This window comes from Amycolatopsis sp. NPDC034160 (assembly GCF_055575355.1).
Genome location: NZ_JBVISU010000013.1, coordinates 184,044 through 237,467 on the forward strand (window position 1 = coordinate 184,044; position 53,424 = coordinate 237,467).

The following is a 53,424-nucleotide window of genomic DNA, read 5'->3' on the forward strand; positions in this document are numbered from 1 at the left end:
CGTGAGTGGCGATTCGGGTTCTAACCCGAATCGCCACTCACGACCCACTGGACCCACCCCTCACCGGAAGCCTCAAGACGCCACGTTTGCCCACTCCCGCGTTTAGTCCTCTAAACGCGGCAGTTCGCACCGCGAACCACCGCATTCATGAGGACTAAACGCGGTGGTCCGGGGTGCGAACTAGCGCATTTAGAGGACTAAACGCGGGGGTGGGGCGGGGTCAGGGCGTGGTCCACTTTTGGTTGGCGGCGCCGGAACAGGTCCAGAGCTGCAGCCGCGTGCCGTTCGCCGACGAGTTCCCGGTGGCGTCGAGGCACTTGTTCGCCTGCGGGTTGACGATGTCCCTCGCTCCGCTGACCGTCCACTTCTGCGCGCCGGAACCGTTGCAGTCCCACAGTTGTACAGGCGCGCCGTCGGCGGTCGAGCCGCCGGAGACGTCCATGCACTTGCCCAGCGCGCGGATCGTGCCGTCGCCGCCGACGGTCCAGTTCTGGGCGGCGTTGCCGTTGCAGTCGGTGAGCTGGATCGGCGTTCCGTTGGCGGTGTTCGCGCCCGCGACGTCGACGCATTTGCCGCCGATACCGGTGATCCGCCCGGTGTTCCCGGCGGTGTCGCTGGAATTCACCCGTACGTAGTCGACGACGAGCCGCTGCGGGAAGACGGTGCTGGAGTTCGGGTCACCCGGCCAATACCCGCCGACGGCGAGGTTCAAGATGAGGTAGAAGGGGTGGTCGAAGACCCAGCGGTTTCCGTTGAGGTCGGCAGGAGTCCTTGTCTGGTAGAGGTTTCCGTCCACGTACCACTTGATCTGGTTCGGCGCCCAGTCCACGGCGTAGGTGTGGAAGTCGTCGGAGAAGTTCGGGCCGTGGTAGGCCGCGCCGATACCGCCCGCGCCGGAGTAGCCGGGGCCGTGGAGGGTGCCGTGCACCGTGTTCGGCTCGAAGCCGACGTTCTCCATGATGTCGATCTCGCCGCTGTTGGGCCATCCGACGTTGCCGATGTCGGCGCCGAGCATCCAGAACGCGGGCCACATCCCTTGTCCGCGCGGGAGTTTCATCCGCGCTTCGAACCGGCCGTACGTCTGCGTGAACTGGCCCTGCGTGGAAAGCCTGGCCGAGGTGTACTCGCAGCGGCCGTACCAGCAGTTGTAGTTGCCGGGGTTCTCCTTCTTCGCGGTGATGACGAGGTTGCCCTGGCCGTCGAGGGCCGCGTTGTTCGTCCCGGACGTGTACCACTGGCGCTCGTGGTTGTTCACGTTGTCGCCGGTCTCGAAATGCCACTTCGAGGTGTCGATCCCGGCGCCCGCGGGGCCGTTAAAGTCGTCGGTGAAGGTGGCGGCCAAGACCGCGGCCTCGGAAACCGGAGCCTGGGTCGTGGCCGGCAGTGAACCGAGGAGGACGCCGGCGGCGAGGAGGGCCGCTGTCCGTTGAAGGACGCGGCGGATTCGCGATGAGATGGACATCGTTGTCGCCTCTCTGACCGTTGGGGACCCCGCGCGGCAGCGGACGCGGGAGAACGGAAAGCGCTTGGCAGAACTACTTTGTTGTGTCTGGCAACAAAGTATGCATGGTCTCTACCACTGCGGCAAGGCATCGACGTCGGTAATTTTCCACCTCGAATTAAGGCGGTGCGGAAGTGCTCAGGCGGCGGTGCCGCGCTTCGATCCGGCGGTCCGGGGGTCCGCGCCCTGCTCCAGGAGAGCGGCGACCGGGAGCGTGGCGGCTCCTATGGCGACGGCGTCCGGTCCGAGCCTGCCGAGTTCGATCTCGGTCTGGGCGAACACGTGCTTCAGCGCGTGCTCGCCCGCCACACGCCGGATTTCGGGCAGGTGTCCCTCGCCGAGCGCGAGCCCGGCCCAGCCGCCCAGCACGATCCGCTCCGGGTTGAACAGGTTGATCAGGTTGCCGATCCCGGCGCCGAGGTACCCCGCCGTCTCCTCCAGCACCTTGGCCGCGGTCTTGGATTTACCCGCCGACTCCAGCAGGGCGGCGAATTGCGTCTGCTCGTCCTCGCCCGCGACGGTTTTTCCGCCCCGTGCCTTGCGATAGCGCGCGAGGACACCCTCCGCGCCGACGTAGGACTCCAGGCAGCCCCGCGATCCGCAGCGGCATTCCTGTCCGCCGTAGACGATCGTCGTGTGGCCCCATTCACCCGCACTGCTGGTGGAGCCGCGGTAAGTGGTGCCGTCGGTGACCACGGCCGCGCCGACGCCGGAGCCGATCAGGACGATCACCGCGTGCCGGGCACCGCGTCCGGCACCGAACCACATTTCCCCCTGGCCCTGGGTTTTCGCGCCGTTGTCGACGAACAACGGCAGCTCGACCCCCTGCGCGCGCAGCAGCTCGGTCAGCGGGACCTCTTCCCAGCCGATGGTGGGCGCGTGCACGCGGAGTGCTTCACCTTGTTCGACGGTGCCGGGAACGCCGACGCCGACGCCGAGCACGGTCGCCTCGTCGATCCCCGATTCCGTGATCACTTCCCGGAGCCCGGACGCCACCTGGGCGACGGCCGCCGCCGCGTCGGGCCGTGGTGAGGCGAAGGGGTGCTCGACGGTGGCGATCCGGTTCATGGTGAGGTCGAACAGCTCGACCTTCACCCCGGTCTCGCCGATGTCCACGCCGGCGACATGGCCGTACGCGGGGTCGACACGGAGCAGGACGCGCGGCCTGCCGCCGTCGGACTCGACCAAGCCGGCTTCGACGATAAGGCGTTCTTCGCCGAGCTCGGCGGTCACGTTGCTGACGGTCGCGGCGCTCAAACCGGTCAGACCGCTCAATTCGTGGCGGCTGAGCGGGCCGTCGAAGTAGAGTTTCGACAGCAGGAGGGAACGGTTGTGCCGCCGCAGGTCACGGACGGTGGTGCGCTTGGCAGGCATGCGGGTACCCATCTTGTGGCGGCGAAGCTTCCAGGATGCCCCACGACCTTAGCCTCTGCCATGTATTAACTGGTGAAATAAGGCACCGGACCCACCCGATCGAAGGTGGCTCTCGCCCGGGCACCCGGCGGTAGGGCCTGCCCCACCGCCGCACCGGCGGCTCACTCCATTCTCCGCGGTACGGCCCAAGCCCTAGCGTCAGCACCGAAAAATCCTGCTGGCACGGAAAATGTGAGGGATCGGCGATGACCGTTCGAATGGAACAACGCGACCGACCGGAGACCGCGCCGCGGAAACCCTGGTGGCGGCGGCCGTGGCTGGCGCCGCTGGCCGTCGTCGTCGTGCTGTTCCTGGCGTTCTCGTTGCCGCCGTATCTGGCGATGGATCCCTCGCTGTCCCGCGTGCCGCAGCCACCGGACTTCACGTCGCACTACTGGTTCCTCGTGGGGCACGTCCTGTTCGGCACCATCGCGATGGTCGGGGCACTGATCCAGATCTGGCCGTGGTTCCGCGCCAGGTACCCGGCGGTGCACCGCAAGATCGGACGGATCTACGTATTCGCCGGTGTGCTCCCAGCGGGGCTGCTGGCGTTGACGGTCGGGGCGTTGAGCCCGTTCGGTCCGGCGACCCGGGTGGCGAACGTGCTGATGGCGGTGCTGTGGCTGGGTTGCACGTTCGCCGGCTGGCGCGCGGCACGGCAACGCCGGTTCGGTGACCACCGCCGGTGGATGGTCCGCAGTTTCGCGCTGACCATGTCGATCATCGTCAGCCGCGTGATCGGGCCGATCGCGACGATCGTGCTGCTACCGCGGATCCCCACCACGTTCGGCGGCAGCGAACTCGCCTACCAGCAGTCGGTCGCCGCGATCACGGCGTGGACGAGCGGGACGCTGGTCCTGCTCGTCACGCAGTGGTACCTCGACCGCCGTCCGGCGAAGAAGAAGAAGCCAGCGATCGCGCGATGATCGTCCGCTGGACCTCGGACGCGCCTTCGTAGATCCGCGGCGCGCGGACCTCACGGTAGAGATGTTCGAGCAGATGCCCTCGCCGCAGCGCCCGCGCGCCGTGGATCTGCACGGCGGAGTCGACGACGTACTGGGCGGTCTCGGTGGCGAACAGCTTCGCCATCGCGGCCCGCCCGGCGAGGTTCCGCTCGCCCGCGTCGTAGGCGGCGGCCGCCGCGTAGACGAGCAGCCGGGACGCCTCGGTCCTGGTCGCCATTTCGGCGAGGGTGTGCGCCACCGTCTGCTGCTTGAGCAGCGGCCCACCGAACGCGATCCGGGTCTGGGCGTGGGCGACGGCGGCGTCGAGCGCGGCCTGCGCCATGCCGACGGCGAACGCGCCGACACTCGGCCGGAACAGGTCCAGCGTCCGCATCGCGACGCCGAAACCGCGGTCCTGTTCACCGAGCAGTTCGTCCCGCTCGACCCGGACGCCGTCGAAGACGAGGGTGCCGATGGGGTGCGGGCTGACGAGATCGAGATGTTCGCCGGAAAGCCCGTCGCGATCGGCGGGGACGACGAACGCGGAGACGCCGCGTGAGCCCGCTTCCGGCGTCGTCCGGGCGAAAACGCTGTAGAAATCGGCCTCGGGGGCATTGGAGATCCACATCTTCTCGCCGGTCAGACGCCAGCCGTCGCCGTCGGGTTCGGCGGAAAGTGCCAAGGCCGCCGCGTCCGAGCCCGCGTTCGGTTCGGTCAGCGCGAAGGCGGCGACGGCGTCACCCGCGGCCACGGCCGGAACCCATTTCGAGACTTGCGAGTCCTGTCCGGACTGCAACACCGGATACGTGCCCAAGCCCTGCAGGGCCAACGCGGTCTCGGCTTCGGTGCTCTGACTGGCGAGGGATTCCCGCAGGATGCAGAGATCCGTCGCGGCGGCCTCCCGGCTCGGGCTGCCGCCGTCGACGCCGGGGAACAACCGGGAAAGCAGGCCGAGGGCGCCCATTTCCTTGAGCAGCGGCCGGTTCACCGCGCCTTCGGTGCCGGATTCGGCCAGCGGACGGAGTTTCTCGGCGCCCAGCCGTCGCACCTCGTCGGCGAAAGCCTGTTGCCGCGGGTTCAACGCGAAGGCGGTCATCGATCACTCCCAGGTCGCCAGCGGGCATGCGCCGTCCCGGATTCCCCCGACCGCAACAGCTCCAGCCGGGGTTTCGGTCCGTCAGTCCGGCCGCCCTGTGGTTTCCGGCTGCCCGCCGCGTACTGCTTCGGCCACGGCAGCGGATAGTCCTGCTCGGCGGCGGCGTGCAGTGTCCACTGTGGATCGTAAAGATGAGTCCGGCCGAGTGCGCACAGATCCGCGCGGCCCGCCAGGATGAGCGAGTTGACGTCGTCGTAGGAGGAGATCGCACCGACGGCGATCACCGCGATGCCGTATTCGCGACCGATCTCATTGCGGATCCGGTCGGCGTAAGGCGTCTGGTAGCTGCGGCCGTACCGGGGTTTCTCCTCGCTGACGACCTGGCCGGTCGAGACGTCGATCCCGGCCGCGCCGTGCTGGGCGAACGCGCGGGCGATTTCGACGGCGTCGTCGATGTCGATCCCGCCCTCGCACCAGTCCGTCGCGGAGATGCGGACCGTCATCGGCCGCTCGGCGGGCCAGGCCGCGCGGACCGCGTCGAAGACTTCGAGCGGGAAGCGCAACCGGTTCTCCAGTGAGCCGCCGTATTCGTCGGTGCGCTGATTGGTGAGCGGCGACAGGAAGGACGACAGCAGATATCCGTGCGCGCAGTGAAGTTCGAGCAGGTCGAACCCGGCTCGCGCGGCGGCGCGAGCGGAGTTCGCGAACTGGTCGCGGATCTCCGCCAGTTCGGGTTTCGTGAGTTCGCGGGGGGTCTGATTCGCTGCGCTGTACGGAATCGCGGACGGGGCGCAGATCTCCCAGTTGCCTTCGGGCAGCGGCTGGTCGATCCCTTCCCACATCAGTTTCGTCGAGCCCTTGCGGCCGGAATGCCCCAGCTGGACCCCGATCCGCGCCGGGGTGTTCTCGTGCACGAAGGCGGTGATCCTCGCCCAAGCGCGCTCTTGTTCCGGGGTGTACAGACCTCCGCAACCGGGGGTGATGCGGCCGGTCTCGGAGACGCAGACCATCTCGGTCATCACCAGTCCGGCGCCGCCGAGTGCCTTGCTGCCCAGATGTACCAAGTGGAAATCGGTCGGTACGCCGTCTTCGGAGGAGTACATGTCCATCGGCGAGACGACGACGCGGTTCGGCAGGTCCAGGTTCCCGATGCGGAACGGCTGGAACATCGGCGGCCGGGCTTTGGTATCCAAAGTGGACGCGAACCAGACGTCCAGCTCGGTGGCGAATTCGGGGTCGCGCAACTTGAGGTTGTCGTAGGTGACGCGGCGGCTGCGGGTGAGGATGTTGAACGCGAACTGCGGCGGATCCTGATGCGTGTACTGGCCCAGGTTTTCGAACCACTCCAGGCTCGCCTGCGCGGCGCGCTGGGTCGAGGTGACGACGGGACGGCGCTCGGTCTCGTACGCGCTGAGCGCGCTGCCGGTGTCGGGCTGTTCGTGGAGGCAGGCGGCGAGCGCGAGCGCGTCTTCCATGGCGAGCTTGGTGCCGGAGCCGATGGAGAAATGCGCGGTGTGCGCGGCGTCGCCGAGCAGGACGACGTTCTCGTGCCGCCAGCTCGCGCAGCGCACGGTGGCGAACGCGGTCCACTTCGAGTTGTTGGCGAACACCTGGTGCCCGTCGAGGACGTCCGCGCACAGTTCGCGGATGAGGGCGATCGACTTCTCGTCGCTTTCACCCGGCGCGAGCGAGGTCGCGGCGATCCCGCCGAACGCGCGCTGCCAGACGTCCTCGTGCAGTTCGAGGATGAACGTGCTCGCGGTGTCGCTGTAGGGATAGCCGTGGATCTGCATGATCCCGTGCGGGGTTTCCAGCACGTGGAACTTGAAGGCGTCGAAGACCAGATCCGTGCCAAGCCAGATGTACTTGCAGCGGCGGGTCTGGATGTCCGGCCGGAAGCTCTCGGCGAGGGCGGTGCGGGTCGGCGAGTTGACGCCGTCCGCCGCGACGACGAGGTCGTACTCCGCGCTCGCCTCGGCCGCGCTCGGCGCCTGGGTGCGGAACCGCACGTCCACGCCGAGTTCGGCGCAGCGCTCTTGGAGGATGCCGAGCAGCCGTTTGCGGCTCATCGCGGCGAACCCGTGCCCGCCGGAAGTGTGGACCGTGCCGCGGAAATGGACGTCGATGTCGTCCCAGCGCGCGAACTCGCGCCGCATGGCGGCGTGAACGGCCGGATCGGCGTGCTCGATGCCGCCGAGGGTCTCGTCGGAGAACACCACCCCGAACCCGAAGGTGTCGTCGGGCGCGTTGCGCTCCCAGACGGTGATCTCGTGATCGGGATGGAGCTGTTTCGCCAGCGTGGCGAAGTAGAGCCCCGCCGGGCCGCCGCCTAACACCGCGATACGCACGTCGTTCAGAGTATGTCGCGGTATGTACGACCGTCAACGATACGGGATATGCTCACCGGTATGGAGCGCATCAATCCGCCCGAGCTCGGCCGCCCTTCCGGCTTCTCACACGCTGTCGCGGCGAGCGGGCGGTTCGTCTTCCTCGCCGGTCAGACGGCGTTGGACGAGCAGAACCGCATCGTCGGCGACGGCGTGGTCGAGCAGTTCGAACGCGCGCTGTCCAACCTGCTGACCGCGTTGCGCGCGGCGGGCGGGCAGCCGTCGGACCTGTGCAGCGTGACCATCTACATCGTCGACATGGACGACTACCGCGCCCACGCGCGCGAGATCGGCGCGGTGTGGAAACGGCTGGCCGGGAGCGAATACCCCGCGATGGCGGGGATCGGCGTCAGCCGGCTTTGGGACGCCGAGGCGCTGGTCGAGGTGCAGGGTTTCGCGGTGGTCGCGTAGATGCAATGAAGGACGCTTTCATGGCGGAATTTGCCATGAAAGCGTCCTTCATTGCACGTCGGGAAGCGTGCGCGAGACGTGCGCGGCCGCGGCCTCGCCCAGCCGCGAGTGCAGCGTGAAGAAGAGGTCCGCCGCCCGGATCCCGGCCCAGCCGGACGGGAGCAGCTCGGCAGGCAGGCCAGGGTCGAGGTAGGGCAGCCGCCGCCAGTCGGTCAGCACCCGGACGTAGTCGGCGAACGCTTCGGTCTCGTCCGTGGTCTTGCGCCGCTGCCATCGGCGCAGCGCGGGCGTGTGCTCGTCGAGGAAAGCGGTGTAAAGCGCCTCGAGCTGGTCGAGGTCCCACCATTCGCGGACCTTCTTTCGCACGTCACCGAACGCGAGATGCTCGGCGTGGAAGAGATCGGCGTAACCCTCCAGTTCGAGCCGTCGAAGCATGTCGGAGGTCGCGTCGCGCAGATGCGCGGGCGCGATCCAGACGCCGGACGACGCGGTCCCGAAGCCGAGCCGGGCGAGCTGCGTGCGAAGAACGTGCCTTTTGTGCCGTTCGGCCTCCGGGACGGAAAACACCGCGAGCAGCCAGCCGTCACCAGTGGTGGCGCGTTCGCGGCGAAAGATCCGCTCGTCGCCTTCGCGCAGGATCGCCAGCGCGGTCTCGGAAAGTTCGTACCCGGCCGCCCCGTTCCGGCGGACGGCGGAAAGGATCCCGCGCCGCTTCAACCGGGAGATCGACGACCGGACGGCGGGCTCCTCGACGTCCACACCGGCCAGCAGGTCGATCAGGGACCGGATCGAAAGCCAGCCGCCTTCGCCGCGCGAGTACAGGCCGTACACGGTCACGATGAGCTGGCGCGGTTGCGCCGTTCGCCCCGCGCCGTCGACTTCGGTTGTGTCCGACACGGCCGTCACCCGGTCACCATAACAACCGGTTACGTGCGCAGGCAGGAGATCCAGAGGTCCATACGGTAACGAAGGGAGGTGCCTGAGGCCGTATTCGCAACCCATCCCGCGCGGATTTCGGCGTCTCCTGCGAGGAACACCGCAGTCAGCCTGCGCATTTCCCGGGGCGACCGCATAGCCCCGATTCTAGCCCTCGTCGTCCGACGCTGGCGGTTGCCGCGTGTGGGCGAGCTGGGCCTGTCCTCGCCCGGTCCCGGCCCTGCGGGGTTGCGGGGCACCGGCCGTCCTCTTTCGACGCGAAGGCAGTAGAGCTGGTAAACACGATTCTTCGAAGGCGCCGATGCCCACTCGCTGCCGGGGCGTCGGCGTTTCGGCCGTGACCGAAGTGTTCCGCACTTAACGTCACGATATGGAGAATCCGCTGATCGAAGCCCCCGTTCCGCCGGTGCCCCACGACGTCGAGCCGGGTGGTGTCCGGTGGCTGCGGGCGAACGTCGCCCGGTTCAGCCGTCCGGAGGACCACTCGCGGCGGCGCGCGTTCGTGCTCGCGGACTTGGCGTCGATGGGGTCCCTGCGGAACAAGGCCTTCGCGCTGACCCGGGAACTACGGCACGAAACGGTCGACCGGATCGTGTGGACGGTCCCGGTCGCCGTGCTGGCGGCCGAGCTCGGGTTGCCGGACGTTTCCCGCGACATCGCAACGGTTTCCGCCTGCTACCACCCGCATACCGAACCCGGCGCCGACGCCGACGAGGCCATGGCGCGGCTGATCGAGGTCTGCGGCGGCGACGTCGACGAGCGGACGGCCGCGCGGATCGGGCTTTTGGTGCAGGCCTGCGACGCCACGGCCAAGCTCCTCACCAAGGCGTTGACCGCGCACCGGTCCGGCGAGGACGCCGCGAGCCTGCTCGATCGCGTGCTGCGGGAGGATCCACCGGTCCGGATCACCCGGCGGTGGGTCGGCGACGAGGTCGTCGAGGTGGATCTCTCGGCCCGGCCGTTCGGAGCAGGGCCGAAGCAGTGCCCGGGGCAGGCGCAGGCACTCGCGGTGGCCACGGGAATTCTCGACGTCCTCCTGTGCTAATACTTACCCCGGTCATCTGGAACTGGGGAGTTTTCCATGCTGTATTTCAACGGTCTATTCGGCGTTCTCACGCTCGGCCTGTGGATTTTCTGCGTCGTCGACGTGATCACCACCGACGAGGGCTCGTGTCGCAACATGCCGAAGGGAATGTGGCTCCTGCTGGTGCTGCTGGTCCCGCTGATCGGCTCGATCGTCTGGCTGGTCGCCGGCCGTCCGCAGCATGCCGCCCGCGGCCCGCGCGGCCGCTACGAGCGCGAGTCCCCGGCGTTCCCGGAATACGACCGGCCCGGCCGCTTCGCCGCGACGAGTCCTGAGAACGACGAAGAGTTCCTGCGCAAGTGCCGTGAGCGCGCCGAAGCGCAGCGCCGCAAGGCCCGCGAGAGTGGCTCTGAGTAGCCTCGGTGGGGAGATCGACTCTGGAGGAAAGAATGTCCGACACGCTCGACTGGAACAAGAACATCATCAAGGAGTTCCGCGAGAACGAGGGGAAGGTGGGCGGCCCGTTCGAGGGTGGCTCCCTGCTGCTGCTCACCACCATCGGCGCGAAGAGCGGCGAGCCGCGGACGTCGCCGCTCGCGTACGCGGAGGAAGACGGCAAGTACGTCATCGCCGCGTCGTACGCCGGTGCCGACAAGAACCCGGCCTGGTACCACAACATCCTGGCGAACCCGAAGGTCACCGTCGAGGTCGGCACGGAGAAGTTCGAGGCGACCGCGACAGTCGTCCTCGAAGACCGCGCCGAGCGCGACAGGCTCTACGCCAAGATGGTCAGCCTCATGCCGGGCTTCGCCGACTACGAGAAGAAGACCGACCGGGTCATCCCGATCGTCACGCTTTCCCGCTGACCCGTCGCATTTAGTCCTCTGAATGCGGTAGTTGCCCACGCCGACTACCGCGTTCAGAGGACGAAACGCGGGCGTCAGCGTGCGGCGCTGGATGCTTCGACGGCGGCGCTGGGTGCCTTGAGTTCGGCCTCGGCCGCACGCAGGGCTTTGCGCTCCTGGCGGCGCGCGATCAGCTTCTTGCCGGTGGTGATCATCGGCTGCTCGACCCAGCGGTGAATCAGGTCCGCGATCCCCAGCCCGACCGCGAACACGGTCAGCGCGCTGATCATCCGGTGCTCGCTTAGCGGCGGGATCGCCGCGACCACGACGAAGTGCACCGGACCCTGCAGCAGGTAGAGCGAGTACGACCGTTCACCGACGAAGCGCATCGCCTTGGTCGCCAGCAGCCAGCGCAGCGGCCCCGGCGAGACCAGCACGACCAGCAACAACGCCGAAAGCAGACCGTAGGCGATCAGCAGACCGAGGTTGCTGTCGCTCTTCCGCCACAGGCTTTCCATGTTGACGTGCAGAACGGCGAACGCGCCGAACACCGGGATCGCCGCGAGCGGGTGGGTCAGCGGTTTGACCACCGCGTAGGACCGGCGGTAGTGCATCGCGACCGCCAGCACGCAGCCGATCAGCAGGATCGCGTAATGCACGGTCGACCGGTAGATCGGCACCTGCTGCTCGCCGAGCACCCAGCCGCTGGTGACGCCGACCAGGCCGGCCATCAACGCGAAAGCGGCGATCGCCAGCGCCAGTTTGCGCCAGGCCGCGGCCAGCCCGACGGCGCCCGCGACCACCAGCAGGAACGGCCAGAACAGATAGAACTTCTCCTCGATGCCCAGCGTCCACGAGCCGCTGAAGAAGTTGTCCGCGCCGTTCGGCTTGCTGCCGGGCAGGAACTCGTTGAAGAACGTCAAGTAGTACTTGAGCGCGTGCGGGAACTCGCGGGCGAAGAACTCGCCGCGCAGCCACACGAACACGATGATCCCGCCGAGGATCACCAGGTACGGCGGCAGGATCCGGAACACGCGGCGCAGATAGAACGCCGAAAGCGAGATCCGTCCCGTCCGGTCCTGTTCACGCAGCAGCAGCGTCGTGATCAGGAACCCGGACAGCACGAAGAAGATGTAGACACCCACCCAGCCCGAAAGCCAGTCCCACTTCGGACCCGCGAAGTGGAAGAGGATCACGATGGTGGCCGCGATGGCGCGCAGCCCGTCGAGCGCGGGGAAGCGACGCATGGCGAGGAACTCGTCATGGCCCAATGTGCGCACAGTGCCCCCTAATGGCGGTGTCGGCCCGGAAGTATACGGGGACCGCCCACTGTGCCTTCGCCCCGGATGGAGGCCTTCTACCTGCGGATTTCGGAGATCACCCAGCGTCACGCGCCGGTTCGACGTTATGCGTCAGCCGGAACCGGTTCGCCGGGTCGACGGCCGCCTTGACCTCGGCGAGGCGCCGCAGATCCGCCGGGGAGTACACCTTGGCCGCTTCCTCGCCCGCGCCGCTCTCGCCGTAGACGAAGGTCAGCAGCTTGCCGGTCGACCAGGGCCGCAGCGCGTCGAACAGCTTCCCGTGCGCGGCCTTGATCTCGGATAGCCCCGCGTCGTCCACTACGGACAGTGCGCGGACGGTGAAGGCGGCTTCACGGTCCCAGTCGACGCCGGGGTGCTCGGGCGCGTCGGACAGTGCGCCGCCGAGCAGGTCCAGCAGGATGACGGTCGGTACCGGGGCGCCGGGACCGGCGTGTTCGAGGATCGCGTCGAGCATCGTGTCGTTCAGTTCGGACACGGTGACGTTGTCGGCGCGGTAGCCGTGCGGGAACGGCGGCTCGTTCGCGATCGAGCCGGATTCGGTGAAGGGAATCTCGGCGAGCGTGTCACCCAGCACCGGGGCGGCGGCGCGCAACGGCGCGACGAGCCGTTCGCCCTCGGTGGCGTCGCCGAGGTAGGCGACCCGGATCTGGGCGACGTGCTTGCCGCGCAGCGGTTCCGGCACCATCGGCAGATCCGGCATCGGGACCATGCCCAGCGACGACGTCATCTCGCGGGGCATCTCGGCCGCCCAGTCGCGCCAGGCGCGAAGCACCGTCGCCAGCGACTCGGTGCCGAACTGCAGGCTCCCGCCATACAGATGGGTGACCGGGACGAGCCGGAATTCGAGCGCGGTGACGATCCCGAAGTTGTCGCGGCCGCCGCGCAGTGCCCAGAACAGGTCCTGCTCGGTGTCCGCGGTGGCGCGCCGGAGTTCGCCGTCGGCGGTCACTACCTCGACGGCGGTGACGTGGTCGGCGGCGAGGCCGTACTTGCGCCCGAGCAGGCTGAACCCGCCGCCGAGGGTGTAGCCGACGACGCCGACGCCGGGGAACGAACCGCTCAGCGGCGCGAACCCGTGCTCGGCGGCCGCCTCGATGACCGCTCCCCAGCGCACGCCGGCGTCGACCCTGGCGATCTCGCCGTCGACGCGGATCCCGGTCATGCGGTGGGTGGTGACCAGCACGCCGCCGTCGAAGGGGACGCCCACGCCGTGACCGGTCGAGTGGACGGCGACCGGGAGGTCGTGTTCGGCGGCGTATCGGACCGCCTCGACGACGTCGGCGGCCGAAGTGGCGGCCACGATCACATCCGGGCGCCGGGATACCGCGGTCTGGAAGCCGGTGAGTTCGTCGTCGTAGCCGGAGTCGCCGGGACGGAGCATCGTGGTCATGCGACCAGCCTGGTCTCGATTCGGCCAGAAGTCCAAGATCTAGTTTGTCTGGTAACTAGAATCGCCGGTTATGGAACTGCGTCAGCTCGAATACTTCGTCGCGGTGGCGGAGGAGGCCAACTTCACCCGCGCGGCCGAGCGACTGCACGTCGCCCAGCCCGGCGTCAGCGCCCAGATCCGCCGTCTCGAACGCGAACTCGGGCAGCCGCTGCTCGACCGGTCGGCCCGCGCGGTGCGGCTGACCGAGGTCGGCGCGGCCGCGCTGCCGCACGCGCGGGCCGCGCTCGCCGCCGTCGCGGGAGTACGGCAGGCGGTCGATGAACTCACCGGCCTGGTCCGCGGCCAGGTTTCGATGGGCATGGTGTCCTCGCGTGGCCCGGTCAACCTGCCGGATCTGCTGGCGCGGTTCCACGAACGCCACCCCGCGGTGGACATCACGCTCGCCGAGGCGACCTCCGACATCCTGCTCGCGGGCGTCGCCGACGGCCGATTCGACGTCGCGCTGATCGGGCTGTCGGGCGAACCGCCGCCGGGGATCGGCTTCGAGGTCGTCCTCGACGAACCGCTGGTCGCCATTTCGGGGCCGGACGATCCGCTCACCTCGCGAGCGACGATCACGCTGTCGGAATTGGAGAGCCGGTCCCTGGTGAGCCTGCCGAAGGGCACCGGAATGCGGGCGATCGTCGACGCGGCCTTCCTCGCCGACAGCGCGCAGCCGAGGGTGACCCTGGAGGCGGGCGACCCGAACGTCGTCGCCGAACTGGTCGGCCGCGGGCTCGGCGTCGCCGTGGTCCCGATGTCGCTGGCGACCTACTACACGAAACTGCACGCCATGGAGATCACCCGGCCCGCCGGGCTGCGGGCGAAACTGGCGCTGGCCTGGCGGACGGAGGGGCCGGTCAGCCCCGCCGCCCGCGTGTTCATCAGTCAGGCGCGGGCTCTGCTCGCGTTGTGAGCCTCCACAGCGAGGTCACCTCCTTCGCGCGCGCGGCGTGCAGCGGATCGCGCGGATCGGTGGCCCGCGGATGCTCCGGCCGGGTGCTCTCGCGTCCCACGACTTCGAGCCCGGAGCGCTGGAACGCCGCGAGCAGCTGGTCACGCGTGCGCAGGCCCAGCAGTTCGGCGAGGTCGGACAGGATCAGCCAGGCCTCTCCGCCGGGGCTGAGATGCCGAGGGAGCCGGTCAAGGAAGGCGTGGAGCATCCGGCTGCCCGGGTCGTAAACGGCCCGTTCGAGCGAGGTGTGCGCGCGGGCGGGCAGCCAGGGCGGGTTGCAGACGATCAGCGGCGCGCGTCCCGGCGGGAACAAATCCGTTTCGAGGGTTTCGATGCCCTCGAAGCCAAGTCTTTCGAAATTCTCGCGGGCGCAGGCGAGCGCGCGAGGCTCGGTGTCCGTCGCCACCACTCGTCTTACCCCGCGATGAGCGAGGACCGCGGCGAGCACGCCGGTCCCGGTGCCGATGTCGAAGGCCAGTTCCGTGGCGGGCAACGGGGTTTTCGCCACCAGGTCGACGTACTCGCCGCGGATGGGGGAGAAGACCCCGTGATGCGGATGGATCTTCGCGCCGAGCGCCGGGATCTCGACGCCCTTGACCCGCCACTCGTGCGCGCCGACCACGCCGAGCAGTTCGGGCAAGGACACCAGCGACGCGGCTTCCGACGGCCCGTAGACCTCGGTGCAGGCCGCGCGGACATCCGGACCGCGACGCAGCGGCAGGACGTGTCCCGGGTCCAGCGGGACCAGCAGCCTGCCGAGGATCCGCGCTCGGCGTGCTTGGTGGTTTCGCTTGTCCTGAAACGATTTCCCGGTCGTCGACGGACAACGGCGGCCCATCGCGGCGAGCAGGTTCCGGGCGTTCGGGAAATCGCCGTGCCAGGTGAGACCGGTGCCTGACACGGCGAGCCGATACGCCTCGTCGGCGGTGAGTTCGTCGCCGACTTCGACGACGCGGCGTGGCGGATTCGTACCGGTGGTGGTCAGCCAGCGCCGACCACCACCGTCCATCATGGACTGAGAGTTCATGGCTTTCCGTTCCTGTTTCCGCTCGCGGCGAAGAGGCCCGCGGGCGTTGTTCCGTCGGGCGTTTCAGGAACGGCGGCTAGTGAACGGCCGCGGCATGAACCGGTGTCGACACGAATCCGATTCTAGCGGAAGGCGGCGGCGTGGTCGGCCGCCCAGACCTCGAAGTCCAGCGCAGGCCTGCCGGTGACGTCCTCGACGGTCGAGGTGACCTCGCCGGGTTCGCTCACCAGCGCGCGGTACCCGGCCAGCATCGTGTCGACGATGAAGTCCGGCATTTTCGCGAGCATGGCCGCTCTGGTCTCTTCCAGGGACGTCTCCTCCCAGCGTGCCGGCCGCCCGGCGGCCTCCCCGATGATTCGGACCTGCTCGATCTGCGTGAGCGGTCGCGTGCCCGTGAGGACGTACTTCGCTCCCGCGTGCCCGTCGCCGGTGAGCGCTTCGACGGCCACCGCGGCGATGTCGCGTTCGTGGATCAACGGCATCGCCGCCTCGCCGTACGTCCCGCGGACGACGCCGTCCGAGCGGATCGACGGCGCCCAGGCGAGGGCGTTGGTCGCGAACCCGTGCGGGCGCAGGAACGTCCAGTCCACGCCCGTGTCTTCGATCGCCTCCTCGACGGTCCGGTGCCAGGCCCCGATCGGATTTTCCTCTTCCGTCAAGGAATCGTCGACGGCGCCGGAGGAAAGGAACACCACGCGTTTCACGCGTTCGCCCAGCAGTGACACCGTGGGCAGGAGCGCTTCGGCGGGGCCGGAGAGCATCAGGAACACCGTGTCGACGCCTTCGAGCGCCGGCGCGATCGTTTCGGGTTTCGCCAGGTCACCGCGGACGCCGTCGGCCGGTGGGTGCCGGCTCAACGCCCGGACCGGAAGGTCCTTCGCCCGCAATTGGCCGGCTATCCGCGCGCCGACGTTTCCCGTCGCACCGGTCACCAGGATCGGCTTCATGCCGCCACCGCCGACACGACCGGGCGGTACCGCTTGACCGACCCGCCCGACATTCCCGGGTAGGTCTGCACTTTCTTCCAGACGTCGGTCGTCCCGATGCCGTCGGCGCCTGGTGCCGCGAGTGCGGCGAGGTGCGCTTCGGCACTGGTCCACTCGGCGTAGTTCAGCACCCGGGTTCCGTCGGTGCTCACGTGGAAGTATCCCGAGATCCCGCCTTCCGGCCGCGCGGGTTCCGAGGCCATCGCGGTGAAGACGAGGTCGATCCAGTCCCGTTGCCGTTGCTCGTCGGGGCCCTCGAACTCGACCGAGACGATCACCAGGCAACCAGGCGCTCCTTCACCACGCTGCCCCCGGTAGAGGTGATAAACGGGTGCCCCGTCGAGATTTTGGATCGCGTCTTCGCTGGTCCACTGCTCGTAGGTGAAGGCGCCGTCGTGGTCGATCCCCTCGTAGGCGGTGAAGGAGACGAGTCCTTCGCCCTCGCGCCTTTCGAACGCCGCACGCGCCGCCTCGGCACTCGGCCACTCCCGCGCCACGGCCACCACCGTGTCCTCCGGCGTCGGCCAGTATCCCTTGTGGATGGTCATTTTCGCGATCCCCTGTGCTGTCATGCCTCCAGCTTGAAACTTAAACAAGGGTTTAAGTCAAGCTAGGATGGCGGACATGTCCGAACTGCCGTCCGAACTCACCATCGGTGAGCTGTCCCGGCGCAGTGGTGTCGCCACCTCCGCCCTACGGTTCTACGAACGTCAGGGCCTCATCAGCAGCAGGCGTACCAGCGGAAACCAGCGCCGGTACCCGCGGGCGACGCTCCGGTTGGTCGCGTTCGTCCGCGCTTCGCACCACCTCGGCATCCCGTTGGAGGTGATCGGCGACGTGCTCGCCTTCCTGCCCGAGGGCGCCGCGCCGGATCACGCGTTCTGGCAGCGCGCCTCCGAATGCTGGAGCGCCGAACTGAACAAACGGATCGAGCAGCTGGAGTGCATGCGCGATCGGTTCACCGAATGCATCGGCTGCGGCTGCCTGTCCTTCGAGCAGTGCGTGCTGGTCAATCCCGGCGACGTCCTCGCCGCGAAAGGTCCCGGCCCGGCGCGGCTGGTCAAGGACTGACCGCGGCCAGTTTCCGTTCCAGCAGACGGCGTTCGGCGCTGTTCCCCGCCTGCCGGATCGCCGCCTCGTACGCCAGCGCCGATTCCGCCTCGCGGCCGAGCCGGTGCAGTAGATCGGCTCGGATGGCGTGGTACAGATGGTATTTCTCCAGCCGCAGGCCGTCGACGACGTCGAGTGCCGCGCCGGGGCCGGCCACTTCGGCCACCGCGACGGCCCGGTTGAGCGCGACGATCGGGGTCGGGTTCATCGTCAGCAACAGGTCGTACAGCCCGACGATCTGCGACCAGTCCGTGCTTTCCGCGTCGGCGGCGTCGCTGTGGACGGCGTTGATCGCGGCCTGGATCTGGTACGGCCCCGGCTGATTCCGCCGAAGACAGGCGCGGACCAGCGTCTGCCCCTCGTCGATCAGCTCACGGTTCCACCGCGACCGATCCTGTTCGGCCAGCAGTACGACGTCGCCGTCCATGCCGGTGCGGGCGGCGCGACGGGACTCGGTGAGCAGCATCAGCGCCAGCAACCCGGTGATCTCGGGTTCGTCGGGCATGAGTTCGGCGAGCAGCCTGCCGAGCCGGATCGCTTCGGCGCACAGGTCCTCCCTCACCAGCCGTTCCCCGGAACTGGCCGTGTAGCCCTCGTTGAACACGAGATACACCACGGCGAGCACCGAACGCAGCCGGTCCGGCAGGTCGGCGTCTTCCGGCACGCGGTACGGGATCTTCGCGTCGCGGATCTTGCCCTTCGCCCGGACCAGCCGTTGCGCCATCGTCGTTTCGGGAAGGAAGAAGGCGTGCGCGATCTCGCCGGTGGTCAGCCCGCCCAGCAGTTTCAACGTCAGCGCGACCTGCGCGGTGACGGCGAGCGCGGGGTGGCAGCAAGTGAAGATCAGCCTCAAGCGGTCATCGCGCACGGGACCCTCCTCCTCTGCTTCGTCGCCCGCGTGGAGCAGCGCGGCTTGGGCGTGCTTGTCGTCGCGCACGGCTTCCCGACGCAATCGGTCGATGCCCTTGTTGCGGGCGGTCGTGATGATCCAGCCCGCCGGGCTCGGGGGCGGACCGGTGGACGGCCACCGGTCCACGGCCGCGGCGAAGGCGTCCTGGACCGCCTCTTCGGCGATGTCGATGCTGCCGAAGACGCGGACCAGGACCGCGACCGCGCGCCCGTACTCCTCGGCGAAGATCCGGCCGATGTCCTCGGTGCTCAGGGCACGCACGAAGGGTCTTCCTCGCCTTGGAACGGCCGGACCTCGATCGGCAGGTAGGTGATCTCGGCGATCCGGCGGCCCCATTCGAGCGCGGCGTCCAGATCCGGCGCCTCGACGATGGTGAACCCGCCGAGATGTTCCTTGCCCTCGACGTACGGGCCGTCCGTCATCACGACGTCGCCGCTCTCCTTGGCCTGGAGCACCGTCGCCGTGGTCGGCGGGTGCAGCCCGGCGGCGAACACCCAGGCGCCCGCCTTCTGCATCTCTTCATTGAGCGCCTGGAGCTTGCGCGCGATCGGTTCGAGGAACTCCGGCGGCGGGGTGGGGCCGTCGGGCTGGTACAGGCTGATGAGGTACTGGGTCATGGCGTTCTCCTTGTTCGGAGCGGCTTGTCACCCCCTATACGAAGGGCGTCCCACCGATTCGACAGCGGCGGCGATATTTTTCCGGATTTTTCCTCGCTGACGTATTGTCGCAGGTCAGACTAGCTTGTAGTGCTATCTAGGTAGTACTGCTACATTGCTCGTCGTGGATCAGGACCGGCGAGGACAGTGGTTGCGGGGAGTGCTGGCGCCGTGCGTGCTGGCGCTGGTCGCCGAGCGCGAGTCCTACGGCTACGAGCTGGCCCAGTCGCTCGACGCCGCCGGGCTGGGCCCCATCCAGGGCGGCACGCTCTACCCGGTGCTGTTGCGGTTGCAGCGGTTCGGCCTGGTCACCGCGAGCTGGCGGGACGGGACGGCCGGGCCCGCGCGCAAGTACTACCGGATCACCGCGGCCGGCCGGGAAACGCTGCGGCACGCCACCGCCGACTGGCAGGAGTTCTCCGCCGGGGTGGCCTCGATCTTGCGGGAGGGAAGATGAACCACGACGCGTGGCTTTCCGCGCTGGCGCACGAACTGCGCCGTCGCGGCGTCGGGGAGGACGCCTCGCGGCAGGTGGTCGCGGAAGCCGCGGTGCACCTGCGGGAAAGCGGCGGGGATCCGATGCGGGTCTTCGGCCCGCCGCCCGCGTACGCCTCGGCCGTGGCCGAAAGCGTGGGGCGGCCACGGCGCCGTCCGGGCGAGGTGCTGCTCGAAGCGCGCGGCATCACGAAGAAGTACGGCCGCCAGACGGTGCTGAACGGCGTCGACCTCGTCGTGCGGTCGGGGGAGGTCGCCGCGGTGATCGGCGCGAACGGCTGCGGCAAGAGCACGTTCCTGAGCATCTGCGCCGGGCTGACCGGCGCGGACAAGGGCGAGGTCCGCGTCCGCGGTTCGCTCGGTTACTGCCCGCAGGACGGGGGCACGGCGGACTTCCTCGACGCGGGCGAGCATTTCGTCCTGATCGGGGCGGGTCGCGGGATGAGCCGCGAGGAGTCGGTCCGGATCGGTGGTGCCCGCGCTTCGGCGCTGGACTGGACGCCGGGACGGGGAAAGCAGGCGCGGCATCTGTCCGGCGGGACGCGGCAGAAGCTGAACCTGGTGCTGGCCGGGCTCGGCGAACCGGACGTCCTCCTGCTCGACGAGCCCTACCAGGGTTTCGACAAAGGCACCTACCTCGACTTCTGGCACCAGGTCTGGCAATGGCGGGAGGCGGGCAAGGCCATCGTCGTGGTCACCCACCTGCTCAACCAGCTCGACCGGGTGGACACCGTGCTCGAACTCTCCCCGGCCAGGAAGGCGGTCGCGTGAAGAAGATACTGACGGTCGCCGAAATGGCGCTGCGCGAACTCCTGCGCCGCCGGACGGTCCTGCTGATCCTCGTGTTGCTGCCGCTGGTGTTCTACTTGAGCAGGCGCGGTGACCACCTCGGCCAGTCGATCCGGTTCGTCTGCCTCGGCCTCGGCTGGGCACTGAGCACCGCCGCGCTGTTCGCCGGCAGCGCGAGCCGCGCCATGGAACCCCGGCTACGGCTCTCGGGCTACCGCTCCCATCACCTGTACCTCGGCCGATTGAGTGCACTGTGGACGGTCGGGCTGGTCTTGTCCGCGCCGTACTTCGTGCTGATCCTCGTCGACCAGCATGACGTCCGGTACGCCTCGGTGGGCCTGATCATGGTGCTGACGGTCGCCGTGTCGGCGCCGTTCGGGCTCGCGCTCAGTTCGGTGCTGCCGCGCGAACTCGAAGGGACGCTGGTCCTGCTGGTGGTCGTCGGCCTGCAGATGATGGCCGACCCGTCGAGCCTGATCGCGCGGCTGCTGCCGTTCTGGTCGAGCCGGGAGATCGGGACCTACGCCATCGACCATACCGACTCCGGCTACCTGACCAGGGGGATAGCGCATGGCGTGATCTCGATGGCGGTGCTGCTCGCGGCGGTCGCCGTCGCTTCGGGATTCCGGTTGCGGCGCCGTTCGCACCTCAAGTTCGTTTAGCGGTTTTCTCCAGTAGCCGGGCGGTTTCCCGATGGAGCCGCTCGGCTTCTTCATGGGTGGCGTTGTCGAGTTCGACGCGCTTGCCGCGGACGTAGGCGCTCAGCGGTGCTTCCGGACGGTTATCGATGAGGTCGAGCATCGGCCGGATGGCCTTTTCCGGCGGAGTGCCGAGGACCTTCGCGAGGACGCCGACCATCGCGCGCGACGTTTTGCCGAGCGCGCCTTGATGGCTCGTGCGGACGAAGCCGGGGTTGTAGAGCACGTACCGCACGTGGTCGGACGCCAGCCGGAGCGCGGACAAAAGCCCGAGCCGACGGCTCTGGAGGTTCGCGATCTTCCAGGTATAGCCCCGTTCCAGCTGGAGATCGTCCCAGCGGACAGCGCTCTCCGGTGCGCCGGGGACGGTGGTGTCGAGGATCAGTGGCCGCTCGGCGGCGCCGAGGACTTCCTGAAGTTCCGACGCGAAGATGTGTCGACTGAGGTAGTAGAGCGCGAAGTTGTGTTCGAAGCCTTCGCTGGTCTGCTGTCGGTCTCGGTGCACGTACGCGGCACCGAGTACCAGCGTGTCGACGACGGGGAACCGTGCGGCGATCTCCTTGGTGACGCGCAGGTTTTCCGCGACTCCGCGCAGGTCGGCCTGGACAAAGTGCGCGTCGCCTTCTCTGGCCAGCTCACGGAATTTCGCTTCACTGCGGCCCACCACGACGACGGTGTGGCCCGCTCGCAGCCGGTCGGCCGCCAGCGCGCGGCCGAGTCCGTCGGTTCCTCCGGTGATCACGATCGTGGACATGGTCGTCTCCTGTTCCGGAACGTCTGTTCCGGAATGTACTCTATCCGAAACACTCGTTCCGGAACAGCTAAGATCGCGACATGACCACTTCGCGACGTCAGCGCTGGGACGCGGCGCGGAACCGGGCGCAGGTGCTGGACGCCGCGCGCGAGTCCTTCGCCGAACGCGGTCTCGCGACCGACGTCCGGGAGATCGCGCGGCGGGCGGGCGTCGGCGTCGCCACCCTGTACCGGCACTTCCCGACCAAGGACGACCTGGTCGAAGCCGTGCTGGCGGAGGATGTCGCCGAATGGGAAGCCGTCTCCGAGCGCGCGAAGGCCGCTGAGGACGCGTGGGAGGGGATCGGCCTGTTCGTCGAGCGGACCCTGGCGATGATGGCCCGTCACCGGGCCTTCCTCGACGGGCTCACCGTCACCGAAGGCGCGCTCGAAGCCTGCCGGGCGCACCTCGCCGAGAGTCTCGACGACCTCGTCGAACGCGCGCGGCGGGAGGGCCGCCTGCGGGCCGGGATCACCTCCGCCGACATCGGCCTGCAGATCCTCGCACTCGGCCGGATCGTCGAACTGACCTCGTCGCAGGGCGACGACATCTGGCGCAAGCACGCCGCCCTCGTGCTCGGAGCGCTCGCGGCCTGAGTCTTGGCAGGTACTGCCGGACCTAGGTTGAACAGACCGTTCCGCCGCTGCTCGCGAGCCGCTTTCCTGGACTCAGAACGCGATAACGAGTCCACTTAGGAGAGACAGAGATGACGAACTCCCCGGCACGGCACGCGAACAGGGTCGCCGTCGTCACCGGCGCGTCCAGCGGCATCGGCGCGGCGACCGCACGGCGGCTCGCCGCCTCCGGTGCGGCGGTCGCGATCATCGCCCGCCGGACGGACAGGCTGGAGACGCTCGCCAAGGAGATCGACCAGGACGGCGGTACCGCGCTCGTGCTGGCGGCCGACGTCGCCGACGCCGAGGCGATGCGGGCCGCGGCGGCCGAGGTCGAAGCGAAACTGGGCCGCGCGGACCTGCTGTTCAACAACGCCGGCGTGATGCTGGCCGCGCCGATCGACGAACGCGCGACCGGCGACTGGCAGCGCATGATCGACGTCAACATGTCGGGCCTGATGAACGCGATCGGTGCCTTCGTCCCGCAGCTGGTCGCCTCGGCGGACGAAAAGGGCGTGGCCGACCTGGTGAACACCTCGTCCATCGGCGCGCAGGCCGTCTTCCCGTCCTTCGCCGTCTACGTCGCGTCGAAGGCGTTCGTCACGCACCTGTCGAAGAACCTTCGCGCCGACCTCGGTCCGAAGGGCGTGCGGGTCGCGGCGGTGGAGCCCGGTCTGGTCAAGACCGAGCTGCAAGGCCACGTCACCGACGCCGGCGCGCTCGAATGGCTGGACGGCGTGCGCGAGACGCTGACCTGGCTGGAGCCGGACGACATCGCCGAGACCGTGGCGTTCCTGACCTCACTTCCGGCGCGGGTGAACCTCCAGCAGGTCACCGTGATGCCCACCGGTCAGGTCTGATCCGGGGTGCGGGGGAAGAGGATCCGGGCGATCGCGCGGGCGGCGGTGCCCGGATCCTCCAGGTGCTCGGCGCGCAGCGCGCCGGTGAGCCACAGGTTCGCGAAACCGTGCATCAGCGACCACGCGGCGACACCCGCCATCCCGTCGTCGCTGACCGACGACGCGCCGCTGGTCAGCAGATGACCCGCACGGTCGCGGGCGGCGACCAGCGCCGCGTCGTCCTCGCGGTGGAGTTCGGGGCGGAACATCACCTCGAAATGTGCGCGATGCTCGATCGCGAACCGTACGTAGGCGACCCCGACCTCGACGAACTCCCCGCTGCGTTCCTCGGCGGCGGCGAGGGTGTCCGCGAGCAGTCCGAATCCCTCGGCGGCCAGTGCGGTGAGCACTCCGGCCTTGTCGCCGAAGTGGTGCACCGGCCCGGCGTGGGAGGCGCCCGCGCGCCGGGCCAAGTCGCGAAGACTGATTCCCGCCGGTCCGTGTTCGGTGATGGCCACGACGGCGGCGTCGAGGACGGCCCGACGGAGGTCGCCATGGTGGTACGGACTCATGCCGATGAATCTAGTCATTGACAAGATGGGTTGCAACAACGCATCTTGTCAGTGGAAAGTTTCACCGTCCGGAAGGCGTCGGTCATGGATCCCGGTCTCGTTCCCGTACTCATGTTGGTCGTCGTCACGGCGACGTTGTTCCTGCTCGGGGTGGCGGGCGTGCGACGTTTGCGGCCTTGGGCGGTGGCCGTGCGCGGCGGCGTCGCGGCACTTTTCGTCACCACCGGACTCGCGCATTTCATCGGCATGCGCGAGGAACTCGTCGCGATGGTGCCGCCCGTGTTGCCCGCGCCCGAATTGCTGGTCACCGTCACCGGTGTCCTCGAACTGGTGGGCGCCGCGGGAGTGCTGTGGTCGCGCACGGCGCCGTGGGCGGCAGGCGGGCTGACCGTCCTGCTGCTGGGGATGTTCCCGGCGAACGTGTACAAAGCCCTGAACGGGCCGGTGACTTCGACGATGGACGAACTGGTGCCGCGGAGTCTGATGCAGGTCGTGTTCCTGGCCGCGACGGTATCGGCGGTGGCGCATTACGGGCCCAACCGTCCCTTTGCCCAAAGGAGACCTTAAGTCTTTCCCAAGTTCGGGCTCGGCACTGGAGAATGGCCCTACCATCTGGGAATGAAGATCTCATTGTGGATCGGATTCTGTGGGCTGTGCATCCTCGCCGGGCACATGCTTCTCGGTGCGGTCGGTATCGTACTGCTGATGAGCTGTCTCCCGGCGGGGCACGATCACGAATCCGGTGACAGAAAAGAGAAAACGCCCGCACAGCTGGCCTGAAGGCCGCACGGGAGGTTTCACCCCATGGTGCTCGCGAAAGCGAGCGCGCCCAGGGCCGGAATGGCCAACGCCGTCAACCACAACGTCTTCCGGCTCGGTTTGGGACTTTCCAAGAATGCTTGGATACCGGTCGGAACCAACGCGACACAAAGTCCGGCGGTGCCGATGATCGACATGGTTTCGGTTCCCTTCAGTACGCCCAATGGCAGAAATCCCATCGTGGCCAGCGCTATCGATCGCACGATGTCGAGCACTTTCGCGCGATAGGCGGCGAAGGCGAGTAGATACCAGCCGAGCACGATGGTGAACGAAAGAAAACTGAACAGATGCAGGTCCTGATACGACTCGCTGACCAGGGTCTCGGCGAAGCCGGCGCCGCGACGTTCGGCGAGGCCCAACGCGGCCTGGTCGATCCCCCCGTGGAAGGTCCGCTCGAACAGTCCAATGAGGACAAGAACGCCGGCCCACGCGGCCAGCGCCGGTCTGGTCCGCCCGATCTTCGTGGCGAGCGCGACGATCGCGGGCCACAGCAGGACGGTGCCCGCCAGGAAACAGGTGTAAGCGGCGGTCATCAGCGCGGGATGTTCGCTCATCGCCCTGAGCTGGCTGGGGAAGAAGAAGTCGAACCGCGCGCGCAGCAGCGTTCCGGTGAGCAGGAAGATCGGGCCGAGGACCATCGAGACCGCGGTGACGCGGCGCCCGGGGAAGACGTAAGCGGTTTCCATAGCGGGAAGCCTGCCGAACCGGGCGCCCGCGCGGATCGGCCCGCGGTCGGAGTTCGGTGGCTCAGACCGTGGGTGGACTGATCGTTCGAGGCTGCTTACGCTGTCGCCGTTTTTGGGCAATGGGTACGCCTGTTGGTCGGGAACCGGCGCGACTTCGGCCGTCGGGTCAGATCGGGCTGTACTGGCATCGCCGCGAACAGGTTCTGGAGATATTCACCTTCGGCACAAGGGGCGAAAGCGCGGCGGGACTGTCGCCGGTTATCGGCAATGGGTACGCCCGTTGGTCGAGAACCGGCGCGTCTTCAAGCGCCCCGAAGCTGTCGTCGCTCTCTCCGGCGACGGGTTCCTGTCCTGGCGTTGTGGAAGAGGTTTGTTTGGCCGCGAACCGGCATCTCTGCAGCTGTCATAGCCACGGCTGTCGCCGCTGTCGCCGTTGTCGAGGGTGACCATGGTGGGAGCTTGCTGGGGCTGGTAGCCGCTTATCGGCAATGGGTGCGCCTGTTGATCAGGACGCAAGGGGCGAAAGCGCGGCGGGACTGTCGCCGTTCTCCGGCGACGGGGCTCCTTCCCAGCGTTGCAGGAGAGACCTAGCTGGCCGTGGCCCGGCATCTCTGCAGCTGTCATAGCCACGGCAGCCGCCGCTGGCGAGGGTGACCATGGTGGGAGCTTGCGGGGGCTGGTAGCCGCTTATCGGCAATGGGTACGCCTGTTGGTCAGGACACAAGCCGCGAAAGCGCCCCGAAGCTGTCGTCGCTCTGCGGCGACGGAATCCCGTCCCAGCGTTGCAGTAGAGCTCTACCTGGCCACGAACCGGCTCTGTCGCCGTTTCCCGGCAACGGGGCTCAGAACGGTGGTGGTTCCTCGGCCAGGGGGCTTTGTGGGCGGGGATCATGGAGCGGCGGCGGTGTGCTGTCGTACCTGTGTCCGGTGGGGGTGGTGACGGTCAGCGTGCCGTCGGATGCGAGATGGTAGCTCCAGCCGGGTTCGTCTTTGAGCCGGTGATCGCGGCGGCAGAGATCGATCAACTCGTCGGCGTCGGTATGGCCGCCGAACTGCCACGGCACCGCATGATCCAGATCGCAGGCCTGCGCGGGACGACCGCACCCCGGTCTTCGGCACTCACGATCCCGCACCCGGACGAACTCACCAAGACCCGCCGACGGACGATACCGATCCCGCCCCAGATCCAGCACCTGCCCGGACAACGGATCGGTGATGATCCGCCGCAACACCGTGTCCGGTCCGGTCGCGATCTGCCGGGCCAGTCCCGCCGGAATATGGCCATGCCCAGCCAGCTCGCCCGGATCGTTCTTGAGCCCGAGATAGGTGAACAGGTCCAGATACAGGAACACCTCAGTACGTTCACCCGTGCCGCCCTGCCCACCGAGCAGCAGATCGAGCGCGACATCCGCACGCAGCTGATCCAGCGTGCGGGTCTCCCCACCTGTCCGCAGGGCGCGGGCTTCACGATCGATCCGCCGGTAGGCCGCGGTGACCTTTTCCGTGGGGCCGTCTTCGACCTCGATCGACGCCACCCCGGTCTCGCCCTGCCGCAGGGTGAGACGACGCCCTTCCCGATGATGTGCGGCACGCTTGTCCGCGCCGTCGCGGTCGACGGTGATCGCCGCGTGATTCGCCGCTTTCCGGATCTGCTCGGAATTCTTGTTCGGCAACCGATCCTCCAGCAAGGCATCAGCGGCACGAGCGTTCTCATCCGACAACCACGCCGTCGCCGCCGCGACCTTCATCGCCCCGAAACCGCACAGCTTTCCCTGATCCATCAGCGCCAAGGTGCGGGGCAGGCGAGTCGCCAACGCCTCGGCGGCGGCCACCATCGCACCCGCGTGACTGTCCACAAGAGACAGCGCGAACGCGACCTCCTGCACGACACTCCGCGCACCCTCGCGATGCCGGTTCAGCTGAACCAGCGCCCGGAACCGGACCGCCTCCAGCCTCGCGATCCCCGCCGACGCCGCCTGCGCGACAGCCACGGAATCCTTGTCATCCCACGAATCTACGGAAGCATTGACCAACTCCAAAAGGTCAGGGTCGGTGAGTTCTTCGAGTAGCGCCACAGGCGCGGCCTTGTAGGTGTCCACTCATCGAACATACGATCGGCCACCGACAGTTTCCGTTCATGCGACGGCTGTGACGCATTACCGATTTTCGGCAACGAAGCGCCTCACGCCCGGTTTCGGGCCGCCCAGCTTAATGTCCGGCGGGCTGGAGGTCGTGCCCGTTCCACGTGAACCGGGCAGTGGTCACCGCGTCATCACCGTCGCCGCCGGTGATCAGCTGATGGATCCCGACGCCGCTGAGTTCGGCGTAGGTGCACCATTCGTGATCCGACGTCAGCATCAGGTCGAGGTCGAGCGCGGACAGCAGCCCGAACACCTGTCCCCGGTTGGTGGTGTCGACGCCGACGAACACCTCGTCGAGCAGGATCACCCTCGGTGCCTCCGGCACGGCCTGATAGTGCGCGGCGACGGCGGCGAACAGCGGCAGGTGCAACGCGATCGCTTTCTCTCCACCGGAAAGCGCGCCGTGCAGTTTCTTGGTCAGCAGCTGCCAGCCCGCCCCGTTGGCGCGATCCACCTTGACCACGAACCGGTGCCAGGAGGTGTAGTCGAAGACCTGCGCGAGCTGCTGCTCCCAGCTGGTCGCGGTGTCGTCCGCCTTCGCCTGTTCGACGCGTTCACGGAAGAACTTGTGCAGGGATTCGCGGTCCTCGATGGTCAGCTGGTCCGGATCCTTCAGCAGCAGATCCCGCGCGGTCTTGGTGCCCGGCGGCAAGTCGGGGGAGACCTGCCAGACCAGCCGGACGGCGACCCGCGACGCGGTCCGCACCCGTTCCAGGCGCGCGTTCATGCCGTCGACGAGGTCGTTGGCCTGCCGGATGCGGGCCGCGAGATGACGCCGGGTGTCGCCGGTCAGCGTCTTGTCGAACAGATCGCTTTCGCGGTCGGTGATCTCGTGCCTGCTCTGTTCCGCCTCCGCGTAGAGGATCTTCAGCAGCTCGGCCGCGCCGACCCGGAGCCCGTCGACGACGGCGGTGAAGATCTGGACGTCTTCATCGGTCTCCAGATCGAGTTCCGCGCGTGAACTGAGCGTGTTCCGGCAGGTGTGCACGGCCTCGGAAAGCCGGTGCAACGCCTCACCGAGGTTGCTCGGGGCGTGCGGCACGGACGGCCACGCCGCGGCGACCAGGCGGGCCGCGTCGAGCGCGGACCGCACCCCTTCCGACGCGGAGAGGGTGGCCTGGAACTTCGGCAGATCCTCGATACCGCCGTCCGCCGGGAAGACCCCGGTGGCGAGCTTCCGGAACCGGTGCGCGGCCGCGTCCTGCTTGGCGGCGGCGTCTTCGCGGGCCTGCGCGTCGGTCGTGCGCTGGACGCCGAGCGCGCCCAGCCGCACGGCCAGATCCGTGGCCGTCCGGTTCGCGGTACGCAGTTCGTCGCCGAGTTCGCGCAGTTTCGTGCGCAAGGCCTCGACTTCGGCGAGCACCTCGCGCTGCCCGATGCCGACGGTGCCTTCGATCGCTTCCAGCATCGCGGTGAGCTTGGTGCGCTCGGCCTCCGCTTCGGCGGCTTCCTCCTCACGCCGGGCCGCGTTCGCCTCCGAGCGGGCCGCCTGTTCGGCGAACGTTTCGGCCCGCTGGGACGCCGTGCGCAGGACACCGTGTTCGTACAACCAGTTCTCGCCCTGGTCGGAGTAGGTGCGCAGCGCCGTGGCGAGCGCGGTCAGCGGCGCGCGTTCGGTCGGCAGCCCGCTTTCCGAAGCCTGTGCGGTCAGTTCGTGCAGGGCGGTCTTGGCCTCGATCTCCAGTGCGGAGACGATCGCCTCGCGCTGCCGGACGGCGGTGTCCGCGGCGGTCAGGTCGGCTTCGGCCCTGGTCACTTCTCCAGTCGCGGCAAGCAGATCTCCGTGACCGGGGCGAGCGGCGCGTTCGATCTTGAGCAGCTCGCGCCTGCCGCGCAGAGCGGCCGACTCGCCTTCCAGTTCGGCGATCGTCTTCTCACCGCCGGAAATCTCGTCCCGCAGTTCGGCGATCCGGAGTTCTCGCGCGTGCAGCCGAGCCGAGGAACCGATGTAGGCGGCCCTCTTCTTCTCCCAGCTTCCGGCCAGGCTGCCCATCCGCCAGCTGCCGTCGGCACCGATCGCGGCCGGCCCCGCGGGCAGCGTGTCGTCGAACGCGATCACTTCCAGCACCCGCCGGATCTTCGCCGGGGAGAGTTCCGCGTCGGGTTCCGGTACGAGGACGTCGGCGAGCGAACGACCCGAAACCACCGGCAGCGTCCCGGTTTCCGCGAGTACGTCATGTCCCTCGACGACGCCGTGGGAGTTGATCCAGGCGTCCAGCAGACCGGCGCCTTCGAGCGCGGCTTCGATGCCGGCGTGGGCGTCTTCCCCGACGGAGGCGGCGAAATCGACAAGTCGCCACAGCGGTGCGCCGCTCATCTCCCTCCGGTCCGCCGTCCGGGTACGCGGCGACGCGGGGGTGAGGACGCCCTCCGTTTCGAGAACGCCGGCCTCGACGAGGAGTTCGTCGTGCTCGGTGCGCACGGCGGCCAGCGCGACGCCGGTCGCAGCCTCCTGCCGGATGATGTCTTCGAGCACGGCCTCGGCGACCGCGCTGACCTTGTCCAGCAGCGCGGCTTCCGCTTCGGCCTCTCGCACGAGCGCTTCCACATCGGGGAAGCGCAGCTCACGACAGCCGATCGCCCACTCGGCGAGCCTGGTGCGCAGATCGCTCAGCGCGAGTTCGCGGGTGGCCGTCGTGAGATCCAGTTTGTCCTGCGCCGCCGAGAACTCCGACCTCGCCTGGTCCAGGTCCGCCTCGGCCTGATGACGTCGGGCGACGGCGCGTTCGTGGTTGTCCAGTGTCTTGGCGACGGCCTCGACCTGATCGCGTTTGCCGCGGATCGCGGCCTGCAGCAACGGACGGAGGCGAGCCGGTTCGTCCAGCCCCGCGACGAGTTCGTCGTGCACCTCGGCCAGATTCGCGCGGGTCGCGGCGGCTCGGACCTCGGTCTCCTGTGAGCGGACGAGGTCCGCCTGTCGTTTCGCGACCTGCCGCGCCGCTCGCGACCGCTCCTCGTCGGCGTCCGCTTCGGCTCGGAGCCGATCCGCGTCCGCGCGAAGCGTTTCCGCCTGTTCCAGCGCGGAACGGGTCCGCTGCCGCAGCCTGTCGAGTTCCTGACCCTTTTGGTACGACTCGGATTCGGTCAGCCCCGAAATACGGGCCTCGGCTTGTTCGACGTCCTTTTCCAGCTGCGCCGCGTGTTTCTCGGCGGCTTCCTTTTTGGCGGCGACCTCGTCGTACTCCTCGGCCGAACGGCGGGCGGCCGCGGCGAGTTCGTCGAGTTCGGTGGTCGCGGCGATAAGGTTCGCGGCACCCGCGCGCAGGACTCGCTGGGCGTAGGTCTTCTGCCGCGCGGCGAGCGCGCGGGTCGCGTCGACCTCGGTCTCCAGGGAACCCAGCCGTTCGCGTTGCGCGTCGAGCCGTTCGAAGCCCTCGGCGAGGTCCGCGATCTCCTGCTGCCCCAACGGCGGGAGCGCGCGGGACAGCAGGTTGGACAGCAGGCTCGGGTCGAGCCGCTGCGAGAGTTTGGGCATCCGCAACTGGAGGAGCGCGGTGATCAACGCGTCGTAGCGCTGCTCGCTCAAGCCGGGGAACAGTTTCGTGCGGATTTCGGTGCGGTATTCGGCCGCGCCGGCGTGCACCGTTCCGCGTTCGCCGAGGTGCTCCTCCAGCGCGTTCTTGGTCAGCGGCTGACCTGCTTCGTTGACCAGCGGAAGGCCGTCGCCGACGCGCAATGCGGTGGTGAAGAAGTCGGCGTGCACCGTGCTGGTGTGCGTGCTCGCCTGCAGCCGCGCGCCGCAGGTGAACCACTTGTCCTCGCCCATCCGGAATTCGAGCCAGACGTACCCGACGCGTGTGGCGCCGGAAGCGCCTTCGCCCATCAGGTTCCAGTGCATGCTGCGCTCGCTGGTGCCGAAGGTCGACAGCCGGTTGGCGCGCAGGCTCGCGTCGAACAGGAACGGCAGCAGCAGCTCCAGCGCCTTGGACTTCCCGCTCCCGTTGGGGCCGCGCAACAGCAGGCGCCCGTCGTGGAACTCGAAGATCTCGTCGTAATAGCGCCAGATGTTGAGGATGCCCGCGCGGGACGGGATCCACCTCGTCACGGTCACGTCGCCTCCTCTTTTCGGCCGGGGTCTCGGTCGGTGTATCGCGCGGCGGCCGGGAGCGGCCGGACCAGTTCGGCTTCGACGCGGACCAGCCCGAAACCGGTCAGCACCGCGAGCGCGTCCACGGTCAGCCGCCGCACGCCGTCCTTGCCGCGGTAGGTCTTGGCCCAGCGCGGGAACTTCTTGAGCAGCTTCGCGGTGGCTTTTTGCAGGTATTCGGTCGTTCTCGGTTCGTCGAGCGCGTCGAGCAGCAGGAGCGCGGCGACCTTGGCGTTGCTGCCGTCGTCCGGGAACCTCTCGTCGGTGGCCAGCCCGTCGACGTCGACGAGCAGCACCCCCTCGGCCCGCTCTTCGAGGACGAACCCGCCTTGCTCCGCGGCGCGCCGCAGCAACTGGCGGCCGGTCGGCGACGCGAGGTACGCGCGCTCCTCCGCGTTCAGCTCGTCGAAGTACAGCACGGGATCGTCGACGAGACGGCGGAAGACCGAATGCCGGAGCCACAGGTTCCGCTGGACGTCGGAGGCGTTCGGCGTGTCCTCGTGGCGCCCCGACGAGAGGCCGTAGCGCTGCTCGTACGACACCGCGTCCAGCAGTTCCTCGAACCGCAGCGCGACGTCGTCGGTGGGCACGGCGAGCTGCGACGGCCCGACCGGGGCCGCGAGCATCCGCAGTAGCAACGTCGCGTCGACCCGGAACAGCACCTTCGCCGTCACTTCGTCCACAAAGGACTCCGGATCGCCGTCGGCGACGGTCAGGACACCGAAGGACTCCAGCAGTTTGAGGACGTCCACGAACGCGATGCGCTCGGCCCTGGCGGCGACGTCGAACGTGGTGACGAGGTCGTCGGTGGCACTCGCGCGGCCGACGCGGTCGGCGAGCAGGCCGATGGTGGTCACCGGCACCGTGAGCAGTTCGGCCGCCACCACGCAGAGCAGGACGTAACGCCGCCGGTCGAACGGCGCGCGACCGGACCGCAGCCGCCGGGCGGGACGGCTGGGATCGGCGGCCGCGCGGACCTTGACCAGCCGGGCGTAGCCGAGCCGGGGTTCGACGGTGAGCGTCCAGCCGCAGTAGTAGTCGAACCACTGCCGGATGGGCTCGCGGCGGCGGCGGACGAGGTCGAAGGTCTCGGGGGAGCCGCGTTCGCCGATCAGCGGCGTGGCCAGCATCGCCCGGATCCCGCGTGCGACCTCTTCGCGCTCCGCGATGACCAGTTGGTTCGTCAGGCTCACGCGCCGCCTCCGGCCGTGCTGATCTCGATCTCGTAGTCGGGTCCGCGGAAGACGCCGCTCGTCGTGGTCAGGCGGGCGACCGCGCCGTTCCGCGGCGGCCGCAGGATGATCTCGATCTGACCGTCGGACGTCGTGCTCCGCCGGGCGCCGCCGGTGCCGGGAGTGCTGCCGAGCGCCTGGCCCAGCAGATCCAGCAACCGCTCGAAAACGGTGTGGTCCAGCTTCTCGAACGCCGAAAGCCGCACCACGCCGCCGGTGTCGAGCATGCTCCACGCCGCCTCGAGTTCGGCGCGTTCTTCCACCGCTCTTTCCGCTCTCGCCGCCCTGATCGCGGAGACGTCACGGACCCGGCCGGTCCGGGTGAACCGCTCGGTGCGGCCGGCGGACCGGAGCAGCTCGGAAACCTCGACCGCGGGCGCGTCGAGCCACGACGCCGTCGTGCTGACCACCTCGGGGTCGGCGTGCGCGAGATGCGCGTGCCGCGCGGAACTGAGCCCGAACATCGTCGACCACAGGCGATGCAGGTCCTCCTGCGCGGGAACGACGGTGAACCACCGCGCCAGCTCCCGGAAATCGGCGACCGCGCTGCTCGCCCGACGTCGCGACTCGGTGATCCGGTCCAGGACCTGGAGGAGGGTGACGATCGCCCGCCGTGCGACCTGATGCAGATCCGCGACCCGCGGCGTCGCGCCGTCTTCGGGGAAGAACCACGCACGAAGCCCGTCCCAGCGTGCCTTGCGCACTTCGAGCCAGCGTGGTGCCTGCTCCGCGCTCGGCAGGGCCGCGCCGTTGAGCGCGCGCCGGTGCAGCTGCGTGACGCCGCACTCGTCGATCTCCTTGATCCGGGTGGCGATGGCGTGCGTGTGGTGCTCCAGGTCGTTCAGGAACTCCTGGAGATACGCGACCGTCGAGGCCTTGACCTCGTGAAACGTGGAGAGGTCGGCTTCGGCGCGCAGAAGACGCTGGAGATCGCCGTTGAACCGCTTCGTGTTGTCGCGGAACGCTTCGAGGTGACTCTCGGCTTCGGCCAATGTGCTGAAAACGCGCCTGTCGGTGCCGTCTTCGAGCTGCTTCACGAGTTCACCGAGCCGCTCACCCAGCGCGTCGAGCGTCGCCGTCTGGAGCGCGCCGGTGGAGTTGAGCACTTCGTTCGCGCGAAGGAAGCCCGCATACGCCGCTTCACCCTGCCGCGTGAGCGAATACTGAAGGTTCCGGCGCTCGTACTCGGAAGCCGTCCGGTAGTCGCCCGCGTGATTCTGGACGACGTCGAGATGGCCGTGGCTCCGCAGCTGATCCAGCGTCTTGACCAGCTCGTCGTCGCCCAGCGTCTCCAGCCAGCCGACCGCGCGCAGCCTCGTACGGAGGTCGTCGATGCCGAGCGCCGTCTCGAGCCGTTCGTTCGCCTCGCCGAAGGCGTGCAGGATCGCCAGGGGAAGCCCGGACCTGCTGCCGTCGGTGAAACGGAACATTTCGGGCGGTACACGGATCGGATCCATGCGGCCTCCGGCGGATGGTGCGTGGAGCTACACGTTAGGGGGTCACCCAGGCGAGTCCGAACGGCCCATCTTTTTCACGCAGCGTGCTCACGTCGTGAACAGTTCGAGGTGCACGGTCGTGCCGTCGATCTTCACCTTGCGGACGACGCGGCGGCCTTCGACGAGCCGGTCGTCCTCCGTGACGCCGGGGGCGAAGTTCGACGCCCTGAGCAGCTCGGGAACGTCTGCCACCGGCAGGGTGAGGACGACCTGGTACCTCGCGTCGATGCCCCGGTCGTACTTCGTCTCCAGCACCTTGCCGCTCGCGGGCATCGAGATCCCGCCGAACCGGAACGCCTCGTCAGGCGTCGGCGGCGCTTCGGTGCTGGTCGAACACGCTGTCAGGAGCAGGGCCAGTGCCGCGAGCAGGATCTTCACTCACGTGAGACGCACGGTGAACGTAAGCGTTCCGTCACACTTGGACGGGGATGACAGGGACGGCCGGACGCGTTGTACTGGTTGTCAACGACCAGAGGAGATCAACAGTGACGGAAAAGGCTGTTCTCGCGGGCGGCTGCTTCTGGGGTATGCAGGACCTGTTCCGCCGGCACCCCGGAGTCGTCTCCACCAGGGTCGGCTACACCGGCGGCGACGTGCCGAACGCGACCTACCGCAACCACGGCTCGCACGCCGAAGGCATCGAAATCGTCTTCGACCCGGCGCAACTGTCGTATCGGCAGATCCTGGAGTTCTTCTTCCAGATCCACGACCCGACGACGCGCGACCGCCAGGGCAACGACATCGGCACCAGCTACCGCTCGGCGATCTTCTACACCGACGACACCCAGAAACAGGTCGCCGAACAGACGATCGCCGACGTCGACGCCTCCGGCAAATGGCCCGGCAAGGTCGTCACCGAGGTGACCCAGGCCGGCGACTTCTGGGAAGCCGAGCCCGAACACCAGGACTACCTGGAGCGCATCCCGAACGGCTACACCTGCCACTACGTGCGGCCGGAATGGCAGCTGGGCGAGCGCTGATCGTCGCGCTGCACGTCTCTTCCGTGCACGCTTACGAGGGCCGTCCTTCCGACGGACCTCGTGCTGATCCAGCGCCGGTCTCGCGCGACCTCGTCGAGGTGCGCGCGGGACTGGGGCTGGTGGGGGACCGGTACTTCAACCATCCCGCGCATCGCTCGGCCGCGGTGACGCTTTTCTCTGCCTCCGTGCCTGGTGATCCGTTGCTTGCGCGGCGGAACATCGTGCTTTCGGGTTTCGACGTGGATGCTTTGCCGCGGAATTCTGTTGTCACGTTGGACTCTGGCGACGGTCCGGTGCGGTTCGAGGTCCATCGGCCCGCCAATCCCTGCGCGTGGATGGACGTCGTCTATCCGGCTGGGACTTTTCGGGCTTTGCGTGGGCGGGGTGGGAAGCGGTGCGTGCCGCTGGATGACGGCGTCTTACGGCTAGGCCCCGTAGAGATCTCCGTGTGCGAGGGTGCGTAGGTCCTCCATGCCGCCTGGCAGACACGCTTTTCGAGCGCAACTACCTGGTTCACTCTTTCGAGGTAACTGCTTCGTAGCGGCCAACCATTGGAAAGTGTCAGACGTGTCTGGTCCACTGGTCGATTCGATCGGGCGGGAGCAGGCGGCGTACTGGGAGGGTTCGCGAAATGGCGGAGGACACTGGGTGGCGGACGCTGCCCGACGGCCGAAGAATCAAGTTGCGGAACAAGAGCACGGGCGCGGCGGTAGCCGTCGCGGCCGCGATCGTGGTCGCCGGTGCGAGCGGCGGCCTGAGTGGGCTGGGAAGCCTCGGCGGCGGTTCTGGTGGTCAAGCTCTGCAGGGCAACTCGGCCGGTGATGTCGCCGATTCTCTTCCTGGGCGCTCGCTCAAGACGCGAATGGCCGAGGCACAGAAGTCAGCGAGGCAGGGAAAGACGGATGAAGCCTTGAGCCGGTTCAAGCTCAAGCGGCTCAATCGCGGAACTGAGCACCGGATCGAGTGCGTCGCGTCCTCGAGCGGAAAGGTTCGGGAATTCCTGGTCCGTACGCCGTGTACCTCCCTGGACCGGATGTTGATGGCTGTGGGTGACGGACACGGGAACGCGGCCGTGATCTCGGTTGTCCGTGTCGGTTTCCGCAGCAAGAAGCAGGCCACGGCGTTCGAGGAGGTCGAGGCGATCCACGGTAGCGGGGACATCCGGCCGTTGGAGATCGCCGCGGTGCTTGGCCTGGCGAACGTCCGCATCAGCGGCCTGCACTACTCCTCGCGTCCGGAGGGGTACGGGATGGTCGTGGCGGAGACCGACACTGCGACCGGTCACGTGGACACCTCCACCCTGGAGGCGCTCGCCGATGTCGCGGTATACCTGCCGGTGAAGTAGCCGAGCCCGAGACAGCGAGTGGAGCGCGCTCAGCTGGTCGAGGCAGATCTGGATCCGGGTGTTCGAAGAGGAACCGGTCAGCTTCGTCACGGTTGACATGGGCTTTGTCGGCAAGCCATTCCGCCGCTCGACGGTTCGCCCGGTTATCCCTAAACGCGTTCCAAGCCGGAATGAGTTCCAGATATCCTCGTATAATTCGTCCTTGAAATGGCGAAAGGCATCCTTGCCTCGAATGGCCCTCTCCAACCGGCGACTTGCCCGGTCATCACTGATGCCTTCCGCGAAGTCCGCCATGTCCTCGTACCAGCCATAGGGGGAAAGGGGTCTATCTTATCAGGTCCACGTCGTCGAGGTCGACCGGATTCTCGCCGTCTATCCCGCCCTCGCGGGGCCAGTAGCCCGTCCAACCCGGGCATACGGCCGGCATAACCGCCGGATCACCGGCCAGAACCGACAAGCTTGTTGTACGCCACGGCGGCGAGGCGCTGGTTGACTTCGTCGAGGGTAAAGCGCGCAGGGTCGAATTGGCCGGGGTCGTCGAGGCCGAGCCAGCCGAGGATGTCCTTGTGTTCCTCGTGGCCAGAATCGCCCAACCGTGCCGCGTTGTCGAGCAGGTCGGCGACGGTTCGCCGTGATGGAGCGGTGATGGGCTCGGTGTGTTCGTCGCAGAATCGGCGAAGCAGCTCCATCCTCACGGTCAGGCCGTGTTCTTCGACGACCCGTAACAGAATCTCGTCTTTGTCGGCGAGCGGCAGGTTTGTCACCCAGGCTGCGAACTGCCTGAGATCGGCTGAGGTATCGGCGAGCGGTGGGCTCGTCTCGGCCGCGCTCGCGAGCAGGTCGTCGTCGACACGGAGGAAGTCGGCGAGCGCTCGTTGGGGCGCGGTGAGCGTGGACAGGCCGGGTGGCACGGGCGGCTCGAGGTCGTTGTCCGCGTCGGGCTCGAAGGCGTACTCGTCTCGTTTCCAGACACCGTAACCAGCCAACCAGGCGAGATAGAGGGGCCGGAGATCACCCGCCGCTAGTTCGGCACGGACTCCGACGATGGGCGACAGTCCTGCTTCGGCCTCGTAGGTGAATTCGTCGGATTCGTCCTCGCTCGTCAGGTCTAATACCAGGAACTGGTCCGTCGTACGAGCCGACAGATAGGGGTCGACGCAGTAGTCCTGGACCGCCTCGAGATCGAGAAGGCGATGAGGCAGACGGAGCATGAGCCGGTGTGCTCCCCAGTTGGCCACGTACACATGCGCGTCGTAGCAGCGCTCCATGAGCAGGTCCGGGTCGCCGTGGAAGTCACCCCAGTGGTACTCGTTGACGAAGCTGGTAGCGGTGATCCTCGCGCGGGTGGACAGAGAACGTACGTCGGCCTGTTGACGTTCGTCGAGCGGCCGGTCGATCGCGAGGAATTCGTAGTACTGGTATTCACTCATCGCCTGCCGCGCCGATCTCCACACTCGCCGTAGTCGAAGCGCCAGGGTAAGCGGCGCCTTCCTGCACCTTGTGAGGTGGCAGGGTGGCCTACCGAGTCATTTCTTCCAGGAACTCCTGGGTTTCGGGATCTTCCGAGAAGATGGCCGTACCGCGCATCCCGCGCGTGAGTAGAACTTTGTAGGTATTCTTGATCAACGCGCCGAAATGCAGCTCGTCCGCCTTCCTCACCTCGGAGTCCTTGGAGTTCTCGCGCACCGGACGCCACATGCCGTCACGGCGGACGAGATCCTTGCCGAAGATCACGCCTGACCAGTCGTACTCGAAGCCCTGAGCGGTGTAGATACACCCCACCTGCCCGAAACCGCGTTCGTCCGTCGCCCAGTAGCTGGAACCGGGAACGTCCGGCACCGTCTTCTCGCCTTTGGCGTTCCAAGGCCGTTTCCATGCTCCGATCCGGACGTCGTCCACCAGGCGAAGGCCATCGGAGGTCTCGACCGGATTGCTCCATGGCCAGCAGAAACCGGCCGCGAGCCGCCCGACCCCGCCATGGCGCGCCTGCTGGTGCAGTACCCAGGACTCCAGCGCCTCGGGTGAGGCGGCGGTGGTCAGTGTGATGCCTTCATCGAGCGGACCTGCCAGCTTGCTCCAAGGAATCGGCGGTTCGGAGGAACCGAGGCCGAGCAGTCTGGCGACCCAGGTGTCGTAGGAGACCGAGCCGCCGCACCGCAGCTGATCGTGCAGCCGGACGACTTCCACTTCGCACCCGAGTGCGCGGGCAGCGGTGGAGATCTCCTTGAGAGACCCCATTTCCCCTGGTCGCACGACCTGGTGTTCGTCGAGAAGGAAAACGGGGACGGTCGCCACGTTGACGAGTTCGTTGACCTGACGATCAGCGCGTTCGCGCCGCTCCTTCTTCGTGAACCTGTCGACGCCCTTTTCCCGGATACGGTGTGCTTCGTCGCAGATCAGAACGTCCAGTTCGCGAGGCTCACTGCCCACGTAGGCGTTGAAGTACTTGAACAAGCTCTGGACCCGGGTGTTGCCACGGCCCGCGTACTTGCGCATGGTCATGGTAAACGACTTCGAACCGGTCGCGTGGTGTACCGCGAGACCTCGGCGAGCCAGCTCGCCGAGCAGGCTCAGCGCGATCACGCTCTTACCCGAACCTGGGCCGCCTTCGACGATCACGACCGTACGCGTCTGAGCCGCCCGGGACCGCTCGACCGCGTGCAGCACCAGCTCGTACGCGACCTTCTGTTCGTCCAGCAGAACGAACTGCTCGCGATCCTTGATCTCGGCCGCGGCCAGCTCCAGCAACGGCTTGGTAGGACGGTGCGTGAAGCCGCTGAACTCGTCGCCGGCCGACACATTGGCCCGCCTGGTGGCCGAGGAGTCGAGCACGGCGTTGAGGTGCTCGCCCATCGCTGCTTTGTCATCCATGGTGAACACACGGTCGTCGGGACTGGGGTTGTCCTGGAGGAGGCCGGCGACGTCCGTTCGACGCGCGTTGTGCAGGTACGCAATGCCGTGCGCCGCTTGCGGCCGATCCGCGAGCGCGGGGGTGTGGTCCACGAAGTACTGGCGGTATCCGTGAACCTGCTCGGCCGGGTGAAGGTGTCGTCCTGGAAGCCCGGGCACATTGATCACCTCGGACAGGTACGACTCGGCTTTGGACCACTGTTTGAGTTCGATGAACACGAACGAACTCTGGCCGGTACGAGGATGGATACCGCAAAGCACGACGTCGATGCGCTGCTTGCTGTGCGGCAGCTGATGCTCGAGAAGGACTTCGACGTCGCCGAGACCGGTGTCCGCCAAATCCGCCAACAGGATAGGCAGGCTTTTACGCCAGGAAGCCACCTCGCTAGTCCCGACCCTGCTGTCAAGCGCGAATCCGGCCTGCTCCTTCAATCGGCTGTGCAGGTGTCCCGCGCGAGCTTCGATCAACAGATCGGCCGCGCCGCCGCGCACAAGAGCCACTCGTCCCTCCCCTGGGCGTGTGGGTCGCTCGAATGCTTCCCAGCTGTCGATCATAACCCGCTAGAGTGAAGCTTGCCTCCACGCAAGAGTGTGGAAGGCCAAGTGACGGGAACAGCCCTGGGGAGGGTGGCTTGCCGGTCAGCAAGACTGCGGATGACCTGCGGAAAGAACTTCAGCACGAACGCATTCTCCTGGACCTCGCGCGACATACAGGAGTCACCTACAAGGCGTCGGAGCAGCGTGGTGAAATCGGTTCATGGCGCCGGAGTCTTCCGGTGCTCGCCGAGCTGTTGTGCGCCGCTGGACTAGAACATGTCCAGGTCCTGCTCGAATACCGGCTTCCGTACAGTCCGAAACGCGTGGACGCCATCCTCTGCGGAATCCATCCGGAAACCAAGAGGCCTTCCTATGTACTCGTCGAGCTGAAGCAATGGAGTGAGGCGAAGGCGGTGGGCGCGGGCCTGGTGAGAGTCCGTGGCGGGAGGCGTCAGCCTTACCTCCATCCTGCTGAACAGATCAGGCGATACTGCCGCCAGTTGCTCGACTTCGTCCCCGCGTTCGCGCGAGTTCCCGGTCAGGTCAAGGGGATCGCATACCTGCACAACGCCGTACGGGGCAAGGACTGGACACTGGACGATTTCGATTTCGACGATTTCGGCCAGCTCTACACATCGGACCTGCAAGGCGACCTGCTGGCCGATCTGTGGTCGGTACTCGACACGGATCGTCAGACAGCCGACGCCGCGATGGCGGCGGCCCATGAGTTGATCTCCGCGCCACCGGCACCGGCTCGGAACCTGCTCAAAACAGCCGCGGATGCCTTCTTCGCCAGGGACGAATTCGTCCTGCTCGATGAGCAGCAGGTCGCTTACAAGACCGTGCTCGACGCGGTCGCGGAGTCCGGAGACGAGAACAAACAAAAGAAGGTCGTCGTCGTCAGTGGCGGCCCCGGATCCGGAAAGAGCGCTATCGCGGTGACGCTCCTCGCCGCCCTGGCGAGGCAGCAGCGAAAAGCGCTGCACGCGACCGGTTCGAAAGCCTTCACCGAAACCTTGCGAGAGAAGGTGACCGGCGACGACGAGCGATACGGCGAGATCTTCAAGTACTTCAACGAGTTCGGTTCCGCTCCGGCGAACGCACTCGACGTCCTCATCTGCGATGAGGCCCATCGTGTCCGGGGTATGCCGGCCCGGCTGCACGGGAGGGTGCGGAGTCAGATCGACGAATTGATCGAGGTCGCCAAGGTGCCGCTCTTCCTGCTGGACGAACACCAGGTGGTACGTCCTGGCGAGATCGGGACCAAGAGTGACATTCTCGCCATCGCCAACCTGAAGGGTTGTGAGGTAGTCGAGATCAGCCTCGACGGCCAGTACCGATGCGGTGGCTCGGCGCGCTTCGACGAATGGGTTGTCCGCCTGCTGGGCCTCGGATCCGGACCGCCGGTGGCCTGGTCCGAACTCGTCGAGGGAAGCGAAGACGAGTATGTGGTCGACTCGGCCGGATCACCACATGAACTGGAGAGCTGGCTGCTTCGGCAGACGAAGACCTTCTCGGGCACGGCGAGGATGGCAGCGGGTTTCTGCTGGGATTGGAGTGATCCGATCGAGGTCGACGGAAAGTCGCGGCTGGTCGATGACGTTCAGATCGATGGATGGCGCCGTCCGTGGAACACCAAACGAGGATTCGAGGTTCCAGGAGTTCCGTCGGCTTCCTTGTGGGCTTCGGAACCTGAGGGATTCGGGCAGATCGGCTGCATCTACACCGCGCAGGGCTTCGAATATGACTGGGCCGGTGTCATTTTCGGCGACGATCTGGTCATCCGCGGCGGTAAATGGGTCGCCCGTAGCGATTTCTCCTTCGATCGTTCTGTAAAGGATGCCGAAGCACCGAAATTCGATCGATTGGTACGGAACACCTACAAGGTGCTCATGACGCGTGGCATGCAAGGAGTGTGCGTCTACTCGAAGGACGATGAGACGAACGGTTTCCTGCGAAAGTTCGCGAGGTAGCCAAGATGACCCAGGTCGGGGCGGCCGCCCGCGTCAGGCTACCCCGAGGAGGAGAATTCCAGGCCCTATGGCTCGGCGAAGCCATCAGTGTCGTGGGTGACCAACTGGCGAAGGTCGCCGTCGCGATGTCGGTGTACGAGCGGACGGGGTCGGCGGCTTGGAGAGGCGCCGCGTACGCGGCGACGTTCTTGGCGCCACTGGTGGCCGGGCCGGCCTTGGCGGGATTGGCCAATCGCTTCGCGCGCAAACCGCTGTGGTGACCTGCCTGCTCCTGCAGGCATTTTGCGTTTTCATGATGGCGATTCCGCGGCTTCCGCTGGCGGCAATCGTGGTGGGCGTGATCTTCGTGGCGACGTTCCAGGTCCCAGCCCGCCCAGTCCCCGCGGCGAGCCTAATGCAGATCATCCCGCGGTGTGTCCCGGCAGATGGTTGGTCTCGGCGAAGTCGATGAAGTGCCCCCGGCAGGATTCGAACCTGCGACACCCGCTTTAGGAGAGCGGTGCTCTATCCCCTGAGCTACGAGGGCATGTACTGCCACGCGCAGCTTACCGGGTGACCGCCCCCGGTCGAGCACGAGGGCTCAGTCACACCCGGCAGGCCGGAGCACCCGAACGGCGGTAGCCCTCAGGCGGGCACCGAGTACGGCCCGGTGAGCAGGCCGAACCCGGACACTGGCCGTCTAGTGACACTCGACCTGCGGATCCGCGCAGCAGCAGCCACACTCTCCAGCAGCAAATCGGGGACTGAATCGAGCCCGAGATCGACACAGATGACCCGCAGGGGTCACTCGTACGTGTCTGGTTTCGAAACCCTGAACAACAGTAGGTAATCTTCGTTAACGGGACGCGGTACCCACGCTCCCCCGGCTGCCGGAGGGCTTAGTTGATCAAGCTCATGTTCGCCGACGACGAGGAACTTGTTCGTTCGGGCCTGCGTGCCATGATGTCGGGTGCTGCCGACATCGAGATCGTGGGCGAGGCGAGCGACGGGAGATCAGCGGTCGAGGTCGCCCGGCGGTACCACCCTGACGTCGCCCTGCTCGACATCAAGATGCGGTCGCCTGACGACGGTATCCGGGCGCTCAGGGCCATCCTCGCGTTGCCGGACCCCCCGACCGTGGCCATGTTGACCACGTTCGACATCGACGACTACGTCAGTCTTGCGCTCCGGCTCGGGGCCAACGGCTTCCTGCTGAAGGACATCGACCCCGCCGCGTTGCTGCGGGCGGTCCGTGACCTGGCGCGCGGGGGTGCGGTGCTGGATCCGGGGGTCGCGGCGCGCATGGTCCAGACGCATCGGGACGAGCAGCGGGCCGCGCAGCCGGCGCGCAAGCTGCTCGCGTCGTTGTCCGATCGGGAGCGTGAAGTCGTCGGGCTGATCGGGCAGGGGTTGTCCAACGCGGAGATCGGCGGGCGGCTTCACCTGTCCGAGGCCACGGTCAAGGGCTATGTCTCTGCCGTCCTGTCCAAGATCGGCGCGGCGAACCGGGTGCAGGCCGCGCTGCTGGCCTATCGCGGTGGCCTGCTCGACCAGTAATGATCCTCACCGCGCTCGAGTTCCTCGGCTTGATCGCGTTCGCGGCTTCGGGTGCGCTCGCGGCGGTGCGGTCCAGGTTGGACGTCTTCGGAGTGGTCGTCGTGGGGCTCACGACGGCCCTCGGCGGCGGGATCATCCGTGACGTCCTGCTCGGGATCACGCCGCCGACGACCTTGCGGACCTGGCCTTATCTCGCGGTCTGTGGTGGGACGGCGCTGGTCGTGTTCGTCTTCCATCCGCAGATCGCGAAGCTGCGGCGCGGCGTGCTCCTCGCCGACGCGCTCGGGCTCGGGGTGTTCGCGACGGCGGGTACCACGACCGCGTTGAACGCGGGCGCTACTCCCTACGCGGCGTGCCTGATCGGGATGACGACGGGTATTGGTGGCGGCGCGGTGCGTGATCTTCTGCTGCGCGAAATCCCGCTCGTGCTGCGGAAGGAGATCTACGCGGTCGCGGCGCTCGCGGGGGCCGTGCTGGTCGTGATCGGTCACGCTCTGCGACTGCCGCCAGGGCCGGTGACGGCCGTAGCAGCCGCGGCCGTCGTGGGGGTTCGCATGCTCGCTTTGTGGCGTAGATGGAACGCACCTGTTGCGAAAGGGCCCGAGACCGGCTGAAACGTCTTGCGGACTGCCGGATTTCCTTTGTTTGTTCTGTGTGTGTTCTTAGGCGAGTCTCAGCACGCTGCGTAAGACTGTGGCCATGCGCATCCTCGTAGTGGACGACGACAGGGCCGTCCGTGAATCACTCAGGCGATCCCTTGAGTTCAACGGCTACCAGGTGGAACTGGCCGGGGACGGCGCGCAGGCCCTGGAAGCGATCATCGCCAACAGACCCGACGCGATGGTCCTCGACGTGATGATGCCGCGGCTCGACGGCCTTGAGGTCGCCCGCCGCCTGCGAAGCACTGGTGACGACCTGCCGATCCTCGTGCTGACTGCCCGGGACACCGTCTCCGATCGGGTGTCCGGCCTGGACGCCGGTGCCGACGATTACCTCCCGAAGCCCTTCGCGCTCGAGGAGCTTCTCGCTCGCCTTCGCGCGCTTCTGCGCCGGGCGATCCCGGATCCGCAGGCGGGGCAGAACGCCGAGCTTCTTTCGTTCGCGGACCTCACCTTGGATCCGGGGACGCGTGAGGTGCGCCGGGCAGGCCGGGAGATCAGTCTCACGAGGACCGAATTCGCGCTGCTGGAACTTTTCCTCTCCTACCCGAAACACGTCCTGACTCGCAGCCGGATCCTGGAGGAAGTATGGGGATACGACTTCCCGACGTCGGGCAACGCGCTGGAGGTCTACGTCGGCTACTTGCGCCGAAAGACCGAGGCTGGGAACGAACCGAGACTGATCCACACGGTCAGGGGCGTGGGATACGTGCTGAGGGAAACCCCGCCGTGACAGACCCGGTCCAGGTCGCCGACGGGGCCGAAAAGGATCCGCGCGGCGACCGCTGGAGCACGCGGCGCTTCTCACTCCGCGGCCGGGTGACGCTGCTCGCGGCCGCTTCGGTGGCGGGCGCGGTGGCGTTGGTGTCGCTCGGCGCGTATCTCGTCGTGAAGGAGAACCTCTACCAGCAGGTCGACGACAACCTGCTCGCCCGCGCGCAGGCCGCGGTCGACTCACCGCAGGTGCAGACCGAGCTGCAGCAGGTTCCCGGCGCCTTCCTGGCCAGCGCGGACCTGCAGATCGGCCAGCTGACGGTCGGGGAGAAGATCCGGCTGACCTATCCGCAGTCCGGAAGCCGCCCGCCCTACGGCGCGGACGAGATCGCGGTCGCTTCGGGGACTTCGCCGTTCTCACTGCGCACTGACCCGAGGACCGACAGCCGGGTCGTGGCCCTCCCACAGGGGCCCGGCCAGGCGATGGTGCTCGCCCAATCACTCGGCCCGACCAAGCGCACCCTGAACGAGCTTTCGGTGGTCCTGTTCCTGATCGGCGGCGCCGGCATCCTGGTCGCCGCGGTGGCGGGAACGGCCGTCGCGAGGGCGGGTTTGCGGCCGGTCGACAGGTTGACGTCGGCGGCGGAACGCGTCGCGAGCACGGGTGACCTGCGGCCGATCCCGGTCAGCGGCGACGACGAACTCGCCCGTCTCACCCAGAGTTTCAACACGATGCTGGGCACGGTCGCCGAATCGCAGGAACGGCAGCGGCAGCTCGTCGCGGACGCCGGTCACGAGCTCCGGACTCCGCTGACGTCGCTCCGCACGAACCTGGAACTCCTGCTTTCGGCGAGCAGGCCGGGCGCGCGGACGCTGTCCGACGAGGACCGCAGCGACATCGAGGCCGACATCCGCGGCCAGCTCGACGAATTGACCCAGCTGATCGGCGACCTCGTCGAACTCGCGCGCCAGGACGAGCCGCGGATCGAGCACGAGCGGGTCGAGATGGTCGACGTCGTCGAGCGCGCACTCGACCGGGCTCGCCGCCGCGCCGGCGAGATCGAATTCGACGTTTCGCTGCAGCCGTGGGTACTGACCGGCGACACCAGCGCGCTGGAACGCGCGGTGCTGAACCTGCTGGACAACGCGGTGAAGTTCTCGCCGGAGGGATCGACGGTCGGGGTCCGGCTGTACCCGGTCGGTGACGGCACCGCGGTGCTCGAGGTCGAGGACGCCGGACCGGGAATCGCCGACGAGGACCTGCCGAAGGTGTTCGACCGCTTCTATCGCTCGTCCGAAGCCCGGACGCTGCCCGGTTCGGGGCTCGGCCTCGCCATCGTGCAGCACGCCGCGCAGCGGCACGGCGGCGACGTCTACGCGGGACGCGCTCCCGCGGGCGGTGCGCTGATGACCTTGCGGCTCCCGGGAGCCCCTGCTTGAGAGCGGATTACTCTACCGAGTGATGAGCACCGAGAACGCGCCTGAGCTGCCGCCCCGCCGTCTGCTTTGGACACTGCTGGTGGCCGCGGTGCTGCTGGCGGCCGACCAGCTGACCAAGTGGTGGGCCGTCGACGCCCTCACCGACCGGGCGCCGATCCCGGTGATCGGCGACTTCATCCGGTTCCGGCTGCTCTACAACCCGGGCGCGGCGTTCTCGTTAGGCGCCGGTTCCACCTGGATCTTCGCGATCCTGGCCGCCGTGGCGGTGATCGCGCTGCTGTGGATCTCGCGCAAGGTCCGCTCGGCGGGCTGGGCGATTTCGCTTGGGCTTCTGCTCGGCGGCGCGACGACGCATCTGGGAGACCGGCTGTTCCGTGAGCCGGGCTTCGCGCGCGGTCACGTCGTCGACTTCATCGACTACAACGGCTGGTTCGTCGGAAACGTGGCGGACATCGCGCTGTTCTTCGGCGCGGTCTCGCTGTTCGTGCTCAGTTTCCGCAATGTGCCGATCGACGGCGTCAAGCAGACGGCGTCGGAGTAACCAGGCAGAACTCGTTTCCTTCGGGGTCGGCAAGCACGACAAGCCCGTCTTCGGGACGTGCGAGCACCCTCGCGCCCAGCGCGACGAGCCGTTCGACGTCGTCGCCGGTCAAGTCCAGGTGCACGCGGTTCTTGGCGACCTTCCCCTCCGGAACCTTGTTGAAGAACAGACGCGGTCCCGTCGGGGCTTCGACGAGCACTGAAGGATCGTCTTCGGGGCCAGAAAATCCCAGTGAGCGAAGCCGCTCAAGCTCTTCTTCGTCATAGGGTGCGACTTCGTAACCGTCGAGCACCGCCGCCCAGAAGCGGGCCAGCGAAGCCGGATGGCGGCAGTCGAAGACGGCGTCGCGAAGCGTGGCCATGACTCCATGCTGGCAGGGTGGCTTGGCTCGTCGCGCCATGTTTATTCGTGTAGAATTTTGTGTAGTTGATTCAGGGAGGGTTCGTGCTCGCGCGGCAACGACAGGCGGTGATCCTCGAAGAGGCTCGCCGGACCGGGGCGGTCCGAGTCAGCGACCTCGTGACGAGGCTCGGTGTCTCCGACATGACGGTGCGCCGTGACCTCGACGTACTCGCCGGTCGCGGCCTGGTCGAGAAGGTATACGGCGGTGCCACCTCCATTGTCGGCAAAAGCACCGACGAGCCCGGTTTCGAGGCCAAATCCGTCCGGCAGCGCGTGCAGAAGGAAGCGATCGCCGCCGTCGCGGCCGGGCTGGTCCGGCCGGGCACCGCGATCGGCATCTCCGCCGGCACCACCACCTGGACGCTGGCCAGGGCGCTCGACGGGATCCCGGGGCTGACGATCGTCACGAACTCCATCCAGGTCGCCGACGTGCTGCGCGGCGAGAGCCAGCCGGAGCGCACGGTGGTCCTCACCGGCGGTGTCCGCACCCCGTCGGACGCGCTGGTCGGGCCAGTCGCCGTGCAGAGCCTGCGCTCGCTGCACCTGGACGTCGTCTTCCTCGGTGTGCACGGGATGGCCGACGGCCCCGGTTTCACCACCCCGAACCTCACCGAATCCGAGACCGACCGCGCCCTGGTCGAAGCGGGCCGCAAGCTGGTCGTGCTCGCCGACCACACCAAATGGGGCATCGTCGGGATCTCGACCATCGCCGGGCTCGAAGAGGCCGACGTCGTCGTTTCGGACGACGGTTTGTCCGACCAGGCAAGGGAAACGCTCACCGAACAGGCTGGTGAGCTGATGATCGCCGAAACGGCGGAGACGGCTGAGGCTGAAGAAGCGTGAAACGCACGGTAAGGCACCTGGCCGACGGCCGGGAAATCATCTATTTCGACTCTCCCGGCGCGCCCGAGCGCACCGCCGAGGACACCCGTGACCTGCCGCGGGTCGCGGCGGCGTCGGAGATCCGGCGTGATCCGCTGACCGGCGAGTGGGTGGCGATGGCCGCGCACCGGCAGACTCGGACCTACAAACCGCCGGCCGACCTGTGCCCGTTGTGCCCCACGAAACCCGGGAAACCCAGTGAGATCCCGGAGCGGAACTACGACGTCGCGGTGTTCGAGAACCGCTTTCCCTCTTTCGCCCGCAACGCCATCGGCGATACGTCCACAGTGGACGGTTCGGGCCTCGTGCCCATCGCGCCGGGGGTCGGCCGCTGCGAGGTCGTCTGCTTCACCAGCGATCACGACGGTTCTTTCGCCGGGCTGACGGCCAAACAGGTCCGCGCGGTCGTCGACGCCTGGGCCGACCGCACCGCCGAACTGTCCGCGATGGACGGCATCGAGCAGGTCTTCCCGTTCGAGAACCGCGGTGAAGAGATCGGCGTGACGCTGAACCATCCGCACGGCCAGATCTACGGCTACCCGTTCGTCACGCCGAAGACCGAGCGGATGCTGGCCCTCGCCCGCGCGTACGAGGCAGAGCACGGCCGTCCGGTGATGGGCGACGTGCTGGCCGCCGAGCGGGAATCCGGCGCCCGGGTCGTGGTCGCGGGAAAGCACTGGACGGCGTTCGTGCCGCCCGCCGCCCGGTGGCCGGTGCAGGTCCAGATCGTGCCGCATCGCCAGGTCCCCGACATCCCCGCGCTATCGGACGCGGAGCGCGACGAGTTCGCCGATGTCTACCTCGAGGTCCTACGCCGCTGCGACGGGCTCTACGACCGGCCGCTGCCCTACATCGCGGCCTGGAACCAGGCGCCCGCCAAACGCGATCGCGAACTCGGCTGGCTGTACCTGGAGGTGTTCTCGGTAATGAGGTCGAAGGACAAGCTGAAGTATCTGGCCGGTTCGGAGTCCGGGATGGCCGTGTGGATCAACGACGCGACCCCGGAGCAGATCGCCGAGAGGCTGCGCGGCACCCACTGATGAGGCCATACTCATGAGCGAAGCACAGCTTCGGCTCAGGAACCTCTCAGGACCATCCCGCAAGGTAGAGACATGACCGAGAACGATCCCAGCGGCCAGAACGCCGAGCAGGCGCGGCCCGCCGGCGCTCAGCCGGACGCGGACCAGAGCGCGAGCTGGGCGGCTCAGCCCGCTCCTTCGCAGCCTGACGCGACCGGCCTCGGCGGCCATGCCGCTCCCCATGGTGGACAGGCCTACCCCACGGAACAGCAGTACAACCCGTGGTCGCCCCAGGCACAGCAGACTCAGACGCAGCAGACGGCGACCTCCGAGCATCAGACGCAGGGCACCTACACCCAGGGGCATCAGGTCCCGGGGCAGCAGGCGCCCTATGGGCAGCACGCCCAGCCGGGCCCGTCGGTCTACGCGGTCCCGCAGCAGCGACAGGCTTCGAAGTCCACTTCGGGCAAGCTGCTCGCCGGTGTCGCGGCGATCGCCCTCGTCGTCGGCGGGGTCGCGGGCGGCACCGTCGGCTATCTGACCGGTGACGACTCTGGCGGCAACTCCGTCAACGCGCTCGACGCGCCGAAGCCCGCCCAGCAGACCGGCAACGTGCCCGCGGGGTCGGTCGAGTCGGTGGCGCAGAAGCTGTCGCCGAGCGTGGTCGAACTGCAGGTTTCCGGCCGGGCCGGTGCGGGCGGGGGCTCCGGCTTCGTGCTCAGCACCGACGGCTACGTGCTGACCAACAACCACGTCGTCAAGGTCGCCGCGGGTGGCGGGCAGATCCAGGCGGTGTTCCAGGACGGCAAGAAGGGCACGGCGACCATCGTCGGCCGCGACCCCACGACGGACATCGCCGTGGTGAAGGTCAGCGGTGTCAGCGGGCTGACCCCGGTGGAGCTGGGCCGCTCCGACGACCTGCGGGTCGGGCAGCCGGTGGTCGCCATCGGTTCGCCGTTCGAACTCGCGGGCACGGTCACCGCGGGTATCGTCAGCGCCCTGAACCGGCCGGTGAGCGCCGGTGGCAACGGTGACCAGACCACGGTGATGTCGGCGGTGCAGACCGACGCGGCGATCAACCCCGGTAACTCCGGCGGCCCGCTCGCGAACATGTCGGGCCAGGTCATCGGGATCAACTCGGCGATCTACAGCCCGAAGTCCGCGCAGAGCCAGGGCGGCGAGAGCGGCGGCAACGTCGGCATCGGCTTCGCCATCCCGATCGACCAGGCGCGCCGCACGGCCGACGACATCATCAACACCGGCCAGGCGACGCAGACCTTCATCGGCGCGCGAGTGCAGACAGTGCCGACCGGTGGAGCGCAGCTCGGTGAGATCTCGCCGGGCAGCCCCGCGGAGAAGGCGGGCCTCAAATCCGGCGACGTCGTGACGAAGCTGGACGACCGGCCGATCCCTGACGCGGACGCGCTCGTCGCCGCGATCCGCACCCGGGCGCCGAACGACAAGGTCAAGTTCACACTCAGCGGTGACAGGGTGGTCGAGGTGACCCTCGGCGGCCAGCCGGTCACCCCGAACTAGATTTCCCCCAACGCTCGGCCGCAGTGCGCGGCCGAGACCAAACCCCGGCCCGAACCCCCAGCGGGCCGGAACCAGAGGCCACGTGTGACCGGCTGCCAATCCCGGTCACACGTGGCCCTTTTTGTCCGGGAGGGGCGGTCTCCCTGGCGAAACCGCACGCAGAGACACTAATCGGACACCCAGTCGGCAGCACGTGTCCATTGTGGACACCGCGTCCGTCTTCATGGGAGGATCCCAGCGTTCCGGCAAGAATCCGCTCAGCGCGATCGTTCACGGACAGCACGGCAAGTCCGGGGTGGACGGCCGAAAACCCTTGCCGTGCTTACGGAATCATGAAGTCGGCGAAGTTCTTACCGAGTTCTGACGGTTCGCTTCTCCAGTCCGCCGAACGTCGTGAACGTGGTTATGGTGCCGGTGATGTCCACTGTCACCGCGCCCGCCCGCACGGGTCGCCGGGCCGAGCTGACCACCGTCGGCCTGGCGATGCTCCCGTTCGCGGGCCTGCCCGGCCTGTCGAAGGCGGAGGTCGAGCGCACCTGGCTACCGTTCGCGGTGTGGCTGCTGCCCGCGGTAGCGCTGCTCGCCGCACAGGCGGCCACGGCGCTGGTGGTGAACCAATTTGGTGCTGACGAGCTGGTGAGGTGGATGTGATGGCCGAACAGGGCCGCGTACTCGTGGTCGACGACGACGAGACCGTCCGGGACGTCGTCCGGCGGTACCTGGAGGTCGCGGGCTTCGACGTCGACGTCGCCGGGGACGGCACCGAGGGGCTGCGGCTGTTCGCCGAGACCGGCGCGGACCTGGTGGTGCTGGACGTGATGATGCCCGGCCTCAACGGGCTCGAGGTGTGCCGTCGCCTGCGGCAGATGAGCCAGGTGCCGATCGTCATGCTGACCGCGCTCGGCGAGGAGGAGAACCGGATCGCCGGGCTCCAGCTCGGCGCCGACGACTACGTCACGAAACCCTTCAGCCCCAAGGAACTCGCGCTGCGGGTGGTCTCGGTGCTGCGTCGCGCGCGGATGCCCCGCCCGGCACCGGCGGCCACCGAACTCGCCGACGGCAACCTTCGCCTGCAGATGACCGCGCGGCAGGCGAGCATCGGTGGCGTGGAACTTCCCTTGACCAGCCGGGAATTCGACCTCCTGGCGTTCTTTCTCGCGCATCCGGGGGTGGCGTTCTCCCGAGCCGACCTGCTGGAGAAGGTCTGGGGCTGGGACTTCGGCGATCAGTCCACAGTGACCGTCCATGTGAGACGGTTGCGGGAGAAGATCGAGAAGGATCCGGCGAAACCCGCCCGGGTCGCCACCGTCTGGGGTGTCGGCTACCGGTACGACCCGGTGCGGCCGTGATCGGCGCGGGCGAGTCGTTCGCCGAGATGCTGGCGCACGCCTGGCACATCCTGCCGTTCGCGCTGCTGTTCGCGCTGCCGGTGGTGCTGCTCGGCGGGCTGGCGTTGTACCTGCTCAGACGCGGTTCGCTGGCCAGCACGATGACGGTGCTCGTGCTGATCCCGGTGCTCGCGACACTGGTCGCGGTGCTCGGCGTCAGCGGGTTCATGTTCACCCCCGCGCTGACCACGATGACGCTGGTCTGCCTGCTGGTCGCGCTGGTGACCGTGCCGGCGGCGCTCGTGCTCGGCCGCGTGATCGCGCGCCGCAGTGTGTGGGAGCGGGAAGCACGGGAACGGGAGCGCGCGGCCGAGGCGTCGCGGCGTGAACTCGTCGCGTGGATCAGCCACGACCTGCGGAGCCCGCTGGCCGGGATCCAGGCGATGGCCGAGGCCGTCGCGGACGGTGTCGTCGCCGATTCCGGCGAGATCACCGACTACGCCCGGCGGATCAGCGGGGAGACGACGCGGCTCTCGGGCATGGTCGGCGACCTCTTCGAGCTGTCGCGGATCACCGCCGGCGCGCTGGAACTGACCATGGCCGCCGTGCCGCTGCGTGACGTGGTGAGCGACGCCGTCGCCGCGCAGGCGCCGCTCGCGGGGCAGAAACGGGTGCGGATGGTCGAGCGGGCGGACGCCTGGCCGGTCGTCTCCGGGAGCGACCCGGAGCTGGCGCGGATCGTGCGCAACCTGGTGTCCAATGCCGTCCGGCACACCCCGCCGGACGGGACGGTGGCGGTCCAGCTCGGTATCGACGGTGGCGAGGCGTTGCTGGCCGTCGACGACGGGTGCGGAGGGATCCCCGACGACGAGATCGGACGCGTCTTCGACGTCGCCTTTCGCGGGACACGGGCGCGGACGCCCGAACGCGGCGGGCTGGCGAGCGGTGGCGGGCTCGGGCTGGCGATCGCGAAAGGGCTCGTCGAGGCCCATCGCGGCCGGATCGGCGTCCGCAACCACGGACCCGGTTGCCGCTTCGAAGTCCGGCTGCCCCTCTCGACGTCCTGACCGTGTCAGTGCCATGTCACGGCTGTGACGGCGCGGGTACCGTCCTCAAGGGAATGGGCGGCTTCCACGGCTACAGGACGCTGATGGTCAGCACGCCCGACGGCAGCAGGACCTACGAGCTGTCCATGACCTACGGGGACTCCACGGCGGACCTGGGGCAGGCGTACTTCAACGCGGACAAGATGCTCTGCGGCAAGTGAGGCTTCGGTACAGGTCGTGAGTGGTAATGACGGTTAGAACCGTCATTGTTACTAGTCAGGTGGTTGTGGGGTTGGTTGGTAGCCAGGGGTTTCCGGTGATGGCGTCGCGGAGTGCGGTCAGGGTGTTGAGGCCGTTTTTGCG

General features: G+C 67.8%; 53 protein-coding genes and 1 tRNA gene. 30 read left to right on the top strand and 24 right to left on the bottom strand.

The annotated features are described in order from the left end of the window. Positions 1-220: 220 nt before the first annotated feature. Together ACZ54P_RS25180 and ACZ54P_RS25185 are read right to left on the bottom strand one after the other, a co-directional pair. Positions 221-1,462: an RICIN domain-containing protein gene (locus ACZ54P_RS25180; protein ID WP_465464008.1), complete on the bottom strand. Its 1,242-nt coding sequence runs from the start codon at positions 1,460-1,462 to the stop codon at positions 221-223. A 177-nt stretch (positions 1,463-1,639) separates the two neighbouring features. Next, a complete protein-coding gene (locus tag ACZ54P_RS25185; protein ID WP_465464009.1) occupies positions 1,640-2,887 on the bottom strand; it encodes an ROK family transcriptional regulator in 1,248 nt (415 codons plus the stop codon). Between the two features lie 233 nt (positions 2,888-3,120). On the opposite strand from ACZ54P_RS25185, the gene ACZ54P_RS25190 reads away from it, so the two are divergent. After that, positions 3,121-3,840: a DUF2306 domain-containing protein gene (locus ACZ54P_RS25190; protein WP_465464010.1), complete on the top strand. Its 720-nt coding sequence runs from the start codon at positions 3,121-3,123 to the stop codon at positions 3,838-3,840. On the opposite strand, the gene ACZ54P_RS25195 is transcribed toward ACZ54P_RS25190, so the two are convergent. Together ACZ54P_RS25195 and ACZ54P_RS25200 are read right to left on the bottom strand one after the other, a co-directional pair. Further along, a complete protein-coding gene (locus tag ACZ54P_RS25195; protein WP_465464011.1) occupies positions 3,779-4,954 on the bottom strand; it encodes an acyl-CoA dehydrogenase family protein in 1,176 nt (391 codons plus the stop codon). The two genes, ACZ54P_RS25190 and ACZ54P_RS25195, sit on opposite strands and share 62 nt — an antisense overlap. Then, positions 4,951-7,302: a bifunctional salicylyl-CoA 5-hydroxylase/oxidoreductase gene (locus tag ACZ54P_RS25200; protein WP_465464012.1), complete on the bottom strand. Its 2,352-nt coding sequence runs from the start codon at positions 7,300-7,302 to the stop codon at positions 4,951-4,953. The genes ACZ54P_RS25195 and ACZ54P_RS25200 overlap by 4 nt, the downstream gene beginning before the upstream one ends. Before the next feature lie 48 nt (positions 7,303-7,350). Here ACZ54P_RS25200 and ACZ54P_RS25205 point away from each other — a divergent pair, with 48 nt between their 5' ends. Next, positions 7,351-7,752 carry a RidA family protein gene (locus ACZ54P_RS25205; RefSeq protein ID WP_465464013.1) on the top strand — a complete coding sequence of 134 codons (402 nt, stop codon included), beginning with the start codon at positions 7,351-7,353 and terminating at the stop codon, positions 7,750-7,752. A 48-nt stretch (positions 7,753-7,800) separates the two neighbouring features. On the opposite strand, the gene ACZ54P_RS25210 is transcribed toward ACZ54P_RS25205, so the two are convergent. Next, positions 7,801-8,658 carry a PaaX family transcriptional regulator gene (locus ACZ54P_RS25210; protein ID WP_465464014.1) on the bottom strand — a complete coding sequence of 286 codons (858 nt, stop codon included), beginning with the start codon at positions 8,656-8,658 and terminating at the stop codon, positions 7,801-7,803. A 400-nt stretch (positions 8,659-9,058) separates the two neighbouring features. On the opposite strand from ACZ54P_RS25210, the gene ACZ54P_RS25215 reads away from it, so the two are divergent. The 3 genes from ACZ54P_RS25215 to ACZ54P_RS25225 are packed head-to-tail and all read left to right on the top strand — an operon-like array spanning position 9,059 to position 10,578. Beyond that, positions 9,059-9,733, top strand: a complete 675-nt coding sequence (locus ACZ54P_RS25215) for a cytochrome P450 family protein (RefSeq protein ID WP_465464015.1) — start codon at positions 9,059-9,061, stop codon at positions 9,731-9,733. A gap of 36 nt (positions 9,734-9,769) precedes the next feature. Then, entirely contained in the window at positions 9,770-10,129 is a 360-nt protein-coding gene (locus ACZ54P_RS25220) for a PLDc N-terminal domain-containing protein (protein WP_465464016.1), read from the top strand. 32 nt (positions 10,130-10,161) lie between these two features. Continuing rightward, a complete protein-coding gene (locus tag ACZ54P_RS25225) occupies positions 10,162-10,578 on the top strand; it encodes a nitroreductase family deazaflavin-dependent oxidoreductase (protein WP_465464017.1) in 417 nt (138 codons plus the stop codon). A 74-nt stretch (positions 10,579-10,652) separates the two neighbouring features. On the opposite strand, the gene ACZ54P_RS25230 is transcribed toward ACZ54P_RS25225, so the two are convergent. Together ACZ54P_RS25230 and ACZ54P_RS25235 are read right to left on the bottom strand one after the other, a co-directional pair. After that, positions 10,653-11,837, bottom strand: a complete 1,185-nt coding sequence (locus ACZ54P_RS25230; protein WP_465464018.1) for an acyltransferase family protein — start codon at positions 11,835-11,837, stop codon at positions 10,653-10,655. A gap of 97 nt (positions 11,838-11,934) precedes the next feature. Then, positions 11,935-13,269: an FAD-binding oxidoreductase gene (locus ACZ54P_RS25235; protein ID WP_465464019.1), complete on the bottom strand. Its 1,335-nt coding sequence runs from the start codon at positions 13,267-13,269 to the stop codon at positions 11,935-11,937. Positions 13,270-13,339: 70 nt separating this feature from the next. On the opposite strand from ACZ54P_RS25235, the gene ACZ54P_RS25240 reads away from it, so the two are divergent. Beyond that, positions 13,340-14,224: a LysR family transcriptional regulator gene (locus tag ACZ54P_RS25240; RefSeq protein WP_465464020.1), complete on the top strand. Its 885-nt coding sequence runs from the start codon at positions 13,340-13,342 to the stop codon at positions 14,222-14,224. Here ACZ54P_RS25240 and ACZ54P_RS25245 read toward each other — a convergent pair. The 3 genes from ACZ54P_RS25245 to ACZ54P_RS25255 all read right to left on the bottom strand — a co-directional run bounded on the left by ACZ54P_RS25245 (position 14,193) and on the right by ACZ54P_RS25255 (position 16,848). Next, positions 14,193-15,290, bottom strand: a complete 1,098-nt coding sequence (locus tag ACZ54P_RS25245) for a methyltransferase (RefSeq protein ID WP_465464021.1) — start codon at positions 15,288-15,290, stop codon at positions 14,193-14,195. The two genes, ACZ54P_RS25240 and ACZ54P_RS25245, sit on opposite strands and share 32 nt — an antisense overlap. Before the next feature lie 122 nt (positions 15,291-15,412). Then, a complete protein-coding gene (locus ACZ54P_RS25250) occupies positions 15,413-16,237 on the bottom strand; it encodes an NAD(P)H-binding protein (protein ID WP_465464022.1) in 825 nt (274 codons plus the stop codon). Continuing rightward, positions 16,234-16,848: a hypothetical protein gene (locus ACZ54P_RS25255; RefSeq protein WP_465464023.1), complete on the bottom strand. Its 615-nt coding sequence runs from the start codon at positions 16,846-16,848 to the stop codon at positions 16,234-16,236. The genes ACZ54P_RS25250 and ACZ54P_RS25255 overlap by 4 nt, the downstream gene beginning before the upstream one ends. A gap of 52 nt (positions 16,849-16,900) precedes the next feature. Between ACZ54P_RS25255 and soxR the strand changes: the two genes are divergently transcribed. Then, positions 16,901-17,347 carry a redox-sensitive transcriptional activator SoxR gene (soxR, locus tag ACZ54P_RS25260; RefSeq protein ID WP_465464024.1) on the top strand — a complete coding sequence of 149 codons (447 nt, stop codon included), beginning with the start codon at positions 16,901-16,903 and terminating at the stop codon, positions 17,345-17,347. On the opposite strand, the gene ACZ54P_RS25265 is transcribed toward soxR, so the two are convergent. Next, positions 17,337-18,557, bottom strand: a complete 1,221-nt coding sequence (locus tag ACZ54P_RS25265; protein WP_465464025.1) for an RNA polymerase sigma factor — start codon at positions 18,555-18,557, stop codon at positions 17,337-17,339. The two genes, soxR and ACZ54P_RS25265, sit on opposite strands and share 11 nt — an antisense overlap. Next, complete coding sequence (locus tag ACZ54P_RS25270) at positions 18,545-18,913, bottom strand: YciI family protein (protein WP_465464026.1); 369 nt, start codon at positions 18,911-18,913, stop codon at positions 18,545-18,547. The genes ACZ54P_RS25265 and ACZ54P_RS25270 overlap by 13 nt, the downstream gene beginning before the upstream one ends. Before the next feature lie 163 nt (positions 18,914-19,076). On the opposite strand from ACZ54P_RS25270, the gene ACZ54P_RS25275 reads away from it, so the two are divergent. From ACZ54P_RS25275 to ACZ54P_RS25285, 3 genes are read left to right on the top strand one after another with little or no spacing between them, the layout of a single operon-like run. Then, positions 19,077-19,409 (top strand): PadR family transcriptional regulator, encoded by a 333-nt coding sequence (locus tag ACZ54P_RS25275; protein WP_037317652.1) that lies wholly within the window; start codon positions 19,077-19,079, stop codon positions 19,407-19,409. After that, positions 19,406-20,218, top strand: coding sequence for an ATP-binding cassette domain-containing protein (locus ACZ54P_RS25280; RefSeq protein WP_465464027.1), 813 nt, complete (start codon positions 19,406-19,408; stop codon positions 20,216-20,218). Before ACZ54P_RS25275 ends, ACZ54P_RS25280 begins: the two co-directional genes overlap by 4 nt. Continuing rightward, positions 20,215-20,898, top strand: a complete 684-nt coding sequence (locus ACZ54P_RS25285) for a hypothetical protein (RefSeq protein ID WP_465464028.1) — start codon at positions 20,215-20,217, stop codon at positions 20,896-20,898. The genes ACZ54P_RS25280 and ACZ54P_RS25285 overlap by 4 nt, the downstream gene beginning before the upstream one ends. Here the strand turns inward: ACZ54P_RS25285 and ACZ54P_RS25290 are convergent. Continuing rightward, a complete protein-coding gene (locus ACZ54P_RS25290) occupies positions 20,885-21,688 on the bottom strand; it encodes an SDR family NAD(P)-dependent oxidoreductase (RefSeq protein ID WP_465464029.1) in 804 nt (267 codons plus the stop codon). The genes ACZ54P_RS25285 and ACZ54P_RS25290 overlap by 14 nt on opposite strands. A gap of 80 nt (positions 21,689-21,768) precedes the next feature. On the opposite strand from ACZ54P_RS25290, the gene ACZ54P_RS25295 reads away from it, so the two are divergent. Together ACZ54P_RS25295 and ACZ54P_RS25300 are read left to right on the top strand one after the other, a co-directional pair. Then, positions 21,769-22,323, top strand: coding sequence for a TetR/AcrR family transcriptional regulator (locus tag ACZ54P_RS25295; RefSeq protein WP_465464030.1), 555 nt, complete (start codon positions 21,769-21,771; stop codon positions 22,321-22,323). A 110-nt stretch (positions 22,324-22,433) separates the two neighbouring features. After that, a complete protein-coding gene (locus ACZ54P_RS25300) occupies positions 22,434-23,201 on the top strand; it encodes an SDR family oxidoreductase (RefSeq protein ID WP_465464031.1) in 768 nt (255 codons plus the stop codon). On the opposite strand, the gene ACZ54P_RS25305 is transcribed toward ACZ54P_RS25300, so the two are convergent. Next, positions 23,192-23,752: a TetR/AcrR family transcriptional regulator gene (locus ACZ54P_RS25305; protein ID WP_465464032.1), complete on the bottom strand. Its 561-nt coding sequence runs from the start codon at positions 23,750-23,752 to the stop codon at positions 23,192-23,194. The genes ACZ54P_RS25300 and ACZ54P_RS25305 overlap by 10 nt on opposite strands. Positions 23,753-23,836: 84 nt before the next feature. On the opposite strand from ACZ54P_RS25305, the gene ACZ54P_RS25310 reads away from it, so the two are divergent. Further along, positions 23,837-24,319: a DoxX family protein gene (locus ACZ54P_RS25310; RefSeq protein ID WP_465464070.1), complete on the top strand. Its 483-nt coding sequence runs from the start codon at positions 23,837-23,839 to the stop codon at positions 24,317-24,319. A 51-nt stretch (positions 24,320-24,370) separates the two neighbouring features. After that, on the top strand, positions 24,371-24,532 hold the full coding sequence (locus tag ACZ54P_RS25315) for a hypothetical protein (protein WP_465464033.1): 162 nt from the start codon (positions 24,371-24,373) through the stop codon (positions 24,530-24,532). A gap of 17 nt (positions 24,533-24,549) precedes the next feature. On the opposite strand, the gene ACZ54P_RS25320 is transcribed toward ACZ54P_RS25315, so the two are convergent. The 6 genes from ACZ54P_RS25320 to ACZ54P_RS25345 all read right to left on the bottom strand — a co-directional run bounded on the left by ACZ54P_RS25320 (position 24,550) and on the right by ACZ54P_RS25345 (position 34,591). After that, positions 24,550-25,257: a hypothetical protein gene (locus tag ACZ54P_RS25320; RefSeq protein WP_465464034.1), complete on the bottom strand. Its 708-nt coding sequence runs from the start codon at positions 25,255-25,257 to the stop codon at positions 24,550-24,552. 842 nt (positions 25,258-26,099) lie between these two features. Next, positions 26,100-27,332: an HNH endonuclease signature motif containing protein gene (locus ACZ54P_RS25325; protein WP_465464071.1), complete on the bottom strand. Its 1,233-nt coding sequence runs from the start codon at positions 27,330-27,332 to the stop codon at positions 26,100-26,102. A 133-nt stretch (positions 27,333-27,465) separates the two neighbouring features. Then, entirely contained in the window at positions 27,466-31,449 is a 3,984-nt protein-coding gene (locus ACZ54P_RS25330) for a TIGR02680 family protein (RefSeq protein WP_465464035.1), read from the bottom strand. After that, positions 31,446-32,678: a TIGR02678 family protein gene (locus tag ACZ54P_RS25335; protein WP_465464036.1), complete on the bottom strand. Its 1,233-nt coding sequence runs from the start codon at positions 32,676-32,678 to the stop codon at positions 31,446-31,448. The genes ACZ54P_RS25330 and ACZ54P_RS25335 overlap by 4 nt, the downstream gene beginning before the upstream one ends. Next, a complete protein-coding gene (locus ACZ54P_RS25340; RefSeq protein WP_465464037.1) occupies positions 32,675-34,174 on the bottom strand; it encodes a TIGR02677 family protein in 1,500 nt (499 codons plus the stop codon). The genes ACZ54P_RS25335 and ACZ54P_RS25340 overlap by 4 nt, the downstream gene beginning before the upstream one ends. Before the next feature lie 87 nt (positions 34,175-34,261). Then, the gene (locus ACZ54P_RS25345) at positions 34,262-34,591 is read right to left on the bottom strand and encodes a hypothetical protein (protein ID WP_465464038.1); all 330 of its coding nucleotides are present in this window, start codon (positions 34,589-34,591) and stop codon (positions 34,262-34,264) included. A gap of 107 nt (positions 34,592-34,698) precedes the next feature. On the opposite strand from ACZ54P_RS25345, the gene msrA reads away from it, so the two are divergent. Together msrA and ACZ54P_RS25355 are read left to right on the top strand one after the other, a co-directional pair. Next, entirely contained in the window at positions 34,699-35,193 is a 495-nt protein-coding gene (gene msrA, locus ACZ54P_RS25350) for a peptide-methionine (S)-S-oxide reductase MsrA (RefSeq protein WP_465464039.1), read from the top strand. A gap of 631 nt (positions 35,194-35,824) precedes the next feature. Continuing rightward, a complete protein-coding gene (locus ACZ54P_RS25355) occupies positions 35,825-36,538 on the top strand; it encodes a hypothetical protein (RefSeq protein WP_465464040.1) in 714 nt (237 codons plus the stop codon). Positions 36,539-36,975: 437 nt separating this feature from the next. On the opposite strand, the gene ACZ54P_RS25360 is transcribed toward ACZ54P_RS25355, so the two are convergent. Together ACZ54P_RS25360 and ACZ54P_RS25365 are read right to left on the bottom strand one after the other, a co-directional pair. After that, complete coding sequence (locus ACZ54P_RS25360) at positions 36,976-37,968, bottom strand: hypothetical protein (protein WP_465464041.1); 993 nt, start codon at positions 37,966-37,968, stop codon at positions 36,976-36,978. 88 nt (positions 37,969-38,056) lie between these two features. Then, positions 38,057-39,796: a DNA/RNA helicase domain-containing protein gene (locus ACZ54P_RS25365; protein WP_465464042.1), complete on the bottom strand. Its 1,740-nt coding sequence runs from the start codon at positions 39,794-39,796 to the stop codon at positions 38,057-38,059. Positions 39,797-40,080: 284 nt separating this feature from the next. On the opposite strand from ACZ54P_RS25365, the gene ACZ54P_RS25370 reads away from it, so the two are divergent. Together ACZ54P_RS25370 and ACZ54P_RS25375 are read left to right on the top strand one after the other, a co-directional pair. Continuing rightward, the gene (locus ACZ54P_RS25370) at positions 40,081-41,958 is read left to right on the top strand and encodes a DNA/RNA helicase domain-containing protein (protein ID WP_465464043.1); all 1,878 of its coding nucleotides are present in this window, start codon (positions 40,081-40,083) and stop codon (positions 41,956-41,958) included. Positions 41,959-41,963: 5 nt separating this feature from the next. After that, complete coding sequence (locus ACZ54P_RS25375) at positions 41,964-42,218, top strand: hypothetical protein (protein ID WP_465464044.1); 255 nt, start codon at positions 41,964-41,966, stop codon at positions 42,216-42,218. 193 nt (positions 42,219-42,411) lie between these two features. Here the strand turns inward: ACZ54P_RS25375 and ACZ54P_RS25380 are convergent. Next, positions 42,412-42,484, bottom strand: a tRNA-Arg gene (locus tag ACZ54P_RS25380). 356 nt (positions 42,485-42,840) lie between these two features. On the opposite strand from ACZ54P_RS25380, the gene ACZ54P_RS25385 reads away from it, so the two are divergent. From ACZ54P_RS25385 to lspA, 5 genes are all read left to right on the top strand, one after another. Continuing rightward, positions 42,841-43,494 (top strand): response regulator, encoded by a 654-nt coding sequence (locus ACZ54P_RS25385; RefSeq protein ID WP_465464045.1) that lies wholly within the window; start codon positions 42,841-42,843, stop codon positions 43,492-43,494. Continuing rightward, entirely contained in the window at positions 43,494-44,108 is a 615-nt protein-coding gene (locus ACZ54P_RS25390; protein WP_465464046.1) for a trimeric intracellular cation channel family protein, read from the top strand. The genes ACZ54P_RS25385 and ACZ54P_RS25390 overlap by 1 nt, the downstream gene beginning before the upstream one ends. Before the next feature lie 85 nt (positions 44,109-44,193). Next, complete coding sequence (locus tag ACZ54P_RS25395; RefSeq protein WP_061984811.1) at positions 44,194-44,886, top strand: response regulator transcription factor; 693 nt, start codon at positions 44,194-44,196, stop codon at positions 44,884-44,886. Then, positions 44,883-46,307 (top strand): HAMP domain-containing sensor histidine kinase, encoded by a 1,425-nt coding sequence (locus tag ACZ54P_RS25400; protein ID WP_465464047.1) that lies wholly within the window; start codon positions 44,883-44,885, stop codon positions 46,305-46,307. The genes ACZ54P_RS25395 and ACZ54P_RS25400 overlap by 4 nt, the downstream gene beginning before the upstream one ends. Positions 46,308-46,329: 22 nt before the next feature. Continuing rightward, entirely contained in the window at positions 46,330-46,848 is a 519-nt protein-coding gene (lspA, locus tag ACZ54P_RS25405; RefSeq protein WP_465464048.1) for a signal peptidase II, read from the top strand. On the opposite strand, the gene ACZ54P_RS25410 is transcribed toward lspA, so the two are convergent. Beyond that, a complete protein-coding gene (locus tag ACZ54P_RS25410) occupies positions 46,826-47,209 on the bottom strand; it encodes a VOC family protein (protein ID WP_465464049.1) in 384 nt (127 codons plus the stop codon). The two genes, lspA and ACZ54P_RS25410, sit on opposite strands and share 23 nt — an antisense overlap. A gap of 83 nt (positions 47,210-47,292) precedes the next feature. On the opposite strand from ACZ54P_RS25410, the gene ACZ54P_RS25415 reads away from it, so the two are divergent. The 7 genes from ACZ54P_RS25415 to ACZ54P_RS25445 all read left to right on the top strand — a co-directional run bounded on the left by ACZ54P_RS25415 (position 47,293) and on the right by ACZ54P_RS25445 (position 53,282). After that, positions 47,293-48,093, top strand: a complete 801-nt coding sequence (locus ACZ54P_RS25415) for a DeoR/GlpR family DNA-binding transcription regulator (RefSeq protein ID WP_465464072.1) — start codon at positions 47,293-47,295, stop codon at positions 48,091-48,093. Then, positions 48,090-49,172: a galactose-1-phosphate uridylyltransferase gene (gene galT, locus ACZ54P_RS25420; protein ID WP_465464050.1), complete on the top strand. Its 1,083-nt coding sequence runs from the start codon at positions 48,090-48,092 to the stop codon at positions 49,170-49,172. The genes ACZ54P_RS25415 and galT overlap by 4 nt, the downstream gene beginning before the upstream one ends. A gap of 72 nt (positions 49,173-49,244) precedes the next feature. After that, positions 49,245-50,687: a S1C family serine protease gene (locus tag ACZ54P_RS25425; RefSeq protein WP_465464051.1), complete on the top strand. Its 1,443-nt coding sequence runs from the start codon at positions 49,245-49,247 to the stop codon at positions 50,685-50,687. A gap of 417 nt (positions 50,688-51,104) precedes the next feature. Beyond that, positions 51,105-51,338 (top strand): hypothetical protein, encoded by a 234-nt coding sequence (locus ACZ54P_RS25430; RefSeq protein ID WP_465464052.1) that lies wholly within the window; start codon positions 51,105-51,107, stop codon positions 51,336-51,338. Beyond that, the gene (locus ACZ54P_RS25435; RefSeq protein ID WP_465464053.1) at positions 51,338-52,036 is read left to right on the top strand and encodes a response regulator transcription factor; all 699 of its coding nucleotides are present in this window, start codon (positions 51,338-51,340) and stop codon (positions 52,034-52,036) included. The genes ACZ54P_RS25430 and ACZ54P_RS25435 overlap by 1 nt, the downstream gene beginning before the upstream one ends. After that, positions 52,033-53,082 carry a sensor histidine kinase gene (locus ACZ54P_RS25440; protein WP_465464054.1) on the top strand — a complete coding sequence of 350 codons (1,050 nt, stop codon included), beginning with the start codon at positions 52,033-52,035 and terminating at the stop codon, positions 53,080-53,082. Before ACZ54P_RS25435 ends, ACZ54P_RS25440 begins: the two co-directional genes overlap by 4 nt. Positions 53,083-53,084: 2 nt before the next feature. Continuing rightward, a complete protein-coding gene (locus tag ACZ54P_RS25445) occupies positions 53,085-53,282 on the top strand; it encodes a hypothetical protein (RefSeq protein ID WP_465464055.1) in 198 nt (65 codons plus the stop codon). Positions 53,283-53,424 lie beyond the last annotated feature (142 nt).

Bases quoted from the DNA above. Each gene is read 5' to 3' on its own strand.
- ACZ54P_RS25180 (WP_465464008.1), bottom strand. From the start codon at position 1,462: ATGTCCATCTCATCGCGAATCCGCCGCGTCCTTCAACGGACAGCGGCC.
- ACZ54P_RS25185 (WP_465464009.1), bottom strand. From the start codon at position 2,887: ATGGGTACCCGCATGCCTGCCAAGCGCACCACCGTCCGTGACCTGCGG.
- ACZ54P_RS25190 (WP_465464010.1), top strand. From the start codon at position 3,121: ATGACCGTTCGAATGGAACAACGCGACCGACCGGAGACCGCGCCGCGG.
- ACZ54P_RS25195 (WP_465464011.1), bottom strand. From the start codon at position 4,954: ATGACCGCCTTCGCGTTGAACCCGCGGCAACAGGCTTTCGCCGACGAG.
- ACZ54P_RS25205 (WP_465464013.1), top strand. From the start codon at position 7,351: ATGCTCACCGGTATGGAGCGCATCAATCCGCCCGAGCTCGGCCGCCCT.
- ACZ54P_RS25215 (WP_465464015.1), top strand. From the start codon at position 9,059: ATGGAGAATCCGCTGATCGAAGCCCCCGTTCCGCCGGTGCCCCACGAC.
- ACZ54P_RS25220 (WP_465464016.1), top strand. From the start codon at position 9,770: ATGCTGTATTTCAACGGTCTATTCGGCGTTCTCACGCTCGGCCTGTGG.
- ACZ54P_RS25225 (WP_465464017.1), top strand. From the start codon at position 10,162: ATGTCCGACACGCTCGACTGGAACAAGAACATCATCAAGGAGTTCCGC.
- ACZ54P_RS25235 (WP_465464019.1), bottom strand. From the start codon at position 13,269: ATGACCACGATGCTCCGTCCCGGCGACTCCGGCTACGACGACGAACTC.
- ACZ54P_RS25240 (WP_465464020.1), top strand. From the start codon at position 13,340: ATGGAACTGCGTCAGCTCGAATACTTCGTCGCGGTGGCGGAGGAGGCC.
- ACZ54P_RS25245 (WP_465464021.1), bottom strand. From the start codon at position 15,290: ATGAACTCTCAGTCCATGATGGACGGTGGTGGTCGGCGCTGGCTGACC.
- ACZ54P_RS25250 (WP_465464022.1), bottom strand. From the start codon at position 16,237: ATGAAGCCGATCCTGGTGACCGGTGCGACGGGAAACGTCGGCGCGCGG.
- ACZ54P_RS25255 (WP_465464023.1), bottom strand. From the start codon at position 16,848: ATGACAGCACAGGGGATCGCGAAAATGACCATCCACAAGGGATACTGG.
- soxR (WP_465464024.1), top strand. From the start codon at position 16,901: ATGTCCGAACTGCCGTCCGAACTCACCATCGGTGAGCTGTCCCGGCGC.
- ACZ54P_RS25270 (WP_465464026.1), bottom strand. From the start codon at position 18,913: ATGACCCAGTACCTCATCAGCCTGTACCAGCCCGACGGCCCCACCCCG.
- ACZ54P_RS25280 (WP_465464027.1), top strand. From the start codon at position 19,406: ATGAACCACGACGCGTGGCTTTCCGCGCTGGCGCACGAACTGCGCCGT.
- ACZ54P_RS25290 (WP_465464029.1), bottom strand. From the start codon at position 21,688: ATGTCCACGATCGTGATCACCGGAGGAACCGACGGACTCGGCCGCGCG.
- ACZ54P_RS25295 (WP_465464030.1), top strand. From the start codon at position 21,769: ATGACCACTTCGCGACGTCAGCGCTGGGACGCGGCGCGGAACCGGGCG.
- ACZ54P_RS25300 (WP_465464031.1), top strand. From the start codon at position 22,434: ATGACGAACTCCCCGGCACGGCACGCGAACAGGGTCGCCGTCGTCACC.
- ACZ54P_RS25305 (WP_465464032.1), bottom strand. From the start codon at position 23,752: ATGAGTCCGTACCACCATGGCGACCTCCGTCGGGCCGTCCTCGACGCC.
- ACZ54P_RS25310 (WP_465464070.1), top strand. From the start codon at position 23,837: ATGGATCCCGGTCTCGTTCCCGTACTCATGTTGGTCGTCGTCACGGCG.
- ACZ54P_RS25315 (WP_465464033.1), top strand. From the start codon at position 24,371: ATGAAGATCTCATTGTGGATCGGATTCTGTGGGCTGTGCATCCTCGCC.
- ACZ54P_RS25320 (WP_465464034.1), bottom strand. From the start codon at position 25,257: ATGGAAACCGCTTACGTCTTCCCCGGGCGCCGCGTCACCGCGGTCTCG.
- ACZ54P_RS25340 (WP_465464037.1), bottom strand. From the start codon at position 34,174: ATGGATCCGATCCGTGTACCGCCCGAAATGTTCCGTTTCACCGACGGC.
- ACZ54P_RS25355 (WP_465464040.1), top strand. From the start codon at position 35,825: ATGGCGGAGGACACTGGGTGGCGGACGCTGCCCGACGGCCGAAGAATC.
- ACZ54P_RS25360 (WP_465464041.1), bottom strand. From the start codon at position 37,968: ATGAGTGAATACCAGTACTACGAATTCCTCGCGATCGACCGGCCGCTC.
- ACZ54P_RS25375 (WP_465464044.1), top strand. From the start codon at position 41,964: ATGACCCAGGTCGGGGCGGCCGCCCGCGTCAGGCTACCCCGAGGAGGA.
- ACZ54P_RS25390 (WP_465464046.1), top strand. From the start codon at position 43,494: ATGATCCTCACCGCGCTCGAGTTCCTCGGCTTGATCGCGTTCGCGGCT.
- ACZ54P_RS25395 (WP_061984811.1), top strand. From the start codon at position 44,194: ATGCGCATCCTCGTAGTGGACGACGACAGGGCCGTCCGTGAATCACTC.
- lspA (WP_465464048.1), top strand. From the start codon at position 46,330: ATGAGCACCGAGAACGCGCCTGAGCTGCCGCCCCGCCGTCTGCTTTGG.
- ACZ54P_RS25410 (WP_465464049.1), bottom strand. From the start codon at position 47,209: ATGGCCACGCTTCGCGACGCCGTCTTCGACTGCCGCCATCCGGCTTCG.
- ACZ54P_RS25425 (WP_465464051.1), top strand. From the start codon at position 49,245: ATGACCGAGAACGATCCCAGCGGCCAGAACGCCGAGCAGGCGCGGCCC.
- ACZ54P_RS25430 (WP_465464052.1), top strand. From the start codon at position 51,105: ATGTCCACTGTCACCGCGCCCGCCCGCACGGGTCGCCGGGCCGAGCTG.
- ACZ54P_RS25435 (WP_465464053.1), top strand. From the start codon at position 51,338: ATGGCCGAACAGGGCCGCGTACTCGTGGTCGACGACGACGAGACCGTC.